General features: G+C 55.2%; 58 protein-coding genes (2 of these 58 only partly in view). 52 read left to right on the top strand and 6 right to left on the bottom strand.

The window, feature by feature from the left end; translation table 11 throughout:
- The 46 genes from pseC to KI614_RS10145 all read left to right on the top strand — a co-directional run.
- Positions 1-896, top strand: partial view of a UDP-4-amino-4,6-dideoxy-N-acetyl-beta-L-altrosamine transaminase gene (pseC, locus tag KI614_RS10370; protein ID WP_226405463.1) — the 3' portion only. The gene continues 277 nt to the left of window position 1, outside the view; only the last 896 of its 1,173 coding nucleotides appear in the window; its start codon lies off the left edge, out of view; the stop codon is at positions 894-896.
- A gap of 18 nt (positions 897-914) precedes the next feature.
- Positions 915-1,979, top strand: a complete 1,065-nt coding sequence (locus tag KI614_RS10365; protein WP_226405450.1) for a Gfo/Idh/MocA family protein — start codon at positions 915-917, stop codon at positions 1,977-1,979.
- Positions 1,980-1,992: 13 nt separating this feature from the next.
- Complete coding sequence (locus KI614_RS10360) at positions 1,993-3,018, top strand: N-acetylneuraminate synthase family protein (protein ID WP_226405448.1); 1,026 nt, start codon at positions 1,993-1,995, stop codon at positions 3,016-3,018.
- 32 nt (positions 3,019-3,050) lie between these two features.
- Positions 3,051-3,842, top strand: a complete 792-nt coding sequence (locus KI614_RS10355; RefSeq protein WP_226405446.1) for an SDR family oxidoreductase — start codon at positions 3,051-3,053, stop codon at positions 3,840-3,842.
- An 11-nt stretch (positions 3,843-3,853) separates the two neighbouring features.
- Positions 3,854-4,543 (top strand): cytidylyltransferase domain-containing protein, encoded by a 690-nt coding sequence (locus KI614_RS10350; RefSeq protein WP_226405444.1) that lies wholly within the window; start codon positions 3,854-3,856, stop codon positions 4,541-4,543.
- Between the two features lie 82 nt (positions 4,544-4,625).
- Positions 4,626-5,954 (top strand): glutamate-1-semialdehyde 2,1-aminomutase, encoded by a 1,329-nt coding sequence (locus KI614_RS10345; RefSeq protein WP_226405442.1) that lies wholly within the window; start codon positions 4,626-4,628, stop codon positions 5,952-5,954.
- Positions 5,955-5,985: 31 nt separating this feature from the next.
- Positions 5,986-7,050: a UDP-2,4-diacetamido-2,4,6-trideoxy-beta-L-altropyranose hydrolase gene (gene pseG / locus KI614_RS10340; protein ID WP_226405440.1), complete on the top strand. Its 1,065-nt coding sequence runs from the start codon at positions 5,986-5,988 to the stop codon at positions 7,048-7,050.
- 57 nt (positions 7,051-7,107) lie between these two features.
- The gene (locus tag KI614_RS10335; RefSeq protein ID WP_226405438.1) at positions 7,108-7,998 is read left to right on the top strand and encodes a class I SAM-dependent methyltransferase; all 891 of its coding nucleotides are present in this window, start codon (positions 7,108-7,110) and stop codon (positions 7,996-7,998) included.
- A complete protein-coding gene (locus KI614_RS10330; protein WP_226405435.1) occupies positions 7,999-8,865 on the top strand; it encodes an NAD-dependent epimerase/dehydratase family protein in 867 nt (288 codons plus the stop codon).
- Complete coding sequence (locus KI614_RS10325) at positions 8,862-9,560, top strand: metallophosphoesterase family protein (RefSeq protein WP_226405433.1); 699 nt, start codon at positions 8,862-8,864, stop codon at positions 9,558-9,560. The genes KI614_RS10330 and KI614_RS10325 overlap by 4 nt, the downstream gene beginning before the upstream one ends.
- The gene (locus KI614_RS10320; RefSeq protein ID WP_226405431.1) at positions 9,557-10,513 is read left to right on the top strand and encodes an ATP-grasp domain-containing protein; all 957 of its coding nucleotides are present in this window, start codon (positions 9,557-9,559) and stop codon (positions 10,511-10,513) included. Before KI614_RS10325 ends, KI614_RS10320 begins: the two co-directional genes overlap by 4 nt.
- Positions 10,510-11,556, top strand: a complete 1,047-nt coding sequence (pseI, locus tag KI614_RS10315) for a pseudaminic acid synthase (protein WP_226405429.1) — start codon at positions 10,510-10,512, stop codon at positions 11,554-11,556. Before KI614_RS10320 ends, pseI begins: the two co-directional genes overlap by 4 nt.
- Entirely contained in the window at positions 11,553-12,095 is a 543-nt protein-coding gene (locus tag KI614_RS10310; protein WP_226405426.1) for a GNAT family N-acetyltransferase, read from the top strand. The genes pseI and KI614_RS10310 overlap by 4 nt, the downstream gene beginning before the upstream one ends.
- 264 nt (positions 12,096-12,359) lie before the next feature.
- Positions 12,360-13,937 (top strand): polysaccharide biosynthesis PFTS motif protein, encoded by a 1,578-nt coding sequence (locus tag KI614_RS10305; protein ID WP_226409303.1) that lies wholly within the window; start codon positions 12,360-12,362, stop codon positions 13,935-13,937.
- On the top strand, positions 13,934-14,614 hold the full coding sequence (locus tag KI614_RS10300; protein WP_226405424.1) for a 6-phosphogluconolactonase: 681 nt from the start codon (positions 13,934-13,936) through the stop codon (positions 14,612-14,614). The genes KI614_RS10305 and KI614_RS10300 overlap by 4 nt, the downstream gene beginning before the upstream one ends.
- Before the next feature lie 22 nt (positions 14,615-14,636).
- Positions 14,637-15,623, top strand: coding sequence for a phosphoglycerate dehydrogenase (locus KI614_RS10295; RefSeq protein ID WP_226405422.1), 987 nt, complete (start codon positions 14,637-14,639; stop codon positions 15,621-15,623).
- A 1-nt stretch (position 15,624) separates the two neighbouring features.
- Positions 15,625-16,515 (top strand): NAD-dependent epimerase/dehydratase family protein, encoded by an 891-nt coding sequence (locus KI614_RS10290; protein WP_226405419.1) that lies wholly within the window; start codon positions 15,625-15,627, stop codon positions 16,513-16,515.
- Positions 16,512-17,360, top strand: coding sequence for an FkbM family methyltransferase (locus KI614_RS10285; protein ID WP_226405417.1), 849 nt, complete (start codon positions 16,512-16,514; stop codon positions 17,358-17,360). Before KI614_RS10290 ends, KI614_RS10285 begins: the two co-directional genes overlap by 4 nt.
- Positions 17,345-18,001: an HAD family hydrolase gene (locus KI614_RS10280; RefSeq protein WP_226405415.1), complete on the top strand. Its 657-nt coding sequence runs from the start codon at positions 17,345-17,347 to the stop codon at positions 17,999-18,001. Before KI614_RS10285 ends, KI614_RS10280 begins: the two co-directional genes overlap by 16 nt.
- Positions 17,998-18,765 (top strand): HpcH/HpaI aldolase family protein, encoded by a 768-nt coding sequence (locus KI614_RS10275; RefSeq protein ID WP_226405402.1) that lies wholly within the window; start codon positions 17,998-18,000, stop codon positions 18,763-18,765. Before KI614_RS10280 ends, KI614_RS10275 begins: the two co-directional genes overlap by 4 nt.
- On the top strand, positions 18,765-19,373 hold the full coding sequence (locus tag KI614_RS10270; protein ID WP_226405400.1) for an acyltransferase: 609 nt from the start codon (positions 18,765-18,767) through the stop codon (positions 19,371-19,373). The genes KI614_RS10275 and KI614_RS10270 overlap by 1 nt, the downstream gene beginning before the upstream one ends.
- Complete coding sequence (locus KI614_RS10265) at positions 19,360-20,277, top strand: class I SAM-dependent methyltransferase (protein ID WP_226405398.1); 918 nt, start codon at positions 19,360-19,362, stop codon at positions 20,275-20,277. The genes KI614_RS10270 and KI614_RS10265 overlap by 14 nt, the downstream gene beginning before the upstream one ends.
- A gap of 10 nt (positions 20,278-20,287) precedes the next feature.
- Positions 20,288-21,220: an NAD-dependent epimerase/dehydratase family protein gene (locus KI614_RS10260; protein WP_226405396.1), complete on the top strand. Its 933-nt coding sequence runs from the start codon at positions 20,288-20,290 to the stop codon at positions 21,218-21,220.
- A gap of 20 nt (positions 21,221-21,240) precedes the next feature.
- A complete protein-coding gene (locus tag KI614_RS10255; RefSeq protein WP_226405394.1) occupies positions 21,241-21,984 on the top strand; it encodes a 3-deoxy-manno-octulosonate cytidylyltransferase in 744 nt (247 codons plus the stop codon).
- Positions 21,984-23,921: a TIGR04326 family surface carbohydrate biosynthesis protein gene (locus KI614_RS10250; RefSeq protein ID WP_226405392.1), complete on the top strand. Its 1,938-nt coding sequence runs from the start codon at positions 21,984-21,986 to the stop codon at positions 23,919-23,921. Before KI614_RS10255 ends, KI614_RS10250 begins: the two co-directional genes overlap by 1 nt.
- Positions 23,922-24,100: 179 nt before the next feature.
- Positions 24,101-24,871, top strand: a complete 771-nt coding sequence (locus KI614_RS10245; protein WP_226405390.1) for a hypothetical protein — start codon at positions 24,101-24,103, stop codon at positions 24,869-24,871.
- On the top strand, positions 24,868-25,839 hold the full coding sequence (locus KI614_RS10240) for a glycosyltransferase (RefSeq protein ID WP_226405388.1): 972 nt from the start codon (positions 24,868-24,870) through the stop codon (positions 25,837-25,839). Before KI614_RS10245 ends, KI614_RS10240 begins: the two co-directional genes overlap by 4 nt.
- Before the next feature lie 6 nt (positions 25,840-25,845).
- Positions 25,846-27,027, top strand: coding sequence for a glycosyltransferase family 4 protein (locus KI614_RS10235; protein WP_226405386.1), 1,182 nt, complete (start codon positions 25,846-25,848; stop codon positions 27,025-27,027).
- Positions 27,024-27,644: a sugar transferase gene (locus KI614_RS10230; protein WP_226405384.1), complete on the top strand. Its 621-nt coding sequence runs from the start codon at positions 27,024-27,026 to the stop codon at positions 27,642-27,644. The genes KI614_RS10235 and KI614_RS10230 overlap by 4 nt, the downstream gene beginning before the upstream one ends.
- On the top strand, positions 27,641-28,297 hold the full coding sequence (locus KI614_RS10225; RefSeq protein ID WP_226405382.1) for an acetyltransferase: 657 nt from the start codon (positions 27,641-27,643) through the stop codon (positions 28,295-28,297). Before KI614_RS10230 ends, KI614_RS10225 begins: the two co-directional genes overlap by 4 nt.
- Entirely contained in the window at positions 28,284-29,507 is a 1,224-nt protein-coding gene (locus KI614_RS10220) for a DegT/DnrJ/EryC1/StrS family aminotransferase (RefSeq protein ID WP_226405380.1), read from the top strand. The genes KI614_RS10225 and KI614_RS10220 overlap by 14 nt, the downstream gene beginning before the upstream one ends.
- 49 nt (positions 29,508-29,556) lie before the next feature.
- The gene (locus tag KI614_RS10215) at positions 29,557-31,395 is read left to right on the top strand and encodes a polysaccharide biosynthesis protein (RefSeq protein WP_226405378.1); all 1,839 of its coding nucleotides are present in this window, start codon (positions 29,557-29,559) and stop codon (positions 31,393-31,395) included.
- A 104-nt stretch (positions 31,396-31,499) separates the two neighbouring features.
- On the top strand, positions 31,500-33,431 hold the full coding sequence (locus tag KI614_RS10210; RefSeq protein ID WP_226409301.1) for a bifunctional 3-phosphoshikimate 1-carboxyvinyltransferase/cytidylate kinase: 1,932 nt from the start codon (positions 31,500-31,502) through the stop codon (positions 33,429-33,431).
- A gap of 92 nt (positions 33,432-33,523) precedes the next feature.
- Positions 33,524-35,203, top strand: coding sequence for a 30S ribosomal protein S1 (gene rpsA, locus KI614_RS10205; protein WP_203466970.1), 1,680 nt, complete (start codon positions 33,524-33,526; stop codon positions 35,201-35,203).
- 12 nt (positions 35,204-35,215) lie between these two features.
- Positions 35,216-35,500 (top strand): integration host factor subunit beta, encoded by a 285-nt coding sequence (locus tag KI614_RS10200; protein WP_119492172.1) that lies wholly within the window; start codon positions 35,216-35,218, stop codon positions 35,498-35,500.
- A 69-nt stretch (positions 35,501-35,569) separates the two neighbouring features.
- Positions 35,570-35,851, top strand: coding sequence for a lipopolysaccharide assembly LapA domain-containing protein (locus KI614_RS10195; RefSeq protein WP_226405376.1), 282 nt, complete (start codon positions 35,570-35,572; stop codon positions 35,849-35,851).
- Positions 35,848-37,020: a lipopolysaccharide assembly protein LapB gene (lapB, locus tag KI614_RS10190; protein WP_203466969.1), complete on the top strand. Its 1,173-nt coding sequence runs from the start codon at positions 35,848-35,850 to the stop codon at positions 37,018-37,020. The genes KI614_RS10195 and lapB overlap by 4 nt, the downstream gene beginning before the upstream one ends.
- A gap of 9 nt (positions 37,021-37,029) precedes the next feature.
- The gene (locus KI614_RS10185) at positions 37,030-38,352 is read left to right on the top strand and encodes a UDP-glucose dehydrogenase family protein (RefSeq protein ID WP_226405374.1); all 1,323 of its coding nucleotides are present in this window, start codon (positions 37,030-37,032) and stop codon (positions 38,350-38,352) included.
- 5 nt (positions 38,353-38,357) lie between these two features.
- A complete protein-coding gene (rfaE1, locus tag KI614_RS10180) occupies positions 38,358-39,284 on the top strand; it encodes a D-glycero-beta-D-manno-heptose-7-phosphate kinase (protein ID WP_226405372.1) in 927 nt (308 codons plus the stop codon).
- A gap of 9 nt (positions 39,285-39,293) precedes the next feature.
- Positions 39,294-40,292 carry an ADP-glyceromanno-heptose 6-epimerase gene (rfaD, locus tag KI614_RS10175; RefSeq protein WP_203466966.1) on the top strand — a complete coding sequence of 333 codons (999 nt, stop codon included), beginning with the start codon at positions 39,294-39,296 and terminating at the stop codon, positions 40,290-40,292.
- On the top strand, positions 40,285-41,184 hold the full coding sequence (gene cysM / locus KI614_RS10170) for a cysteine synthase CysM (protein WP_226405370.1): 900 nt from the start codon (positions 40,285-40,287) through the stop codon (positions 41,182-41,184). Before rfaD ends, cysM begins: the two co-directional genes overlap by 8 nt.
- Complete coding sequence (locus KI614_RS10165) at positions 41,181-41,966, top strand: 3'-5' exonuclease (protein WP_226405368.1); 786 nt, start codon at positions 41,181-41,183, stop codon at positions 41,964-41,966. The genes cysM and KI614_RS10165 overlap by 4 nt, the downstream gene beginning before the upstream one ends.
- A gap of 61 nt (positions 41,967-42,027) precedes the next feature.
- Positions 42,028-42,564: an inorganic diphosphatase gene (gene ppa / locus KI614_RS10160; RefSeq protein ID WP_226405366.1), complete on the top strand. Its 537-nt coding sequence runs from the start codon at positions 42,028-42,030 to the stop codon at positions 42,562-42,564.
- A 15-nt stretch (positions 42,565-42,579) separates the two neighbouring features.
- Positions 42,580-44,196: an NAD+ synthase gene (locus KI614_RS10155; protein WP_226405364.1), complete on the top strand. Its 1,617-nt coding sequence runs from the start codon at positions 42,580-42,582 to the stop codon at positions 44,194-44,196.
- A 25-nt stretch (positions 44,197-44,221) separates the two neighbouring features.
- Positions 44,222-44,560, top strand: a complete 339-nt coding sequence (locus tag KI614_RS10150; protein WP_203466961.1) for a P-II family nitrogen regulator — start codon at positions 44,222-44,224, stop codon at positions 44,558-44,560.
- Between the two features lie 6 nt (positions 44,561-44,566).
- A complete protein-coding gene (locus tag KI614_RS10145; RefSeq protein ID WP_226405362.1) occupies positions 44,567-44,896 on the top strand; it encodes a hypothetical protein in 330 nt (109 codons plus the stop codon).
- Between the two features lie 23 nt (positions 44,897-44,919).
- On the opposite strand, the gene KI614_RS10140 is transcribed toward KI614_RS10145, so the two are convergent.
- Together KI614_RS10140 and trxB are read right to left on the bottom strand one after the other, a co-directional pair.
- Positions 44,920-45,477 (bottom strand): Smr/MutS family protein, encoded by a 558-nt coding sequence (locus tag KI614_RS10140; RefSeq protein ID WP_226405360.1) that lies wholly within the window; start codon positions 45,475-45,477, stop codon positions 44,920-44,922.
- Between the two features lie 15 nt (positions 45,478-45,492).
- Complete coding sequence (gene trxB, locus KI614_RS10135) at positions 45,493-46,449, bottom strand: thioredoxin-disulfide reductase (RefSeq protein ID WP_226405358.1); 957 nt, start codon at positions 46,447-46,449, stop codon at positions 45,493-45,495.
- A 380-nt stretch (positions 46,450-46,829) separates the two neighbouring features.
- Between trxB and KI614_RS10125 the strand changes: the two genes are divergently transcribed.
- Entirely contained in the window at positions 46,830-49,145 is a 2,316-nt protein-coding gene (locus tag KI614_RS10125) for a DNA translocase FtsK (RefSeq protein ID WP_319002649.1), read from the top strand.
- Positions 49,142-49,762, top strand: a complete 621-nt coding sequence (gene lolA / locus KI614_RS10120; protein ID WP_226405346.1) for an outer membrane lipoprotein chaperone LolA — start codon at positions 49,142-49,144, stop codon at positions 49,760-49,762. The genes KI614_RS10125 and lolA overlap by 4 nt, the downstream gene beginning before the upstream one ends.
- A 45-nt stretch (positions 49,763-49,807) precedes the next feature.
- Here the strand turns inward: lolA and KI614_RS10115 are convergent, their stop codons facing one another.
- Together KI614_RS10115 and KI614_RS10110 are read right to left on the bottom strand one after the other, a co-directional pair.
- Positions 49,808-50,320, bottom strand: a complete 513-nt coding sequence (locus KI614_RS10115) for a GNAT family N-acetyltransferase (protein ID WP_226405344.1) — start codon at positions 50,318-50,320, stop codon at positions 49,808-49,810.
- 15 nt (positions 50,321-50,335) lie between these two features.
- Positions 50,336-50,731, bottom strand: coding sequence for a VOC family protein (locus KI614_RS10110; protein ID WP_226405341.1), 396 nt, complete (start codon positions 50,729-50,731; stop codon positions 50,336-50,338).
- A 138-nt stretch (positions 50,732-50,869) separates the two neighbouring features.
- Between KI614_RS10110 and KI614_RS10105 the strand changes: the two genes are divergently transcribed.
- Positions 50,870-52,084 carry an NAD(P)/FAD-dependent oxidoreductase gene (locus tag KI614_RS10105; RefSeq protein WP_226405329.1) on the top strand — a complete coding sequence of 405 codons (1,215 nt, stop codon included), beginning with the start codon at positions 50,870-50,872 and terminating at the stop codon, positions 52,082-52,084.
- Here KI614_RS10105 and KI614_RS10100 read toward each other — a convergent pair.
- Entirely contained in the window at positions 52,039-52,398 is a 360-nt protein-coding gene (locus tag KI614_RS10100) for a hypothetical protein (RefSeq protein WP_226405327.1), read from the bottom strand. The genes KI614_RS10105 and KI614_RS10100 overlap by 46 nt on opposite strands.
- Before the next feature lie 249 nt (positions 52,399-52,647).
- On the opposite strand from KI614_RS10100, the gene KI614_RS10095 reads away from it, so the two are divergent.
- On the top strand, positions 52,648-54,174 hold the full coding sequence (locus KI614_RS10095; RefSeq protein ID WP_226405325.1) for an IS1182 family transposase: 1,527 nt from the start codon (positions 52,648-52,650) through the stop codon (positions 54,172-54,174).
- A gap of 258 nt (positions 54,175-54,432) precedes the next feature.
- Here KI614_RS10095 and KI614_RS10090 read toward each other — a convergent pair whose 3' ends face one another.
- Positions 54,433-54,690, bottom strand: a complete 258-nt coding sequence (locus KI614_RS10090) for a hypothetical protein (protein ID WP_226405322.1) — start codon at positions 54,688-54,690, stop codon at positions 54,433-54,435.
- 317 nt (positions 54,691-55,007) lie between these two features.
- Between KI614_RS10090 and KI614_RS10085 the strand changes: the two genes are divergently transcribed.
- Both KI614_RS10085 and KI614_RS10080 read left to right on the top strand, forming a co-directional pair.
- Positions 55,008-55,982 carry an integron integrase gene (locus KI614_RS10085; RefSeq protein WP_226405320.1) on the top strand — a complete coding sequence of 325 codons (975 nt, stop codon included), beginning with the start codon at positions 55,008-55,010 and terminating at the stop codon, positions 55,980-55,982.
- Positions 55,983-56,124: 142 nt separating this feature from the next.
- Positions 56,125-56,563, top strand: the beginning of a protein-coding gene (locus tag KI614_RS10080) for a replication-associated recombination protein A (protein ID WP_226405318.1). The gene runs 875 nt beyond the window's last position; 439 of the gene's 1,314 nt are visible here — the first part of the coding sequence; its start codon is at positions 56,125-56,127; its stop codon lies off the right edge, out of view.

Below are 56,563 nucleotides of genomic sequence, written 5' to 3'. Positions count from 1 at the left end.
GCGTTGTCTTTGCTGACATTGATTCGCAGACGATCAACATGTCGCCGGATAGTCTCAAAGTTGCTCTTGAATCGAACCCAGATGTCTGCGCGGTCATTCCTGTTCATTTTGCTGGATTGCCGTGCGATATGCCGGCAATCAAGGCTGCTGCCGATCGAGTCGGTGCGGTGGTCATTGAGGATGCAGCGCATGCGCTCGGGGCTCAGTATTCTGATGGACAGAAGGTTGGATGCTGTGCCAATTCCCTGATGACGACTTTTTCCTTCCACCCGGTAAAAGCGATTGCCGCTGGCGAAGGCGGCATGATCACCACCAACGACGAAGGCGTCTATCGACGGTTGTTGCGCCTGCGCAGTCATGGCATCAACAAGCTGGATGATCCGTTTGAAATCCCCGAGCAGGCTGACACTGGTGGCGTACGTAATCCTTGGTATTACGAAATGAAGGAATTGGGCTTTCATTACCGGATCACTGATATGCAGTGTGCTTTGGGTCTTTCGCAATTCAAGAAACTTGATCGTTTTATCAATCGTCGGCGTGATCTTGTCGCGAGATATGACGAGGCATTCGTTGGTCTTGCCAATTGTCGTCCGGCTCAGGCTCTCGGCCGGGATCAGAGTGGGCACCATCTTTATGTGATCCGCATTGATTTTGATGCGATTGACATGACTCGGGGGCAATTTATGCTCGCACTCAAGGAGAAGGGCGTTGGCAGCCAAGTGCACTACATCCCTGTTCCAGCGCAACCATACTACCGAAAGCTTGGGCATCGCCCAGATGATTATCCGGCTGCCCAGCAGTATTACCAGGAAGCCTTGAGCTTGCCCTTGTTCTACGATCTTGCGCCGGATGAACAAGAGCGCGTTATTAGTTCGGTTAAGGCCTTGCTTTCCTAACTTATATTGAGTCGCAGAATGAAATTACTCGTAGTTGGTTGCGGTTCTATTGGCCGGCGCCATGCGCGAAACGCGCGTCTCCTGGATGACGAAGTAATCCTGTGCGATGTCGATGAGACTCGTATGCGCGAGTTTGGTGAGGAAATTGGCGCTTCCGGCTACTTTACCGATTTCGAGGAGGCGGCAAGATGCTCTGGCGCCGATGCGGCGATTGTTGCGACGCCTAGCAACCTTCACACAGCCCCTGCTCGAGCGCTGATTGCCTCGGGAATTCATGTGCTAATGGAAAAGCCCCTGTGCGTTTCGATAGCTGAAGCACAGGCACTGAGGCCATTGGTTCGTGATAGCGGTTTGGTGTTCATGATGGCTCACACCTACCGATTCCGTGCAGAATGGGTTGAGATCAAGCGCATTCTTGATACAAACCCGCTTGGTCGTGTTTACAGCGCTGAATCGATGGGGGGGTGGTATTTGCCAGACTGGCACATCCGCGAAGATTATCGACATGAATATGCCGCTCAGAAAAAGCTGGGTGGCGGTGTTGTACTAACCAGCCTGAGTCATTTTTTTGACTTGGTTGCTTGGTTTTTCGGCGATATAAAAGATATTTCAGGTGCCCGAATGCGGCTTGGTGAACTCGATATTGATGTCGACGACGCAGTGGTGTGCACCCTGAGAACAGTTTCAGGTGCGGTAGTGACCATATCCGAGGACTTTCTGTGTCGTTGTCCGCGGCGCTCGCTGCGGATCAATGCCGAGCATGGATATCTTGAGGCTGATTTCAATCGGAAGACATTGAGTATCTGGGATGCCCGCGAGAAGCGATTCTTGCCTGATGCTCCAGACTTGGCCACGAATGAAGGGAAGTACTTCAAGATTCTTGAAGATGGTGTGGCGTATGATCCGGAGCCGGATGTATCACCCCTGCAGTATTCCGGGAATGATGCCTATTTGTCAGAGTTGTCTTACTTCCTGGCCCAGGTTTCTGCGCAACGAACGGTTTTTGATTTGGATATCGACTCGGGCATTAAAGTCCTCGAGGCGCTGAACCACGCAGGAATTGAAGACTGGACTGCCTGTTGAAAGGGGACTTGTTATGGCATTGATGCGCATAGGCAATAAGATTGTTGGTGAGGGACGTAGTACCCTGATGTTTGCCGAAGAAGGGCAAGCCAACCAAGGGGATGTCGAGGTTGCAATTGGGATGTGCAACACCGCAGCAAAGGTTGGGGCAGACGGGATCGAATACCAGCTTTTTCTGGCTGACGACATGTACGTTCGCAACGACCCTGGTCACGCGATTTACAAAAGCAGAGAGTTATCGTCAACTCAAATCACCGATCTCATCGCGGCTACGCATGCCGCAGGCCTGCTTTGTCAGGTTGCCGGTCTTTCACCAAAGATTATCGAACTCTGCGCTGAAGCCGGGGCTGATGTCTTTTGCGTCAATGCCAGTGATCTGACCAACCCGGTGATCATCGATGCGGTCGCTGCGACAGGAAAGCCCTTTTGGCTTGCCACCCTAATGGCTACGACCGAAGAAATCGACTGGGCTGTCGAGTACGCGATGAGCCGTTGTCGATCAGACATTGGCTTGCTGCATGGTCAGCATGTGATGTCCTCAGATACATCAAGAGGGGTTCCTCCGGAACTCCTCCAGCTCGATTGCATTGAGCTTTTCAAGCGCAGATATGGTTTGGTTACAGGATTCGTCGATCACACTGCCACGCAGTTTGTGCCGTCTATTGCCTCGGCAAAAGGTGCTGCTATGGTCATGAAGCATTTGGCGCCTGAAAAGAACTGGCAGGGACCGGATTGGGTTGTTTGTCTTGATCCAGAAGCCTGGAAGGACGCTCGTTCAATGCTTGAATATACGGTTCAGGCAAACGGTGCATCCAAGGAGATTTCTCAGGCGGAATTCAAAGACCGCAGTATCCATCGTCGCAGCATCCATACCAGTGCAGCCCTATCGGCCGGACATCAAATTACCCCGGATGATCTGGTTGTGTTGCGTCCTGGCAAGGGCGGTATGGATCCACGGGTTGTGCACGAACTTGTCGGGCGCCGGGTAAAACACGATTTGCCGAAACAGAGTCAACTCCAGTTCGAAGATCTGGTTTGACTTGACTAATCCAAACTGGAGCGAATACCGATATGGATCTTGGACTCAAGGGTAGGGTTGCGGTCGTGCTTGCGGCCAGTTCGGGTATTGGGCGTGGTATAGCGACGGTACTTGCACAGGAAGGGTGTAGCCTTGCCATTTGTGCCAGAGACGGCGCGCGCCTGAAATTGGTTGCAGATGAGATACGCGCTGAAACCGGGGCTCAAGTATTTGCAGCGCCGGCGGATGTGGGTGATGCAAAATCCTTGGAAGCCTTTTTTGACCAAGTATTCGCTGAGTATGAAAAGATCGATATTCTCGTGAATAACTCAGGTGGCCCGCCGCCCGGTAAAAGCCTCGATTTAGGTGATGGGCTGTACCAATCAGCTTTCGATCTGGTTTTGATGAGCAAAGTGCGTGCTTGTCGTCGTGTCTTGCCCTCGATGGCCAAACAAGCTTGGGGGCGAATCATTAATGTCGAAAGCACGAGCGTTAAATGTGCGCTCGAAAATATGGTGCTTTCCAATGTGTTTCGCAGTGCAGCCACCGCGTTCGCCAAAACACTTTCAATGGAATACGCGAGGGATGGTGTCAGGGTGCACACGCTACTCTCCGGCCCGTTTCTTACCAGCCGCGTGAATGAGCTTGGTTCGGCAGCTGCAAAACAGAAGGGCGTTTCCTTCGAGCAGTGGAAGAGTGACGCCGAGGCTGGTACGGCCTTGGGGCGCTTTGGCGATCCATTGGAATATGGTGCATTGGTTGCTTTTCTCGCAAGCGATAAAGCTGACTACATGACAGGAACGTGCATCGCAATCGATGGCGGAGCCTTGAAGACAATTACCTAGTGAGCCGCGCTATGAGACTCGCCGTGATTCCTGCCAGGGGCGGCAGCAAAAGAATCCCGAAAAAAAATATTTTGCCTTTCTGCGGGAAACCGATGGTGGCTTACGCCCTGGCGGCTGCTTCTGAATCGGGGTTGTTCGACAAAATACATGTTTCAACAGATTCTGATGAAGTTTCGGATGTTGTCGAGTCCCTTGGTTTTCCGGTCGACTTCAAGCGCTGTGCAGAGCTTTCAGATGATTTCACGGGGCTTGTACCTGTCCTTCGTTGGGTGTTGGAGCAGTATCGAATTCGTGGGGAGGTTTATGACGAGATATGCTGCATCATGCCGAATGCCCCGTTAATTGGTAGCCAGGATATTGTTGATGCTTTCAATACCTTTGGTAGCCACGGTGGCAGTCACCCGTTGCTGGTGTACGCCAGATATCCTGTTCCCATAGAGTGGGCTTTCCGTCGGGGAGACGATGGTTTGATGGTTGCTGTCTCGCCGCAAAGCCTAGTTGTACGATCGCAGGATTTGGAAGCGGCTTACTACGAATGTGGTCCCTTCACAATTTGGCGTCCGAAGCATTTGGAGAGTGACAATCCGTTGACTGGTCAGGTTTTGTCGTATGTGCTCCCGGCGGAACGAGCGGTAGATATTGATACTCCTGAAGATCTTGCCTATGCGGAACGTTTGTTTAAGGCCTCTGCGGGATTTTGATTCATTAAGATGGCTCTCTTGTCGTGAATGAAACTCTCGGAATCTTTGATTCGCCGCCACATCAATAAAATTTGGATTTGTCATGAAGAAATACACAAACTTTACCAAGTCACGCGAGTTCTCCCGTCAAATTCACGATGTTATTCCCGGCGGTTCCCATACTTATTCCAAGGGGGATGATCAATTTCCGGTGAATGCGCCAGCTGCCATTACCCACGGCAAGGGTGCCTACATTTGGGATCTGGACGGCAACAAGTTTCTCGACTGCAGCATGGGGTTGACCTCGGTTTGTATCGGCCATGGCTATGAGCCTGTCGCGCAGGCGGTATGTGAAGCGGCATTTCAGGGAACCAACTTTCAACGACCTGCAGCCATTGAACTAGAAGCGGCCAATCTGTTTCTGGAAACAGTTGAGTCTGGCGACATGGTCAAGTTTGCCAAGAATGGATCGACTGTGACCACCGCAGCGATCAAACTTGCTCGAGCCTATACGGGGCGAAATAGAGTCGCTCTTCCCCGTGAGCACCCGTTCTTCAGCTACGACGACTGGTTTATTGTCTCGACCCTTTGCGATCGGGGAATCCCTCCCGCAGTGAAGGCAATGACGGCAACCTTCAGTTACAACAATTATGCTTCCGTCGAGGCATTGCTTGCCGATAACGACCATGATATCGCCTGTATCATCATGGAGCCCGTCAAGTTTGACCCACCAAAAGATGATTTTTTGCAAAAGGTGGCTGCGTTATGCAAAGAGCGCGGCGTACTTTTAATTCTTGATGAAATGGTCTCCGGTTTTAAATGGGGACTTAATGGGGCTCACAATTTCTATGGCGTGAAGCCAGATATGGCAACGTGGGGCAAGGGGATTGCCAATGGCTTTTCAGCCTGTGCACTGACTGGGCGTGCCGATATCATGGAGTTAGGGGGCGTTCGGCGCGAAGGCGACGATAAACTGTTCCTGATATCAACAACGCACGGCGCTGAGACAACAGGCCTGGCTGCCATGATCGCCACGATCAATGCTTTCAAGCAACACAATATGATTGAGCAAAACTGGGCAAACGGTGAAGCCCTGAAGTTGCGTCTTGAACAAGTTATCTCCAAACATGAACTGGGTAGCTCATTGCAATTAATTGGCTATCCCTGTTTATTTGCTTTGGTATGCCGGAATCCTACAGGATTGCCTGACGACTCGTTCCGTACATTGATGATGCAAGAAATGATCGCGCGTGGTGTGCTCTTTCAGGGGCTTTTTTATCCCACTTGGTCACATCAGCAGGTAGAAATGGATTTGCTAGTAATGGCTTTCGATGCGTCATGCTCGGTTTATCGCAGGGCAATCGACGTGGGTACAACCGATGGTTTGCTGATTGGCCCCCCTGCAAAAGCGGTCTTCCGCAAGAAAATCTAATACCTCGTGCGGTGTCGTTGATGAGTCCAAAATGCGTGGCATGAGAATCCTTATTCGCACAGACGCCTCAGTCAAAATCGGCAGTGGTCATCTGATGCGCTGTCTTACATTGGCTGATCAACTGGTAGGCGCTGGGGCTGAGGTGGCCTTTGTTTGCCGAGACTTGCCAGGTGCCATGTTTGATTTGTTATCGATGCGTGGCTTTCGATTCGCGAAACTGCCCTCAGTCGAAGATGGATGCGTCTCACAGCAGCGCGATGCAGCTGAGACAACGGAGGCTATTGGCCAATTATATTCGGATCGCCTGGATTGGCTTATTGTCGATCATTATCTCCTTGATGCTTCGTGGGAGCAGTTGCTGCGACCTTGCACGCGAAAAATCATGGTGATTGACGATTTGGCGGACCGTAGCCATGACTGTGAGTTGTTGCTTGATCAGAATTACTACCATGGTTTTGAGCGACGCTATGACGAGTTGCTGCCCCCCCAGTGTGTATCATTGCTTGGTCCAGGCTATGTTTTACTAAGGCCCGAGTTTGCTGATGCCAAGAAGCAGTTGATTTTTAGAGATGGAATAGTAAAACGTATTCTGGTTTTTTTTGGTGCTACAGATCCTTGTATGCAGACTCAAAAAGTAATCGAAGCGTTTAAGCAGTTGTCCCGTCCAGATATTACCGTTGATATAGTCGTCGGTCAGACTAATCCTTTTTGCCATGCCATACAGGCGTGTTGTGCTGATTTTCGGAATATTAACTTCCATTGTCAGGTAAGTAACATGGCGGAATTAATACTCAAAGCAGATTTGGGTATTGGTGCAGGAGGGGCTGCGATGTGGGAGCGCTGCTATTTGGGGTTGCCGACAATTACTGTAGTCTTTGCAGATAATCAATTGCGGACGACCGAAGATGTGGCAGATGTCGGGGCAATTGAGTATTTGGGACAGTCTGATTTATTTTCGGCCGATGATTATATGATCGCAATTATGAAAATGATTGAAAACCCAACCCATGTCAGAAATATGAGTAGAGCGGCATTGGGTGTTTTGGATATTAAAGGTCAAAATATTATTGATGTGATGCGAAGAATTATTCCGTGAATTTTATTTTTCGGGATCAGTAAATTATAGACTAATATAAATTAAGCAAGGTGATCTATGGATACCCGACTGAGAAAACACCCTCTGGGCTATTGGGAAATTGCTAATAAGCCTGATCGTCTAGAACTACAGAAATACTACGCGGAAAAATATTACCAAGAAGGCCAAGGTAGTTATGAGCTAGCCTATGGCGACGACGAGTTGTGCTACTTTCAGGCGAAGCTTGAGCAGCGCTGGGCTGTACTTCAGCAGCATCTTTCGCAAAAAAAGGGGAAGAAAAGCTTACTGGATGTTGGATGCGGCGAGGGATATGCGTTAGCTTTTTTTCGCGCCCATGGTTGGGTGGTTAGGGGGCTGGACTTTAGTTCTGCTGGCGTTGAATCAAAAAATCCAGACTGTCAGGATGCCTTGTTGACGGGGGATATTTTTAATATGTTGACAGCTGAGATTGATGCTGGCCATACCTACGATGTCGTCTGGTTACAGAACGTGCTCGAACATGTTATTGATCCCATTGATCTTTTGAGATCGTTAAGAACACTTGTTTCTCCGGGAGGGTTGGCAGTTGTCACCGTGCCAAATGATTGTTCCATTACGCAGCTTGCTGCCTTGGAATGTCAGCATGTCGAGAATGCATTTTGGGTTGCGCCACCTGACCATTTGACTTACTTCGACCGAGATAGCTTGATGAACACGGCCGATCAAACTGGTTGGAAAAATATTGAGATGCTTTCAGATTTTCCTGTCGATTGGTTTCTATTTCATCCCGCATCGAACTATGTGCGAAACAAAGGGGCAGGTAAGGCCGCTCACATGGCTCGTGTGCAAATTGAGAATTTTATTCATAAGCAGCCGCTAGAGGATGTGGTTAGTTTCTGGTCTGCTGCAGCCAAGCTTGGACTGGGCAGGGATATCACGGTATTTTTGCGGCCAACAGGACTGGGTTAAATGGCTTCTGGAAAAAAAACAGTCCTTGTCACCGGAGCTACCGGTTTTGTTGGGAAAGCGTCCGTTGCTGCGCTGAAGGCTGCGGGGTGGCAGGTTACTCAAGGAGTAAGGTCGGCAAACTCTTTCGTAGGTGGTGAGTGCATTTCTCTTGACTTATCTGACCCCGCGGCGATTCTTGCGTTGGCAGAAAAATCGTGTTTTGAAGCGATTGTGCATTTAGGGGCGCATGTTGATTTATCCAATAGCACTGCAGCTGATGCTCAGATGTATGTCCCCAATGTGTTGTCTACAGGGTGCTTGGCCAAGCTTGCTAGAGATAGTGGCGCACGTCTGATTTTCGCATCTACAGCAATTGTGCACGGAGCAAGGACGGAATATATCGGCACAAATTCATCTGTTATTCCTGATACAGCTTACGCTAGCGGTAAATGGCTTGGCGAGCAGCTACTTGATGCCGCGCAAATAGATGCTTGTATTTTGCGCATTGCTGGCATATTTGGTGCTGGAGGCCCGTCGCATTTAGGTCTAAATCGTGCCATTGATGGCGCGATCAAGGGGCAGGCCCCGAGCCAAATTGGGTCGGGAGAAGTATTGAGAAACTATGTTTACGTCAAAGATGTTGCACAAGCTATTGTCCATGCCCTCCAGAACGAGCTTTCCGGAACCCATTTGCTTTCTGGGCATGATGTCATGCCTATTGGCATAGTGTTGCAAGAGGTCTGTAACATATTTCTTCCTGGGCAGAGTCCGCGACTTCAGCCTGGCATTGATGGCGTAAGCCAAATAATAGAGCCTTCGCCATTCCTGCCTAAGACTCGCGGTTACCGTGAAGCACTGATTGATATCAGGGAAACAGTTTCCTTATGAAATTAGCGCTGATGGGTGATATCCATGGCAATTATCTGGCGCTGCAGCAAGTTATCGCGGCGGCAACGAAGGCCGGTGTGGAAAAGCTGCTAATTACAGGGGATCTGGTCGGATATTATTTCGAACCGAAGCGGGTTCTCGAGCTGTTAAAGCCATGGGATAAGCATGTTGTGAGAGGTAATCACGAAGACATGCTTGTTGCGGCAATGAGCGATGTTGCAGTTCTCGATCGGGTTGATAGACGCTACGGAATGGGTTTGCGGGTTGCAATCGAGCAGCTTGGCGAGGTTTCTCTTGGGGAGTTGGCAACTCTTCCTGCTTCCCTTGAACTGCTGCTCGACGGGTGCAAGATTTTGCTCTGCCATGGTGCGCCATGGGACAATGATGCTTATGTCTATCCCGATGCAATGCCAACTGTCTTAGAGCGCTGTGCCGTGCCGGAATTCGATCTGGTCGTTCTGGGGCATACGCATTACCCGATGTTGCATCAGATTGGTCGAACGCAACTGGTTAACCCGGGGTCGGTGGGGCAGCCGCGAAATAGAGTGCCAGGAGCACACTGGGCGATTTTCGACACACTTGGTCGTGATGTGGAGTTCCGTACGGAGCCCTATGATCCTTCAGCTTTGGTCAGAGAGTGTGAGCTTCGTCATCCTGAATTGCCATATTTGTCAGAGGTTCTGTTGCGCAAATGAAAACTGTAGTACTGATCACAGGAATTGGCGGAGATATCGCCCAAGGGGTTGCCACGATTCTTCGCGAAAGCCGTCCCGATCTCTGGCTGCTTGGTGTAGATACCCACCATCAGCATGGCGGTCACCGATTTGTTGATTGCTTTGCTACGTTGCCTCCGGCGAGTGATTCTGGATATTTGGCCGCACTCAAAGCGATTGTTTTGCAGCACGCGGTGAACATGGTCATGCCAATGTCAGAGCCAGAGTTGGCTGCAATTCGCCCATTCGAAGAGTTGGTTCCAGGCGTTAAATGGATTACTGCAGGAAACCAGGTCGTGGCTGCAGGGCTCGACAAGCTTGAAACTGCGCATGCGATATCCCGGCTGGGGTTACCTGTTCCGTGGACCAAGCCGGTCAGTGACGGCGATGCTGTTTCATATCCGTGCATTCTAAAAAACCGTTTCGGATCAGGTTCCCGCGCGGTATTCGTGGTTGCCGACGAGGAAGAGGCGGCCTATCTGATTCCGCGTTACCCGAACGCTGTGTTTCAGGAGTTACTGGAGCCAGCTGAGCGTGAGGTGACTTGTGCGGTATATCGCACTCGGGATGGAAGGGTTTCCAGTCTGCTGATGTTGAGGCGTCTAACGGGGGGCTTCACGGGTTGGGCGAAGGTGATCAAGGACGATGAAACGGCGCTTATGTGCGAGCGGATTGCCGAGGGGCTCGATTTGCGTGGCAGCATGAATATTCAGTTGCGCCTTACTGAGCATGGGCCGAGAGTTTTTGAAATAAACCCTCGTTTTTCATCAACCGTCCTGATGCGCCATCGCCTGGGATTCTCTGATGTCTTGTGGGCAATTGATGAGGCAGAGGGTGGCTTGGTCAGTTTCCCCTCCATCAAGGAGAACCAAATCATGGTGAGAGTGCAAGGGGCGTTGGTTTTTGATGACAAGGATATGGGAGCGTTTGAATGATTGAGATAGACGGCAGAAAAATCGGTGCGGACTATCCGCCATTTGTGATTGCTGAGATGTCCGGTAACCACAACCAGTCATTGGAGCGAGCTCTCGAAATTGTCGAAGTTGCTGCCAAGACGGGGGCTCATGGGTTAAAAATCCAGACCTATACGCCGGAGACCATGACAATTGATCTGAATGAGCGTGAATTCAGTATCAGCGATCCGAATAGTTTGTGGGCAGGAACATCTCTCTATCAACTTTACGGAGAGGCCTACACGCCGTGGGATTGGCATAAGCCGATTTTCGATCGGGCGCGTGAGTTGGGCCTCGTTGCGTTCAGCACGCCCTTTGACGATACGGCGGTCGACTTCCTTGAGAGCTTGGACGTGCCATGCTACAAAATTGCTTCTTTCGAAAACACAGACCTGCCGTTGATTCGCCGAGTGGCTGCAACGGGGAAGCCTCTGATCATTTCGACCGGCATGGCTTCGGTGGCTGAGCTTGATGAAACGGTTCGTGCTGCGCGTGAAGCGGGGTGCAAGGATCTGATCCTCCTCAAGTGCACCAGTACTTATCCTGCAACAGCTGCGAACACGAATATCCGGACCATTCCCCATCTGCGGCAACTGTTTGGCTGCGAAGTGGGTCTGTCTGACCACACCATGGGTGTCGGTGTATCGGTTGCCAGCGTGGGGCTGGGTGCCACCGTGGTAGAGAAGCACTTCACCCTTTCTCGTGCTGATGGTGGTGTTGATAGCGCTTTTTCAATGGAGCCTGCCGAGATGGCGCAGTTGGTAAAGGAAACTGAACTGGCGTGGCAGGCTTTGGGCGAAGTGAGCTATGGTCCGACTGAGGCGGAGAAAAAATCTCTTCAGTACCGTCGGTCGCTATACGTAGTTCAAGATATGAAGGCTGGTGAGCGCCTGACCAGCGAGAATTTGCGCGCGATTCGGCCCGGCTTGGGCTTGGCAACTAAGTATGTGGAGGTCGCTCTGGGTAAGGCTGTAAACCAGAATGTAAAACGGGGTACCCCTTTGACTTGGGATTTGCTGGGATGAGTCCGGATGTTCTTTTGGGGTTTGAAGGCGGGTATCTACGGCCGTTGAAAACGGCTGATGTTCATCCTGCTTATGTTTCAGGGCTCAATGATCCCGATGTGAATCGCTATCTGGATGGCGTCAAACGGACGGTTCAAACCACGCAGTCAGTGATTGATTTCGTGGCCGCTGATGAAGTTTCTTCCGGTTCAGTGCTGTGGGGCATATGGCAGGACTCTGCCACGACTCATTGCGGGACCGTGCGTTTGCATGGGATAGAATATCACCATAAAACAGCACATATAGGTGTTTGTCTTTTCGATAAGACAGCGTGGCGGCAGAAGCTTGGGCAAAAGGCAATATCCGCGGTAACGAAGTGGGCAATCAATGAACTTGGATTGCGTTGGGTGGAGGCTGGCGCCTACGCGGAAAATGTGGCATCTCAAAAAGCCTTTTTGTCAGCCGGTTATTTATGGGTTTTTGATATTCCAGGAAAATATATTCTCAATGAGTTGCCAACCATCGTGAAGGTTTTTGCTGCAAGCGATGGCAGTCAATAATATGTACCGTTGAGGCATTCGCATTTTTTCCGCCTGACGGTAGTAGCTGATTACTAGAGGGATATGCCGGGTTGTTGAAAAATAGAATAAATATTTCCAAAAGCATGCCTGTCAATCTTACGGAAATATTTTTAAAATGATTTCAGTATAGAATCCGGTTGATTTTTAATTTTTTGGCTCATTTTTTAAAAAATTCACTTGACTGCGTTTCAAAATGTCTTGACAAGCATTATCGCTGTGCACAGGCGACGTTATTTGCGTGCCATGATGCGCGGCTATCGGATATTGAGGCAGTCGGGTCGCTTAAGCATCATTCATCAACTTAAGAATGAATTTACAACGCGCGACTTGGGCTTCGAGGCCGCATTTTTCTCAAATACACTCCTGTTTGGTGCGCACGAGTTGGCTGAACTCGTTTTGCGCCAATATCTGCTCTCCAAGTCGGCCGGAGTAAACCTGAACCGCGCATTATTGGTGTCTCTTGGGATGCCAAATGCCAGTATTGCATATGCCATGCCAAGGCAATGGCGCCTGCTTGTTGAGGAGTATGGCTTTCGTGTCAGCCATTCGCGGTGCGCCCTGCTCTGGTGGGTCTATGTCTGCGTGATGTTCGCGGGCGGCATCGTGCGCTCCCTGAGGATGGTGATCCTCTGGTTAACGGCAAAAAATGTCAGCCCGAATTCAGTTCGCCCGTATGCCTACTTTTCCGAACTGGTTTCGGCGAATTTGCCTAGCCAACGTGATGGGGCAAGTAGCCACGATATTGTGTCCTGGTATTTGCAATGGCAGGAACGGAATCCGCAAATTTCGTCTGTGCGGCATAGCGTTCGCGGTGCCCCTGATATGTTGAAATTCGGCTGTTCAATTACCTATCAGGGCAATGCCTTGCCGCCGTTGAGGGGGGTTGGGCAAATTTTCAGTTTCCTTAAGTGGTTAGTTGTTGCTGTTCTGATCGCCGGTGTCGATCTCCTGCGTGGCCGCTGGTGGCATGCCGTTTTGCTCAATCAGGCAGCAATCGCTGCGCAGGCTAGTTTGCTGCCTAAGGACCAACTTGCCGCTGAATATCTTTTTCACAACAGTAACTGGCTTTACCGGCCGCTCTGGACTTATGAGGTAGAGAAGAGGGGCGCGGCTGTACTTTTTTATTTCTATTCGACGAACACTGAGCCTTTCAAGCGCGGAGATGACTACCCGCTGCCATATTATGGATACGAAGCTATGCATTGGCCTCGATATCTGGTTTGGGATGAGTATCAGGCGGATTTTGTCCGCAGGGTTGCGGGTGCTTCTGCTCACATTGAGACCGTAGGGCCAATCTGGTTTCAAGGTAATACTGATGTAGTTGAGCGTCAGCCCGGTTTGTCGGTGGCGGTTTTCGACGTAACGCCCACACGTACCTCTTGGTATCGGATCCTGGGGCTTGAGGCAGAGTACTTTGTGCCGGAAACGGTGAATTTATTTCTTGAGCATGTCAGTTCTGCGGTCAAGCGTCATCAGGGGCGGGTGCTATGGAAGCGAAAGCGAAATATTGGTCGGACAGCTCACCCGAGCTATCGTCGCTTGGCCGACAGTCTTGCGAACGAACTGAGCATTCATTTGGTTGATGCAGATGTCTCTGCCATAAGGCTTATTCAAGCTTGCCGCGTTACCGTTTCTTTGCCGTTTACCTCAACTGCACTGGTCGCCAGGAGTCTTGGCAAGCCCTCCGTTTATTATGATCCAACAGGGACTGTGCAATCGGATGATCGCGCCGCTCACGGTATCCCGGTTTTGTCCGGACCAGAAGCACTCGAGGCGTGGCTGGTCAATTTTGTTGGCGACTATGACGAGGTCCGGATTTGAGCACCCTGCAATTCAGTGTTGAGGATTGGGCTAGAAGCGCTGCATCCGTGATTCAGGATGCGATCCAGGATATTTGCGCCGAGCAGGGTGTCTGCCGTGTCATGTTGACAGGCGGGAGAAGTGCCGAGCGGCTTTATGCGGCGTGGCGCGATGTGCCATCTTTTCAGGAACTGCGCTCGGTAAGCTTTTTCTTTGGTGATGAGCGTTGCGTGCCGCCCGACGATCCAGCCAGTAATTATGCTTTGGCGATGCGGACCTTGTTTGCTCGGGGTGTTCCAGAGGGGTGCTCGGTATTCCGTATCGAGGCTGAGGATGCGGATCGAGAAGGCCTATCTTTTCGCTATGAAAGTCTCTTGTCGAGTAAAATTGACGTTTTGCTGCTTAGCGTGGGCGAAGACGGACACATTGCCTCCTTGTTTTCAGGTAATGAGGCGCTTTTTGAGCGATCTCGCAAGGTTGTTCCGGTTACGGGTAGCAAAGAGCCGCGAGAGAGAATTACGGTCACGCCGGTCGTTATAGCGCAATCGTCGTCTATTTTTGTACTGGCGACTGGTGAGGAAAAGGCTGCTGTGTTCCGAAGGGTGCTTGCTGCCCCGCACGATTATGTTGCACTGCCGGCATGTCTCGTTAAAGACGCAATCTGGTTGCTCGATACCGCATTAAGTATGGATATATAGATTTGATTCACAGGGATTTCAGATGGCCAAAGTTCTGATCACGACTGTTCCATTCGGGGATAAAAATGATCTACCGATCCGGCAGCTTGAAGCGGCAGGAATCGAGTACCTGATCAACCCGCTGGGCCGCAAGCTCAAGGAACATGAGCTCGCCGAAATGGTGGGCGATTTCGAGGTCCTGATTGCCGGGACAGAGGTGATTTCAGAGAAAGTGATGGCCAATGCCCCCCGACTGAAAATGATTTCCCGTGTCGGCATCGGGCTGGATAGCGTTGATTTGCTGGCGGCTGAGCGACGCGGAATTTCAGTCAGCTACACACCTGACGCGCCAGCGCCGGCCGTTGCCGAACTGACTATCGGCTTGATGTTCTCGTTGATGCGTTCCATCCATGTTGCCAGTGCTCAGATGCATCGTGGCGTTTGGCATCGCTATTTCGGTCGGCGCATTCCCGATTTGACGATTGGCGTCGTTGGGGCTGGCCGTATTGGCGGGCGGGTTTTGCAGCATCTGGCCTCGCTGGGGGCTGGGCGACTGCTGGTCAGCGACATCAATCCAGAGGCTTGTCAATTGCCTCCTTCTTTACCTGTCGAGTGGGTGGATAAAGATGTTGTTTTTCGAGAGGCAGATATTGTCAGCCTCCACGTTCCGTTGACTGCACAGACAAAAAATATGGTGCGTCGCGAACATCTTCTCCAGATGAAGCCTGATGCAATGATCATCAACACGGCTCGCGGTGGCATCATCAATGAAGATGACCTCGCTGATGTGCTGGAGTCCGGTCATCTTTCCGGTGCTGCAGTCGATGTGTTTTGCGAGGAACCCTATAAGGGGCGGCTGGCTTCAATCGAGCGATGTGTACTGACGTCGCACATGGGCTCGATGTCCATTGATTGCCGTACGCGTATGGAAATCGAGGCAACGGAAGAGGCAATACGTTTTTTGACCGGTACGCCGTTGATGGGGCTGGTGCCCGAGGCCGAGTACACGGTGCAAAGAGAAGGATTCTGAGATGGCAAGGGTATGTGTAATCGGAGGTTCCGGATTTCTCGGCAGCCATGTTGCAGATGCGCTTAGCGACGCGGGTCATCAGGTTTCCGTTTACGACCGCAGAGCCTCTCCATGGCTGCGCAGCGATCAGGAAATGGTGATCGGTGACCTGCTGGATGCGGAGCGTTTGTCGTTTGCCATTTCCGGTTGTGAGTATGTCTATAATTTTGCGGCGCTGGCGGACCTGAACGAGGCACTGGACAAACCGCTGGAAACGGTGCGCATCAACGTGCTGGGCAATGCCAATGTGCTTGAGGCTTGTCGCCTTAACGGTGTCAAACGTTTTTTCTATGCCAGCACGGTGTACGTTTACAGCCGGCAAGGTAGTTTCTACCGTTGCAGCAAGCAGTCTGCAGAGCACTATGTCGAGGAGTATCAGGCTTCATACGGGCTGGATTACACCGTTTTGCGCTACGGCTCGCTTTATGGGCCGAGGTCGGATCACCAGAACGGATTGTGGCGGATCGTCAATGAAGCGCTCAAGACCGGCAAGATTCGTTATGCAGGTAGTGCCGAAGCGATGCGGGAGTACATCCATGTCGAAGATGCGGCGCGAGCGAGCGTGGCTGCTCTGGGCGAGGAATTCAGGAATCAGCACGTCGTCCTTACCGGGCAGGAGCCGATGAGAGTGATGGATTTGCTGAAAATGCTGGGAGAAATACTCGGCATTCCCCAAGCCGTGGAATTCGAAGAAACTCCCTATGCTGGCCACTATGTCCGAACTCCCTATGCCTATCAACCCAAGCTGGGCAGGAAATACGTGCCACCGATGCATGTCGATCTGGGCCAGGGTTTGCTGCAGTTGATCGGGGAAATACAAAACATCCATACCGACGAAGGAATCAAAGCGTGAAAGCCCATTTGAAAGCAGCTCTGAAAGGGGCGATCCAATTCTCACTCGATACTGGCGGCAAGACCCGGCTTGGCAAGTATCTCTTCAAGCAGATACTGAGCGCATCGATGGAGCAAGTGCGCGAGGTCACGCATAAAGGCAGTTCATTCAAATTCGCCACCCCCAATGTCCTTTGTGAGTGGCGCGCCCAGACTTTTTCTACCAAAGAGCCGGAAACGCTGGAGTGGATCGATGGCATTCCGGAAGGGGCTATTCTTTGGGATGTCGGGGCCAATATTGGCTTGTACGCAACGTACGCAGCCAAGCAGCGCAATTGCCGGGTATGGGCTTTCGAGCCGTCGGTTTTCAATCTCGAATTGCTGGCGCGGAACATTTATCTGAACGATCTGGTGAGCAAGGTTTGCATCGTGCCGTTTGCGCTGAGCACCGAAATTGGCTCGAATCAACTCCGGATGACAACCACGGAGTGGGGTGGAGCATTGTCGACCTTTGGAGAGGATTACGGATGGGATGGCGAGGCGATCAGAAAGGTTTTCGAGTTTCAGACCATGGGTTTGCCAATGGATTCGGTCCGTGACCTGCTGAACATTCCTCAACCAGACTATATCAAGATGGACGTCGATGGTATCGAGCACTTGATTCTGTCCGGAGGCGCGTCGGTATTGAAGGGAGTCAAGGAGGTTCTGATCGAGGTTAACGATGATTTTCTTGAGCAGGCTGAAGGGTGCGAAAAGCTGCTGAAAGCCGCTGGATTAAGCCTTAAGCACAAGCTCCATTCCGAAATGATCGATAGTTCGACGACGGGCTTCCAGAATACTTATAACCAGATTTGGGTGAGAGCCTGATTTTGGGCGAGAGATTATCCGGGTTCCGCCTGATATTCTGGGATTTTGATGGCGTTATCAAGGAATCCGTTGCTATCAAAACGGAAGCCTTTGTGCAGTTGTTTTTCCCGTTCGGTGCGGAGGTTGCGGAGCGTGTTTGCTTACACCACGAAGCGAATGGTGGAATGTCCCGCTTTGAGAAAATGCCTGTTTATCTGGCGTGGGCTGGCTTGCCGGTGACGGAGCAACTGGTTGAAGACTACATTCACCGTTTCTCGCGTGCCGTATTGAGTCGCGTTGTTGCGGCTCCGTGGGTTCCTGGCGTTGAGCACATTCTGCGTAGCAATCCGTATCAGCAGGAATTTGTTTTGGTTACTGCCACTCCGCAGGGCGAGATAGAAGAGATTCTGGCTGCGATCAGATTGCGCCCATGTTTTTCCGATGTTTTTGGCGCGCCAACTCGCAAGGGAGATGCCATTCAGCAGGTGCTTCGTCGTCGGGATGTTTTGTCGTCTGATTCTCTGATGATCGGCGATGCCACTGCTGACATGAATGCTGCGCTTGAAAATGATGTGCCGTTTCTGTTGCGCCGACATCACGATAATCGTGGTGTCTTCAGTAACTACAACGGTGCTTTTGTCGAGGATTTTGTCGGACTATGAACCGAAGAGAAAAAATCAAAGCCATTCGCCGTGCCTTGAGCGATGGAATAGCAAGCATCGGAAGCTGGATTCAGATTCCTCACCCCTCCATTGCCGAAATACTGGGGCAGTCAGGTTATGACTGGGTGGCTGTTGATATGGAACATGGTTCCATTAGCCCTCATCAATTACCTGACTTGTTCCGTGCCCTTGAACTGGGCGGTACTTTGCCGCTGGTTCGTCTGGCACAAGGGGAGCCCAAAGACTGCAAGCAGGCACTGGATGCAGGGGCTGGAGGTGTGATCGTTCCAATGGTGGAATCGGCTGTGCAACTGAATCGAGCGCGAGATGCCTGTTGCTGGCCTCCGGCAGGCAAGCGGGGCGTCGGCTTTTCGCGCGCAAATTTGTTTGGCATGCATTTCGACAGCTATGCCGAGGAGGCTCAGGCTCCTTTGCTGATTGCAATGATTGAGCATGTCCACGCGGTAGACCAACTGGAAGAAATTCTGGCAGTCGACGGCTTGGATGCGATTTTGATCGGCCCGTATGATCTTTCTGCCTCCATGGGAATGACCGGGAAATTTGATACGCCTGAATTTGTTGCGGTGATGGATCGAATTCGCAGTGTCTGTGCAACGTTCAGCAAGCCATGTGGCGTTCACGTCGTGCAGCCTGATCAAGAGCAACTCCGGCAGAGAATGGCAGAGGGCTACAGGTTCCTGGCCTACTCGATTGATTCTGTCTTCTTGCGTGCGTCGGCGACCAATCCCCAATTGCCATGCTGATGAGACTTCGTGCCAGGTTCAAGCTGTGGCTCTTTCGAGTGAGGCGGTTTTCCTCGAAGTATCGGCAAGGGCGCCATACTTCTGCAGATCTTTCAAAAATCATCATCACCAAGACGGCTTCGGGCGAAATTTCACTTGGCGACTATGTGATTTGTGCGGGTGAGCTTTATAGTTTTTTCAATAAAGGCGTCATATCCATCGGCGATTGCAGTTATGTCGGGCAGGGGACGCGGATATGGTCACTTTCACGTGTTGATATTGGTAACCGGGTTCTGATATCCCACGACTGCTTCATTTGCGATAACTTGACTCATCCGGTTGATGCTAGGGTGCGACATCAGCAGTATATGGCCAAGCACGGTTATCCTTTTCCTGCAGCGATTGAACTCGAGGAGTGCCCGATCACCATTGGTGATGACGCATGGATCGCCGCCGGGGTGACGATCTTGCGCGGCGTGACCATCGGTCAGGGAAGTATCATTGCAGCCGGCTCTGTGGTGACCAAAAATATTCCCGCTGGGGTGATTGCGGCGGGTAATCCGGCAATCATGGTAAAACAGCTCGAAACCGGGCATTTCGGAGGAGATGTAGTCAATGGCATTGCCTAATCAGTGTCCGCTTTGTTTGGCTGGACATGATGCCCAGTCCGTAGTTACACGCCATGTATACGGCGATGAATCGGCCTCTCGTGCTTTTTTTCACTGCGAAGCTTGCGATGTTCGATATCAGTTTCCTGGCCTGACGCCAGAGGAAGAGGCTCGCTTTTATGCGGCTGAATTTGAAGGCTTCATGTCGAGCCGATCTGGTGATGCGGGTGGCTGGCTGAAGACTGAGCAGCACCTTGTTGCCAATGAATCGACCCGCTTGCGGAGAATGAAATATCTCGCACCTTTTCTGGTGGGGGCTTCTGATGTTCTTGAAGTCGGTTGCTCGTCGGGATTCATGCTTTATCCCCTGGCTGAAGCGGGGCATCGCTGCACCGGGATTGAGCCTTCCGGAGTATTCAGCGAGTTTGTAAGAGGGCGCGGTTTGCCGGTCTATCAGTCGCTTGGGCAGTTGCAGCAAGAAGTGCCACAGGCGCAGTTTGACCTGATACTTCATTTTTTCGTGCTTGAACATATTGCAGACCCTTTGGCGTTCTTGAAGGATCAACTCAAGATGCTTCGACCGGGCGGGCGGATCATATTTGAAATCCCGAACGCAGCAGACCCCCTGTATTCGGTTTATGACATTCCCGAGTTCGAGCGCTTTTATTGGTCGATTGCCCATCCGTGGTATTTCAGTGAGGCCTCGCTACGTTTCCTTCTGGATCAACTGGGCGGTTCCTGCGAGATACTTCGCGATCAGCGGTATGACCTGTCGAATCATATGGTCTGGGCGAGGAATGGGCGACCCGGTGGAATGGGCCGGTTTACAGAGCTGCTCGGCGAGGATGTCGAGGAGTCGTATAAGCAGTCGCTGATCCGTAGCGGCAAATGCGATACCTTGGTTGGTATTATCAGCAAGGAATAGGTGTACCGGGATGGATAGAGTTCTGATTACAGGGGTAGGCGGCTTCATCGGGTCTCATGTCGCATCCCGTTTCTTGCAAGAGGGCTATGCCGTAGTTGGGGTGGACGATTTTTCGAATGGGCGCATTGAAAATGTGCCATCGGGAATTGACCTGATTGAAGGGGATCTGGCTCTGCGCTCGACGATTGCAAAGATTCCCGGAGATTGCCGAAAAATTCTTCACCTAGCGGGGCAGTCTTCGGGAGAAATCAGCTTTGATGATCCGGTGGCTGATCTTGAGAAAAATACGGTATCGACCCTGAATCTGATCCGTTATGGCATCGAGAATTCCGTCGAACGACTCGTTTATGCGAGTTCGATGTCCGTTTATGGCGCGGTTGATGATGCGCCGATCGGTGAGTCACGCTTTTGCAGGCCATTGTCGTGTTATGGCGTCGGAAAGTACGCCTCAGAAGAATACTTGCGCGTCTATCAGGGCAAACTGCCTTCCGTCATTCTGCGGATGTTCAATGTATACGGACCGGGCCAGGATTTGACGAATTTACGTCAGGGGATGGTAAGCATTTTTCTGGCGCAGGCATTGGTGACGGGAAAGATAGAGGTCAAAGGGAGTCTTGATCGTTTCCGCGACATTATTTACATCGATGATGTCGTCGAGACTTGGTTTCGCGCCGCGAGTTTGCCCGATGCAAAGGGGACGACCATCAACGTCGGGACAGGACTCAAGACAACGGTGGGCAGTCTCCTTGAGCGTATATGCAGCCATGTGCCGGGCGCATCTTTCTACGTTCAGGGCGGTACCCCGGGCGATCAAAGCGGAATCTATGCGGACATCTCGGCGCTGAAGAATGTGCTGGGAATCGATTCGTTTACAATGCTGGATGAGGGTTTGGCCAAGTTTGTCGAATGGGCAAGATCCGTCGAATTCGATAACCATGAATAACTTGTACCTTGGATGAAGATATGAAAATTCTTGCCTTGATTCCTGCACGCATGGGGAGCAGTCGCTTCCCAGGAAAGCCGATGGCGCCGATTCTCGGAAAGCCGATGATTGGACACGTTTTTGAGCGTGTCGCCCAATCACCACTCCTCACACATACTGCAGTGGCAACCTGTGATCAGGAAATTTTCGATTATGTCGAATCGATCGGTGGCATGGCGGTCATGACGAGCGACGAATATGAACGTGCATCTGACCGATGCGCGGAAGCGCTGCTCAAACTCGAGAGCAAGTACCAAATTAAATATGACATCGTGGTTATGGTGCAGGGCGACGAGCCCATGACGCATCCGGACATGATTGCCGAAGCGGTACAACCGTTGATTGATCATCCGGAAGTCATGGTCGTCAACCTGCTGGGAAAGATCAAGGATACAGCTGAGTTCGAGGACAGAAACTGCATCAAAGTGGTTTGCGATCTCAATCTGAACGCAATGTATTTCTCTCGGGAGCCCATTCCGACTCGTTGCAAGGCGGATAGCGTTCCTATGGGCAAACAGGTCTGTGTCATTCCATTTCGTCGGGATTTTCTGCTCGAATACACCCGGCTCGCACCGACCCCGCTGGAGATCGCCGAGTCAGTCGACATGATGCGTGTTCTCGAGCATGGAATGCGCGTTCGCATGGCCTCCACCATTCATGACACGCAGGCTGTTGATACACCGGAAGACCTCAAGAAGGTCGAGCGTTTGATGCAAGGGGTGTAATGCCGGGTAACAAATGCTTGGCCGAGGGGGCTACAGCAGGTGCTGTTCTGGTCTGGGACGGGGATGGCACTCCGAACCTTGCGTTTGAGCGTACCGTGCTTTGGCGTGGATTCGGGGAAAAAACTGAAGGCCACGAAAGATGTATTTCGATTCCCGTGCTGGTGGAAAAAACGGCTGACGCGCTGCGAAGTCAGTATCTTGCCTGGATCTTTGCGCTTGGCGAGGCTGAAATCCAGGGAAAGAGGGCTGTTGAACATTTGTTGATTCGGCAGCAACTCAGTTTCTGGTGGCTGGGATCTCCGGCACAGAAATTCAATATCTCGGCTAAATCACTTGTTCCAGATGCGATCAAGCTACTTGCCCTTGAGAAATTGCTCTTGGTGGATGGGGCAGACTCGATATTGTTGATTTCCGATAATGCCCCGCTTGCGGATTGTTTCGGTGCTTACGCCAAGACGTTGAAAATCGATTTCGAGTGGCGTCGCCTCAGTCATTCTCAGGATTATCCGCTTCGCCAAAAATCGATTTACCTTCGCTTGCCACCCGTGGTGCGCGCCTTCTTCTCCCTTGCACGTTTCTGTATTACCAGGCTTCCTGCTGCCTTGAGGCATACGCACCGGAGCAGTAGCGAATTAGCAGATGTGTCGTTTTTTGATGTGTTGGTGCATCTGGAAAAGAGCGCCTTTGAAACGGGCAGATTTGTTTCGAATTACTGGAGTAGTCTCGTTGAGAAACTCTCCGATAGTGGCGTTCGCACCAATTGGTTTCATATCTTCCATCCCCAGCCGGCAATTCCGACAATGGCGGAGGCTGCCAGCTTGGTGGAGCGCTTTGAGCGCAACGCTGACGGTTGGGAGTTTCATGGCGTCGTCGATATCCTGCCACCTGTTTCCACTCTTTTTCGGGCGGTGCGTGATTTCATGCTGCTTCAGCGCGCGGTAAGAAGGATTGATGGATTTCAGAGCAGCGTAGTCCTGAGCGGGTCGGCGCTGAATCTTTGGCCTCTTCTTGCAGATGAGTGGCGAGAGTCACTGACGGGGCCGGCTGCGCTGATGGAGTGTCTTCGTATCGGACTCTTCGAGCGGGTGCTATCTCGCGTTCCCCGTCAGCGCATGGGCATCTACATTTGTGAAAATCAGCCTTGGGAAATGGCGCTCATTCACGCCTGGCGTAGCAACGGGCATGGTCAGTTGATTGCTGTTCCTCACTCGACGATTCGTTACTGGGATCTGAGATATTTTTATGACCCACGCAGTTATGACGAAAGGGGCGCTCAGTGTCTCCCAATGCCGGATCTCTACGCGCTAAATGGCCCGGTGGCGAAAGCCACCGCTTTGTCAGGTGGCTATCCAGTCGAGAGAATCGTTGAGGTCGAAGCGTTGCGTTATCTTCATTTGGCAGCGTACGTGGATGCGGAGAGTGGAACGACAGAGACCCTGCGTGTTCTCGTTTGCGGTGATTTCGATTCTTCAACCAATGACCTGATATTCAAATGGCTTGCCGGGACGGTGAAAGCCCTTGAAGGCAAAACGCGTTACATATTCAAGCCGCATCCAGCTTTTCCTTACAGAATTGATTCAGACTTCCTGGCTGGTGTTGAGCTGCTTGTCGATGAGCGACCGTTGTCAAGGCTTTTACAGCGTTGTGATGTTGTCGTCACCAGCGCGATAACGTCAGCGGCGGTTGATGCATATTGCGCCGGTAAGAATGTAGTCCAGATACTCGACGGGGGGCGGTTGAATGCAAATGCGCTTCGTGGCGTAGCGGGCGTCTCTCAGGTAAGGACGATTGATGAATTCGCCGACGCTCTACGACAAATATCTGCTCGGCAAATAACTGTCCCATTGCCGTATTTTTTGCTGGATCCTTCGTTGCCAGCTTGGCAAAACGTGATTTTGCCTGGCAAAAGGCAAAATGAAGTTTCATTGGCGACATAATCAAGGCTGCCTTCTTGCAGTAAGTCCCGGAAGTGCTGGCAAGCTCTTTGAAAGATGGAAGAATAAATCGTATGCCCTTGACGTTAAGACCTGACGTGCTGCCTGTATCTGTGGTGATTGCCACACTTGGTGGGCGAGACCTTGAGGCGACCTTGGTTCGCCTAAGGTCGGGGTCGCGGGTGCCTGAGGAAATCATGCTTTGTATTCCTCAAGGCGTCGTGCCCGAGGCTCGATTCCAGGAAGACGATTGCCTTCACGTGCTGTGGACCTCGTGTCGAGGCCAAGTTGCCCAGCGTGCCCTGGGACTCGCTCAGGTGCGAAATCCTTTTGTATTACAGATGGATGATGATGTGATGCTGTCACCGACTGCGCTCGAACAATTGTTCGATGTATGCAGTGACGCAACGCAGCCCATGGCGGTTGCACCGTTGTTCAAACTCTGTGAAACGGGCCAGTACTTGACCCGCTATCGCAGCAATCTGAAAGGCTTTTTGCAAAGCTTGTCAGCGACCGTGATCGGTGCTGCGCCCTGGGGCGCCAGGCGAATGGGGCGGATCGATCGTTCCGGGATACCTTATGCCGTTGATCCCGACTACTGCAATGCTCCTCTGGTAGAGACGGAATGGTTGCCGGGAGGCTGCGTCCTTTGTAGTCGGGAAGACCTCGTCTGTGAAAACTACTATCCCTTCCCCGGTAAAGCCTACAGCGAGGATGTCATTCACTCTGTGCTCTGGCGCCAGCGTGGTGTTCGCCTCTGGGTTGCGCCGCATATCGAGTGCTGCACCCATATCGTACCAATGCCAGCGACTTCGAGCGGCATTCTGGCCGACTATCGGGCAAGGGCACATGTCATCTCGCTGAATGGTGGCAGTTTGTTACGCTGCAGGATCTGGTTCGCTCTGTTTGTCGTGAGGCAGCGTCTGGCGGGATTGTTGGGACGGCGAGCATGATGTCGTTATCTACATCGCCTGTACTCCCTGTTTCTGTCGTCATTCCAGTACGTAACGAGTCATCAAGCCTGGGGGAGTTGCTCGGGTGCCTGAGTGCTTTGTCGCCCAGGCCAGCAGAAGTCATTTTTGTCGATACTGGTTCATCTGATGGCAGTGTCGGCAGCATCGAATCCTGGATGGGACTGGCCAAACAGGATGATATCCAGTTTCAGTTATGCCATCGCCCAGATGCATATCCTGGCGCTGCCAGAAATGTGGGTGTCAAAGCGGCAACACAGGAATGGATTGCATTTCTGGATGCAGGCATTTCACCCAACGCTGACTGGCTCGGCAAACTTTGGGCGAGGCAGCAACGGTCGCATGCCCAGGCCGTGTACGGCAGTTGCAATTTTGGTTCAGAACATCCGTTCGGCAGGATGATTTGTGCTGTTTCCTACGGACAAGGGCGGGCTACGCCGGTATTGCCAGCTTCATTGTTTCACAGGGATGTTTTTGAAAAATCTGGTTTTTTTGAAGAGCATCTGCGCTCCGGTGAAGATATTTTATGGAATCAAAGTATCTCAAACGCGGGCATCGCGACTGCATACTGCCCGGAAGCCTTGGTCAAATACCGGCACTTTCCGGAAACACTGGGGCAAGCGCTTAAAAAGTGGTTTGTCTACGAACAAAGCGCCGCTGTCGCTGGCGTGGGAAGTGCCCGGAAAAACTTCATGCTCCTCGCGATTGCACTGATTTATGCGCTATCCGCTTTGGGCGTTCCAGGTGCGTTGCCAGCGATGCTGGCTTATTTTGTCGTGCGGGGAGGCATCGAGCCATACCGGCGTAGCACTGATCGACCTTGGTGGCGCTTTTGGTGGCAGCCAATTCTCATGATCCCGGTTGCGGCCATGCTTGATGTTGCGACGTTGGCAGGTCGTATCACAGCCTCGCTTGGGTTAAGTAAATTCAGATTGATATCTGAGCGATGAATATCAATGTCTCCGATTGCTGATCCCGGGGTGAGTTCAATGACACGTCAGCGAATTCTGATAGTCGTCGCCGTGCCAATGACGGTAAAGGCATTTCTGATGACCTATATCAGGAAATTATCAGAGTTTTACAATGTGACCGTCGCCTGCTCGGATGATATGCCTGCTTTTCAGCAGAGTTTGCCTGTTGGTGTGCATTTTGTTCCTCTTGAAATTGCTCGGCAGGTCAGTCCGTGGCGTGATTTATTGGCGGTTTTCAGGCTTGCGCGCCTTATTCGTGCCGGGGGGTTTTCGCTTGTTCACTCTGTGACCCCAAAGGCAGGGTTGCTGACGCAGTTAGCTGCTTTCTGGTGTGGCGTGCGTGTGCGTATCCATACCTTTACCGGACAAGTTTGGGTTACACGCCGTGGCCCGTTCCGTTGGCTGCTGAAAACGCTAGATCGTCTTATCGCTGCATGTGCTACCCGCCTGCTTGCTGACAGTGCCTCGCAACGTGATTTCCTGATTACGCAAGGCATTGTTTCGGAGTGCAAGATCGATGTGCTTGGGCATGGCTCGATTTCCGGTGTGGATGCGGCTCGTTTTCGGCCGAATCCGGAAGTTCGAAAAGCAATCAGGGAGGCTCTCGGGTATGGCGATGATATGGTGCTGGCACTCTATGTCGGGCGCCTTAATCGCGACAAGGGAGTGCTCGACCTGGTTGCCGCATTTACTGGCGTTGCAGAGCGCTTGCCGCAACTGGCTTTGTTGCTGGTCGGTCCGGATGAGGAGAATTTGGCGCCGGAGATTGCTCGTCTGGCGTTGAACCATCCACGCTTGCATCTTTTGGGGGCGACTCCGCGACCCGAAGATTTCATGGCTGCAGCGGATTTTTTTTGTCTTCCAAGCTACCGCGAAGGTTTTGGTTCGGTTGTGATAGAGGCGGCTGCCTGCGGTATTCCAGCGATGGTCTCGGCTATTTACGGCCTGACCGATGCGGTAGCAGATGGTGAAAGTGGCGTGCTTCATCCGCCGGCTGACGTTTCTTCGATTGCTGCTTGCCTTGAGCGACTGACCGTTGATCGTGATTGGTGTGTTCGCTTGGGAGGGCAGGCTCGTCGGCGGGCACAACAGCAATTCTCGGCGGAGATCGTTGTTCTGGATCAGATGAACTTCGTGAATCAACTACTCGGGCAGGAGAGATCGTGAGCCTTGGCGTCAGCAGCAAGCGTATTTTTGACTTTTCGGTGGCTGCCTTAATGTTGCTGGCAAGCATGCCTTTGATGCTTATCGGTGCATTGATTGTCCGTTTGACGATGGGGAGCCCGGTTTTGTTCCGGCAGGAGCGCCCAGGATACAAGGGGAAGCCATTCATTCTGTATAAATTTCGGACGATGCGCGACGCCTGTGACGCACAGGGTAGCCTCTTGCCGGATGCTGAACGCATGACACACTGGGGGCAGTGGTTGAGGCGGCTCAGTATTGATGAGTTGCCGCAGTTGCTCAATGTGCTCAAGGGCGATATGAGTTTGGTCGGCCCCCGCCCCTTGTTGATGGCGTATCTGCCGCTTTATTCAGATGAACAAGCGCGTCGCCACGATGTGCTTCCCGGGATCACTGGCTGGGCGCAGGTCAATGGCCGGAATGCTATTTCCTGGTCCGAGCGTTTCCAGTTGGATGTCTGGTATGTTGATCATCAATCATTCTGGCTGGACCTGAAGATTTTGCTGCTGACAGTGAAAAAGGTCTTTGCCAGTCGTGATGTGAATGCTGCCGGGCATGTGACAATGCCGGCTTTTACTGGAAATACGGAAAACAGCCTGTGAAAGATCTGGTTATCCTTGGTGCCGGAGGGCACGCGCGAGAGATTCATCAGTGCATTCTGGCGATCAATCATCTTTCACCAACCTGGAATTTTCTGGGGTTTCTTGACGATTACGCTCTTCAGACGGAAGTTGCCGGATGTCCGATACTCGGGCCGTCGAACTGGTTGCAAGGGCGGGATTGTAGCGTCGTTGTGGCTGTTGGCTCGCCGGCATTGAGGCGTAGTCTGGTTGCCGGCATTCAGGCCGGAGCCCTGGTCAAGTTTGCTACGCTGATTCACCCCTCGGCCCAGATCGGCAGTTCTGTTTCGATTGGTCCGGGCTGCATGATTTCAGCTGGCGCTGTGTTGACTGCCGATGTTGTTCTTGGGCAGCACGTGATCGTCAATACCGGTTCGGTTGTATCGCACGACAGTCGGGTCGGCGATTTTTGTACCATTGCGCCGATGAGTTGCTTGTGCGGTGGGGTCAGTATGGCTGAGGGGGCTGAACTAGGCGCAGGTGTCACGATTACGCCCGGCATTGCACTGGGTGAGTGGTCCGTGGTTGGCGCAGGGACGACGGTGATTCACAATGTTTCGCCGAACGAGATCGTGGTGGGGGCACCTAACCGGGTAATTAAAAAACAAGATGCCGGCTGGCATGAAAAGGGATAGGCAGTTGGAAGTCAGAGAACGAATTCGCAAGGCTGTGGCAGCTCCTTGGCCTTACTTCGATGAAGAACAGGTTTCCGCCGTGTCAGCCGTACTGCGTTCCGGTAAGGTGAATTACTGGACTGGCGAAGAGGCTCGAGCTTTCGAGCGGGAATATGCCGTTTATCTTGGCCGCAAGCATGCGATCGCAGTGGCCAATGGAACCTTGGCGCTTGAGTTGGCGCTTGAGGCTTTCGGTATTGGTCAAGGTGCCGAAGTGATCGTGCCTGCCCGGACTTATGTCGCGTCGGCCAGTTGCGCGGTGATGCGCGGTGCGGTTCCCGTTGTTGCCGATGTCGATCGAGATTCCCAGGTCCTGACCGTTGAAACTATTGCAGCGGTGATGACACCGCGAACACGCGCCATCATTGTGGTTCACCTGGCTGGCTGGCCGTGTCAGATGGATGCCATCATGGCTTATGCGCAAACCCGCGAACTTGTTGTTATTGAGGATTGTGCCCAAGCCCATGGTGCGTTCTACCAAGGTCGCCCGGTCGGGTCGTTCGGACATGCCGCCGGATTCTCGTTCTGCCAGGACAAAATCATCACGACAGGAGGCGAAGGCGGTTTGCTGACCCTTGATGATGATGATGCCTGGGCGCGGGCGTGGGCCTATAAAGACATCGGCCGTAGCCATGACGCGGTCTATAACCGGCAGCATTCGCTAGGATTTCGCTGGTTGACCGAATCATTCGGGACAAACTGGCGAATGACTGAAATGCAGGCTGTTCTGGGTCGCATACAACTGGCGCGTTTGCCTGCCTGGCAGACCCAGCGCAAAGCCAATGCCGAGAGTCTTGCGTCGGCTTTTGCACGCCTCCCCGGTTTGAGAGTTCAGCTTCCTCAGGCGGATATTGAGCACGCATGGTACAAATTCTATGCTTTCGTCGTTCCGGATGCGCTCGCCTCTGGTTGGAATCGGGACAGGGTGATGGTCGAGATCGAAGCCAGAGGGGTGCCGTGCTCGGTTGGTTCGTGTAGCGAGATATATCGCGAGAAAGCATTTGTCGATCGAGGCTGGGGGCCGGATGAGGCTTTGCCGGTTGCCAGAGAGCTTGGTGAGACGAGTTTGTGCTTTCTCGTTCACCCGACTTTGGATCATTTGGCAATGGCCGCGGTGGTGGAAGTGGTTTCGGAAGTGATGGAATTTGCTACTGCTCAGCGTGCCAACTGAGCCCTTCGCGTAAAATACGCGTTTCATGAATTGCTGCTGAGTCGATAACTTGCCTTCTGTCCATCTTTCCGGTCTGACTCGACGTCTGGTTGCATGTGCACACGATGTGGCTGCCTTGGTGCTGTGCTGGTATGCTGCTTACTGGATCCGCTTCAACCTGGATGTGCCGCCGGATTATTTGCGAAGTGCATTGCATTCCCTGCCGCTGTTGTTGGTCTTGCATATTCCCGTCTACTGGCTGATGGGGTTGTACCGCGGTATCTGGCGTTACGCTAGTGTGATGGATCTGAGGCGAATCATCATGGCAGTTGGCATGGCGGCAGTCTTTGTGGCTGCAGCGGTCCAGATGCTTGGTGTGGCGGCTATTCCTCGTTCGGTCTTGTTGCTTCATCCCATTTTGCTGATTGTGGTCATGGGCGGAAGTCGTTTCATCTACCGTGCCTGGAAAGATCGCATGCTCTATGGTCACTTGGCGCTTGGCGGCGAGCCTGTTCTGGTCCTGGGAGCGGGGGATGCTGCCGAACGCTTGCTGCGTGAATTGGCTCATTCGCATGACTGGCGCGTGGTTGGATTGCTGGATAATGCTCCCCGGCGAGTTGGCACCGAGTTGCGTGGCGTCCGGATTCTTGGGCCTTTGGACGATCTGGCGGTATGGGCCGAGAAGCTTGAGGTGCGTCGGGCGATTGTTGCCATGCCGGAGGCTAGTGCAAAAGACCGCCGTCTTGCCATGGAGTTGGCCGTCCAATCCGGTCTGAAGGTGCTAACGGTGCCGAGTATGAACGACATGCTGGCCGGCAATGTCGCTGTTTCGCAGATGCGCCAGGTGCAACTCGAAGACTTGCTTGGTCGTGAGCCGGTTCAACTTGATGCCGAGGGCTTGCGCGGCTTGCTCGGTGAGCGCGTGGTTCTTGTGACCGGTGCCGGCGGGTCGATCGGCTCTGAACTGGCGCGCCAGATTGCCTCTTTTCAGCCCAGCCTGCTGGTCTTGTTCGAGCTGTCCGAATTTGCCCTGTACCAGATTGAGCAAGAGTTTGCTGCGACTTTCCCGCGACTGTCGATTGCCTGTGTCGTCGGTGATGTCAAGGATGCCGCCCGTCTTGATGGTGTTTTTGCCACTTACAAGCCGGCGGTGGTTTTTCATGCAGCAGCGTACAAGCATGTCCCCCTGATGGAGAGTGGCAATGCCTGGGAGGCGGTGCGCAACAATGTTGGTGGTTCGCGTTGTTTGGCTGAGGCGTCAATCCGTTACGGTGTTGAGAAGTTCGTGCTGATCTCGACTGATAAAGCAGTCAATCCAACCAATGTCATGGGTGCGACCAAGCGCCTGGCCGAGCGCGTTTTGGCTGGTTACGGGCCGGGGTGTGGAACGCGTTTCATCACGGTTCGTTTTGGTAATGTGCTGGGCAGCAATGGTTCGGTCATCCCGAAGTTCCGTGAGCAAATTGCCAAGGGCGGGCCGGTGACGGTGACGCATCCGGATATTATTCGCTACTTCATGCTGATTCCGGAGGCGGCTCAGCTTGTATTGCAGGCCGGTTTGATGGGGCAGGGTGGGGAGATTTTTGTTCTTGAAATGGGCGAGCCGATCCGGATTGCTGATCTTGCCAAGGACATGATTCGTCTGAGCGGATTTTCGGATGACGAAATAAAAATTGTCTTTACCGGCTTGCGCCCCGGGGAGAAGTTGTACGAGGAGTTGCTGACTGATAACGAGCAAACCTTGGCCACGCCGCATCCCAAATTGCGCGTTGGGCAGGCTGAGGTTTGTCCCGGCTCTGCTTGGCAGGCCGAGGTTCTCGACTGGGTGGTCGGGAGTCCGCCATCGGATGTGCAGCTTCTGAAAACTCGCCTGCAGTATTTTGTGCCGGAATATCTCCCGCAAATGTAATGAATCAAGGCCTGCGCCGCATTCAGGTGCCGGCCGCCTTTCCTTCTGCGGCCGACTTTTCAAGGGGTGGCCGGATTTTTGTCAGTGTCATTGATAGAGTCATCATGGAATTCCTCGATCTTCCCCAACTGATTTCTGCCGCCGGTACCGTTCGTCTTCCCGGTTCAAAGAGTATCTCCAACCGGGTTCTCCTGCTTGCTGCGCTGGCGGAGGGTGACACCGAGGTGCGTGACTTGCTCGCTTCGGACGATACCGAGCGCATGCTCGATGCCTTGAAAGTCCTTGGCGTCGGTGTGACCCACCTGGACGGCGAAAACTGGCTGATCAAAGGTTGCGCAGGGCAAATTCCTGTCAAACAGGCCGAGTTGTTTCTGGGCAATGCCGGTACGGCGTTCCGCCCGCTGACTGCGGCGCTGGCACTGGCTGGCGGTGACTACATCCTGAAAGGTGTCGCCCGGATGCATGAGCGGCCAATCGGTGACTTGGTCGATGGCTTGCGCCAGTTGGGCGCCGATGTCACCTATCTCGGTAATGACGGTTATCCGCCGCTGCATCTCAAGCCGGCGACGATTCAGCCGGGTGGTGTGGTCAAGGTGCGTGGCGACGTTTCCAGCCAGTTCCTGACCGGCCTGCTGATGGCTTTGCCGCTGACCGGCGAGGCTGCCACGGTCGACGTTGTCGGAGAGTTGATTTCCAAGCCGTATATCGAAATCACGCTGGCCATCATGGCGCGCTTCGGCGTTCATGTGCAGCGCGAAGGCTGGCAGCGTTTCACCGTGCCGGCTGGTAGTCGCTATGTTTCTCCTGGTACGGTTTATGTCGAAGGCGATGCCTCCTCGGCCTCCTATTTCCTGGCGCTGGGGGCGATTGGTGGGGGTCCTGTTCGAGTTGAGGGGGTTGGTGCCGACTCCATTCAGGGCGATGTCAAATTTGCCGAGGCACTTGCCCGGATGGGGGCGGAGATCGACATGGGGCCGAACTGGATGACGGCCAAAGCGCCGAAATCCGTTCTTGTCGCGGTCGACCTTGATTGCAACCATATTCCCGATGCAGCGATGACCTTGGCCACGGCGGCGCTGTTCGCCAAAGGCACGACCACTTTACGCAACATTGCCAGCTGGCGGGTCAAGGAAACCGACCGGATTGCCGCGATGGCAACCGAGTTGCGCAAACTGGGCGCTGTTGTGGAAGAGGGCGAGGACTTTATTCGCGTTACGCCCGCTACGCTCAAGCCGGCGGCGATTGATACCTACGATGACCACCGCATGGCGATGTGTTTCTCGCTCGCTGCTTTTGGAACGCCCTTGCGGATCAATGATCCCAAATGCGTTGCCAAAACCTTCCCGGATTATTTCGAGCGTTTTGCCGCAGTCAGCCAGGCGGCGCCGGTGATCGCCATCGATGGCCCGTCGGCTTCTGGCAAGGGCACCGTTGCCGGTCGCGTGGCAGCAGAATTGGGTTATGCCTACCTCGATTCGGGCGCACTTTATCGCCTGACCGCGCTGGCGGCACGTCAAGCTGGTGTCGACTGGGCCGATGAGGCTGGTGTGGCCGCAATAGCCGCCGCGCTCGACGTCGAGTTTTCCGAGTCAGATATCACGCTGAATGGCCAGTTGGTTGGCGACAGCATTCGCACCGAGGAAATTTCTGCCGGAGCCTCGAAGGTTGCGGTGCTGCCTGCTGTTCGTGCTGCGTTGTTGTTCCGTCAGCGGGTTTTCAACAAAGTCCCCGGTCTGGTTGGCGACGGGCGCGACATGGGATCGGTCATTTTCCCCCGGGCCAGGCTCAAAGTATTCCTGACAGCCAGTGCCGAGGCAAGGGCTGATCGTCGCTATAAGCAGTTGAAGGAAAAAGGATTCTCTGCTAATCTCACGGACCTTCTGCAAGACCTGCGGCAACGTGACGAGCGCGATTCTCAGCGCAGCGTGGCTCCACTCAGGCAGGAGGCTGATGCCGAATTGCTCGACACCACCGGGCTCACCATCGAACAGGCGGTGGCGCAGGTGCTGGAATGGAGCAAGAAAGCTTCGTTGTAAAGTGTTGCCGGCCGCCCTGGCCGGCAGCTTGTTTTAACCCTAACCCGCTGTGGATTTCACGGTTCGCAGCAGCATGAAAGTTCTCTCCGTCAATGGAATCTTTTGCTCAACTATTTGAAGAATCCCTGGCTCGCCAGGAAATGCGTCAAGGCGAAGTCATCACTGCAGAAGTGGTGCTCATCGATCACAACTTCGTTGTGGTCAATGCCGGCCTGAAATCGGAATCCTATGTTCCGCTCGAAGAATTCCTGAACGATCAGGGCGAACTGGAAGTTGCCGTTGGCGATTTCGTCCAGGTCGCAATCGAAATGCTGGAAGACGGCTACGGTGCAACCCGCCTGTCGCGTGATCGCGCCAAGCGCATCGCTGCATGGAACTTCCTGGAACAGGCCCTGAACGACAACTCCCTGGTTACCGGCACCATCACCGGCAAGGTCAAGGGCGGCCTCACCGTCATGTCCAACGGCGTCCGTGCATTCCTGCCGGGTTCGCTGGTCGACATGCGTCCGGTCAAGGACACCACCCCGTACGAAGGCAAGACCCTCGAATTCAAGGTTATCAAGCTCGATCGCAAGCGCAACAACGTCGTGATGTCCCGTCGTGCCGTGCTCGAAGCCACCGCTGACAAGGATCGCGAAAAGCTCCTCGAGAACCTCAAGGAAGGTACTGTCGTCAAGGGTATCGTCAAGAACATTACCGATTACGGTGCGTTCGTCGACCTCGGCGGCATCGATGGCCTGCTGCACATCACCGATCTGGCATGGCGCCGTGTCCGTCACCCGTCCGAAGTTCTGGCCGTGGGCGACGAAGTTACCGCCAAGATCCTCAAGTTCGACGCAGAAAAGAACCGCGTTTCCCTGGGTATGAAGCAACTGGGCGACGATCCGTGGGTTGGTATTGCCCGCCGTTACCCGGCTGGTACCCGCCTGTTCGGCAAGGTCACCAACCTGACCGACTACGGTTCATTCGTTGAAATCGAACAAGGCATCGAAGGTCTGGTTCACGTTTCCGAAATGGATTGGACCAACAAGAACGTTCATCCGTCCAAGGTTGTTTCCCTGGGTGATGAAGTCGAAGTCATGATCCTCGAAATCGACGAAGAGCGTCGCCGTATCTCCCTCGGCATGAAGCAGTGCCTGCCGAATCCGTGGGACGATTTCGCGATGAACCAGAAGAAGGGTGACAAGGTCAAGGGCGCTATCAAGTCCATCACCGACTTCGGTATCTTCATCGGTCTGCCTGGCGGTATCGATGGTCTGGTTCACCTGTCCGACCTGTCCTGGTCTGCGACCGGCGAAGAAGCCATCCGCAACTTCAAGAAGGGTGACGAAGTTGAAGCCGTCGTGCTCGGCATCGATGTCGAGAAGGAGCGTATCTCCCTGGGTATCAAGCAGCTCGAAGGCGATCCGTACACCAACTTCATTGCTACCCACGAAAAGAACAGCATCGTGCGCGCTACCGTCAAGACGGTTGATGCCCGCGGCGCCGTGATGACGCTGGATGGCGAGAACGAAGGTTACCTGCGTGCTTCCGAGTTCTCCCGTGATCGTATCGACGACCTGTCGCAGCACCTCAAGGTGGGTGACGAAGTTGAAGTCATGATCATCAACGTGGATCGCAAGACCCGTGGTATCAACCTGTCCGTCAAGGCCAAGGATCAAGCCGAACAGCACGAAGCAATGCAGAAGTTCTCTGCAGAGTCGAACTCCGCTGCTTCCGGTACGACCAACCTGGGCGCCCTGCTGAAGGCCAAGCTCAACCAGCAAGGCTGATAGGTTCAAGGCATGACCAAATCCGAGCTCATCGCCCGACTGGCGGAGCGTTTTCCGCAGTTGGTGGCGAAGGATGCTGATTTTGCGGTCAAGATGATTCTCGATGCGATGTCCGACGCACTTGTGCGCGGGGATCGTATCGAGATCCGCGGATTCGGCAGCTTTGCGCTCAACTACCGGCCCCCACGCACTGGCCGTAACCCCAAATCGGGGGATAAGGTCAGTGTTCCTGCCAAATGGGTTCCCCATTTCAAGGCAGGGAAGGAATTACGTGAGCGGGTCGATCAGTCGATCTGACGTCGTGCAGGAACAGTGTGGTAGATTCGGGGCGGTGAATGATTTCACTGCCCCTTTTTATTGAATACCATGACAGCTCTGATCTGGGCCACAAGGCTCATCATATTTTCATTTCTGGTGGTTTTTGCGCTCCAGAATACCGATACGGCAAGCCTCAATTTCCTGCCCGGCCAAGTCTGGCAGGCACCTCTGGTGATCATCCTGCTGGTGTTTTTTGCTGGCGGGGCCATGCTTGGGGTGCTCTCCGTGCTGGGCGTGATTTATCGCCAGCGTCGCGAAATATCGCGCCTCAAACGGGCTGCCGACCAAACGCCATCCGTTGTCTTGCCAGAGCTCCCGCCTAATTTATGAACGATTTTTTCGAGTATTGGCAACTCCTGCTTATCCCCCTGTTTTTTGGCTTGGGGTGGGCGGCTGCCCGAGTCGATATGCGCCAGGTTGTGCACGAATCGCGTGCCTTGCCCCGTTCATATTTCCAGGGCCTCAATTTTTTGCTTAACGAGCAGCCCGACAAGGCGATTGATTCCTTCCTCGAGGTCGCCAAGGTCGACTCCCAGACCGTTGAGTTGCATTTTGCGCTGGGTAATCTGTTTCGCCGGCGTGGCGAAACCGAGCGTGCCATCCGCATGCACCAGAATCTGATTGACCGACTCGACCTGAGCGACGCAGTCAGGCTGCACGCACTATCCGAGTTGGGGCAGGACTACCTCAAGGCGGGCTTGCTTGATCGTGCCGAGGAAATTTTCAACAAGATGATTGGCACAACCTATGAGGAAGATGCCAAAAGAAATCTGCTGGAAATTTATCAGGTCGAGAAAGAGTGGCTGAAGGCCATCGACATTGCGCGCGAACTGCCCGATGTCGCCTCGCAGCGTGAAATTGCCGAGTATTACTGCGAGTTGGCGGCAAACGAAATCATGCGGTCAAAACCGGACTCGGCGCGCGAGTATCTTGATACGGCGATGCAGCAAAACCGTAAATGCGTTCGCGCCAGTCTATTGCAGGGTGATCTGTTGTTGCAGGAAGGCAAGCCGGAAGAGGCGATCGATGCCTGGCAGCGTATCGAGCAACAGGATCCGGCCTATCTCGCCCTTGTTTCGCAACGTTTGCTCGATACTTACCGCAAGCTTGAGCGTCGCGAAGAGGGTATCGCCCTGCTGAGTGGTTATCTCGAGCGCTATCCTTCGCTCGATCTGATGGAAGTTGTCTATCAGCTGATCCTCGAGGGCGAGGGTAGCGAGGCGGCTTACCGCATGGTGCGCGCCGAGCTGCAGCGCAATCCGACGCTGCTTGGTCTGGAGAAACTGATGGGGGCCCGTTTGCCACTTGTTTCACCAGAAGTGCGCCCTGATGTCGAGTTGGCGCGGACCATCATTCAAGGCTATACCAAGCGTCTGTCGCGTTATCGGTGCGATAATTGCGGCTTCAAGGCCCGCCAGTTCTACTGGCGTTGCCCAGCCTGCGGTGGTTGGGAAACCTACCCGCCACGGCGCAGTGAAGAATTCGATCAAACATTGTAGGAAGCATTCATGAAAATTACCGTCGTCGGTACAGGCTACGTCGGCCTGGTCAGTGGTACCTGCCTGGCAGAAGTGGGCAATGATGTCCTTTGTCTCGATCTTGATCCGGAAAAGATTCGCATCCTCGAAGAGGGTGGTATTCCGATCTATGAACCGGGTTTGCAGGAAATGGTTCGCCGCAATGTGGCCGCCGGTCGCCTGCACTTCACGACCGATGTCGAGAAGGCTGTCCAGCACGGCACTATCCAGTTCATCGCCGTGGGTACCCCGCCCGATGAAGATGGTTCGGCCGATCTGAAATATGTGCTGGCTGCCGCGCGCAGTATCGGCCGTACGATGACCGATTACAAAGTGATCGTCGACAAGAGCACCGTGCCGGTCGGTACTGGCGAAAAGGTCAAGGCGGCCATTGCCGATGAACTGGCCAAGCGTGCGGTCAACATCCCCTACAGCGTCGTTTCCAATCCGGAATTCCTCAAGGAAGGTGCTGCCGTTGAAGACTTCATGCGGCCGGACCGCATTGTCGTCGGCGCCGAGGAAGAGCAGGCCATCCATCTGATGCGTGCTCTCTATGCGCCATTCCAGCGTAACCATGAGCGCCTGATCATTACCGACGTGAAAAGTGCGGAACTGATCAAATACGCCGCCAACGCGATGCTGGCCACGCGCATCAGCTTCATGAACGAACTGGCTAATCTGGCTGAAGTGCTCGGTGCCGATATCGAAATGGTCCGCCAGGGCATTGGTTCGGACCCACGCATCGGCTACCACTTTCTGTATCCCGGTTGTGGCTACGGTGGTTCCTGCTTCCCGAAGGACGTCAAGGCGCTGATCAAGACCGCAGCCGATGATGCCAATATCGAACTCAAGGTGCTGACTGCCGTTGAGGAAGCCAACGATCTGCAGAAGCATGTGTTGAGCAAGAAAATCTCGGCCCGTTTCGGTGCTGATCTCAAGGGCAAGCATTTTGCCTTGTGGGGTCTGTCCTTCAAGCCCAATACCGACGATATGCGTGATGCGCCGAGCCGTGAATTGATCGCTGACCTGTTTGCCGCCGGTGCGACGGTGACGGCTTACGATCCGGTTGCCATGCACGAAACGCAGCGTATTTTCGGTGACGAGGCTCGCCTGAAATATGCCGAAAATCCGATGGGCGCACTGGATCAGGCCGACGCGCTGGTCATCGTCACTGAATGGAAGGAATTCCGTAGCCCGGATTTTGACGCCATCAAGCAGAGCCTGAAGAATCCGGTGATTTTCGACGGCCGTAATCTTTACGATCCGAAGTTCGTCCGGGATTCCGGGATCGAGTACTTCGCCATCGGACGGTAAGCCGCATGCTCGATAAAGTTGCCCAGGTTCGCCTGCTTGTTGTTGGTGACGTCATGCTGGACCGTTACTGGTTCGGCGACGTCAGCCGCATTTCGCCGGAAGCGCCGGTGCCGGTGGTCAAGGTCGAGCGCATCGAAGAGCGTCTCGGCGGTGCGGCCAATGTGGCGCGCAATGCCGCCGCTGTCGGTGCCCGGACGGCCTTGCTGTCGGTTGTCGGTGATGACGATGCCGGGCGCACCTTGTCGCGTCTGCTGGCCGAAGGTCAAATCGATGCCGGTTTGCATGTCGACCGCGAGATCGATACCACCGTCAAATTGCGTGTCATCGGCCGTCAGCAGCAGTTGCTGCGCATCGATTTCGAAACCGCGCCGTCGCACGAAATTCTCCAGGCCAAGCTGGCCGAGTTCGAGAAGCGTGTTGCCGAATCCGATGTCGTCATCCTGTCGGATTACGGCAAGGGCGGCCTGACGCACATTACGGAAATGATCCGGCTGGCGCGCGCTGCCGGCAAGCCGGTGCTGGTCGACCCGAAGGGTGATGATTACGCCAAATACGCCGGCGCCACGGTGATTACGCCGAATCGCTCGGAACTTCGCGAAGTCGTTGGGCGTTGGGGTTCGGAAGAAGAACTGGTCGCCAAATCGCAGAAACTTCGCACCGATCTCGGTCTCGAAGCCTTGCTGGTGACGCGCAGCGAAGAGGGGATGACCCTGTTTGCGGCCGATGAAATTCATCACCAGCCGGCTCAGGCCCGTGAAGTGTTCGATGTCTCCGGTGCGGGTGATACCGTCATCGCCACGCTGGCTGTCATGCTCGCAGCCGGTGCCGGTTGGGCCGAAGCCATTCGTACGGCCAATGTGGCTGCCGGCATCGTTGTCGGCAAGCTGGGTACGGCTGTTGTGACCCGCGAAGAACTCGCTGCCGCTCTGTAAGGAATAAACATGTATATCGTCGTTACCGGCGCTGCCGGCTTCATTGGTTCCAATATCGTCAAGGCGCTCAATGAGCGTGGCGTGACCAAGATCATCGCGGTCGACAACCTGACCAAGGCCGACAAGTTCAAGAACTTGATCGATTGTGAAATTGCCGATTACCTCGACAAGCACGATTTCATCGAGCGCATCCAGGCCGGCCACTACGACGGCGAAATCGAAGCCATTTTCCACGAGGGTGCTTGCTCGGACACGATGGAAACCGATGGGCGCTACATGATGGAGAACAACTACCGTTACTCCCTCATTCTGCTCGACTGGTGCCAGGATCAGGATGTCCAGTTCCTCTACGCCTCAAGCGCGGCAACTTACGGCGGCAGCAATGTCTTCAAGGAAGAGCGCCAGTACGAAGGCCCGCTCAACGTTTATGGTTATTCCAAGTTCCTCTTCGACCAGGTCGTGCGCCAACGTCTGGCCAAGGAGCCTTCGTCGCAGATCGTCGGTTTCCGTTATTTCAACGTCTACGGTCCGCGTGAAACGCACAAGGGACGCATGGCTTCGGTCGCCTTCCACAACTACAACCAGTTCAAGGCCGACGGCAAGGTGAAATTGTTCGAAGGTTCGCACGGCTATGAGAATGGTGGCCAGATGCGTGACTTCGTCTTTGTCGGCGATGTCGCCAAGGTCAATCTGTTCTTCCTCGATAACCCGGATAAATCGGGCATTTTCAATCTCGGCTCCGGTCGGGCGCAAAGCTTCAACGATGTTGCGGTTGCTGCGGTCAACGGCTGCCGCAAGGCCAAAAACGAAGAGGCGCTGACGCTCGACCAGCTGCGTACGCAAGGCCTGCTCGAATACACCGCTTTCCCGGAAGCATTGAAAGGCAAGTATCAGGCTTTTACCCAGGGCGATCTGACCCGTTTGCGCGCTGCCGGTTACGAAGCACCGATGGCCACTGTCGAAGAAGGCGTCGGCCAGTACATCGAATGGCTCCATAAAAATGTATAAGACGCTGCAGGATTTCGTCGGCAATACGCCGCTGGTTCGTCTGGTGCGTATTCCCGGTGCAGAGAATGAGCGGCGTGGCAATGTCATCCTGGCCAAGCTGGAAGGCAATAATCCGGCGGGTTCGGTCAAGGACAGGCCGGCGCTGTCGATGATCGTGCGTGCCGAAGCACGTGGCGACATCAAGCCGGGCGATACGCTGATCGAGGCAACCTCCGGCAACACCGGCATTGCGCTGGCCATGGCAGCGGCGATGAAGGGTTACAAGATGATCCTCGTCATGCCGGAAAACCAGAGCGTCGAGCGTCGCCAGAGCATGCGCGCCTTCGGTGCCGATCTGGTCCTGACGCCGAAAGATGGCGGTATGGAGCTGGCGCGCGACGTGGCCGAGAAAATGCGTGATGAAGGCAAGGGCATCATTCTCGACCAGTTCGGCAACCCGGATAACCCGCTTGCCCATTTCGAAGGCACCGGCCCGGAAATCTGGCGCGATACGGCCGGCAAGGTGACGCACTTTGTTTCCAGCATGGGAACGACCGGCACGATCATGGGCACCTCGGCGTATCTGAAGGCGCAGAACAAGGCGATCCAGATCGTCGGTTGCCAGCCGGAAGAGGGGAGCCAGATTCCCGGTATCCGCAAATGGCCGGAAGCCTACCTGCCCAAGATTTACGATAAAACCAACGTCGACCGCATCGAATACGTCAGTCAGGCCGATGCCGAGGCGATGACGCGCCGTCTGGCCACGGAAGAGGGCATCTTCGCCGGGATTTCCTCCGGCGGTGCGCTGGCCGTAGCGCTGCGTTTGTCGCAGTCGCTGGAAAATGCCGTGATTGTCAGCATTATTTGCGACCGGGGCGATCGTTACCTGTCGACGGGTGTTTTCCCGGCATGAAGCCGGTTCTCGTTTTTGACATCGAGACGATTCCCGATGTCGCCGGTTTTCGTCGGCTCAATAACCTGCCGGGTGAGCTTTCCGATGACGAGGTCGCCGAGCTTGCCTATCAGCAGCGCCGGGCCAAGACGGGCAATGACTTTCTGCAATTGCACCTGCAACGCATCGTCACGATTTCCTGCGCGCTGCGCACCAGCGAAGGGCTGAAAGTCTGGTCGCTCTCCGAGCCGGCGCATGGCGAAGGCGAGATCATCCAGCGCTTCTTCGACGGCATCGAGAAATTCACGCCGCAGATCGTTTCCTGGAACGGCAGCGGTTTCGACCTGCCAGTCCTGCACTACCGTGGCATGCTGCATGGCGTTTCAGCGCCGCGTTACTGGGATATGGGCGACGGCGATTACGCCGACAGCCGTGATTTCAAGTGGAACAACTACATCAGCCGTTACCACACGCGTCATCTCGATCTGATGGATCTGCTCGCCCTGTACAACGCCCGCGCCAATGCGCCGCTCGACGATCTGGCCAAGCTGTTCGGCTTTCCCGGCAAGCTCGGGATGGATGGCGGCAAAGTCTGGGAGGCCTGGCAGGGCGGCAAGGCAGCGGATATTCGCGATTACTGCGAAACCGATGTAATCAATACCTATCTGGTCTATAACCGTTTTCGCCGTTTGCGCGGTGAACTGACAGCGGAAGAGGAAATCGCCGAGGGCGAATTCGTCAAGGCGCACCTGGCCAAAATCGGTGCGCCCCACTGGCAGGAGTTTCTCGCCGCCTGGCGCTGATCCGGCCTAGCACGGCGTTATAATTGCAAGTTCTCAAAACCTAAACGCAGAGAGATAAAACATGGCCCTTAATAACGTTTCTTCCGGCAAGTCCCTTCCCGATGATTTCAACGTGATTATTGAAATCACGGCCCATTCCGACCCCGTCAAGTACGAAGTCGACAAGGAATCCGGCGCGATCTTCGTTGACCGTTTTATGGGTACCGCCATGCACTATCCGTGCAACTACGGTTACATCAACAACACCATCGCCGGTGACGGTGATCCGGTTGACGTGCTGGTTGTCACCCCGTTCGGTCTGCCGCCGGGCGTCGTTGTCCGCTGCCGTCCGCTCGGCATGCTGGCCATGGAAGACGAAGGCGGCCAGGACGCCAAGCTGATCGCCGTGCCGGTCGACAAGCTGACCCCGCTGTACAAGGATGCCAAGTCCTTCGAAGACATCCCGCAGACGCTGCGTGACCAGATCTCCCATTTCTTCGAGCACTACAAGGATCTCGAAAAAGGCAAGTGGGTCAAGGTCAAGGGCTGGGAAGGCATCGAGTCCGCCCGCAAGGAAGTCATGGACGGCGTTGCCCGTTACCAGGCTGAAGCCAAGTAATACTGACGGAAACTTATGCTGCGTATCGCCGTTGCCCAGTTCAACGCCACCGTCGGTGACCTGACGGGCAACGTCGAACGTATCGTGAAGTGCGCCACCGAGGCCAAGGCCCGGGGCGCCCAGGTGCTGCTCACGCCGGAACTGGCGTTGTGCGGCTACCCGCCGGAAGACCTGTTGCTGCGCCCGGATTTCTACCGGGCCTGCAATCAGGCACTGGATCATCTGGCCAGCCGTGTCGAGGGCATTGCCCTGGTCATCGGTCATCCGGAAGAGAGTGAAGGCCGCCGCTACAACGCGGCTACGGTCATTGAAAATGGCCAAAAAAAGGCGGTCTACCGCAAGATTCGCCTGCCTAATTACGAAGTTTTCGACGAGAAGCGCTATTTCGATGCCGGTACCGATGCCTGCGTCGTCAGTATTGCCGGCGTACGTTGCGGCATCAACATCTGTGCCGACATCTGGGAATCCGGTGCGGCCGAAATGGCCCACGCTGCCGGGGCCGAACTGCTCCTCGTCCTCAATGCCTCGCCTTGCCACCTGACCAAGCATCATCAGCGCCTTGAAGTGCTGGGCGAACGTGTTGCAGCAACCGGTATCCCGGCGATCTACTGCAACCTGGTTGGCGGTCAGGACGAACTGGTTTTCGACGGTGCTTCCTTTGCGCTTGATGCCGCCGGCCAGTGCCGGATGCGTCTCGGCCAGTTTGTCGAAGCGCTCGGTATCGTCGATTACGATGCCGGCCAGTTGCATTCCGCGGATCAGGCGGTCGCCTTGTTGTTCGAAGCCGAGGCTTATCAGGCACTGGTTCTGGGCGTGCGCGACTACATCGGCAAGAGTGGTTTCAAGGGCGCGATCATCGGCCTTTCGGGCGGTATCGACTCAGCACTGACCCTGTGTGTCGCGGTCGACGCGCTGGGGGCCGACAAGGTGCACGCGGTGATGATGCCGTCGCCCTACACGGCGCAGATGAGTCTCGACGATTCGCGCGAAATGATTCGCCAACTAGGCTGCAGCTATAACGAAATCGCCATCGAGCCGGCGATGCAGACTTACGCCGCAATGCTCGATCCCCTGTTCGCCGGCCTGCCAGCCGATACCACTGAAGAGAACATCCAGGCGCGGATTCGCGGCAATATCCTGATGGCGCTCTCCAACAAGACCGGCAAGCTGGTTCTGACGACCGGCAACAAATCCGAAATGGCCGTTGGCTATTGCACGCTGTACGGCGACATGGCCGGTGGTTTCGCCGTCATCAAGGATGTCTACAAAACACTGGTCTACCGCCTGTCGGTCTATCGCAACACCTTGTGCCAGGGCGAGCCGGTCATTCCGGAAAACATCATTGTCCGGCCGCCTTCAGCCGAGTTGAAGCCGGATCAGACCGATCAGGACTCGCTGCCGCCGTACGAAGTGCTCGATGCCATCGTCCGCGCCTATATGGAAGAAGACCGCAGCCCGCGCGAGATCATTGCGGCCGGCCTGCCGGAAGCCGATGTGCGGCGCGTCGTGCGTCTGCTGCGCATCGCCGAATACAAGCGGCGTCAGTCGCCGGTCGGCATCCGCATCACGCCGCGTGGTTTCGGCAAGGATTGGCGGTATCCTATAACCAATCGTTATCAAGACGAATTTTAAGAAACTAAATCCGAGGACACGAACCATGAAGAAAATTGAAGCCATCATCAAGCCGTTCAAGCTCGACGAAGTGCGCGAAGCGCTGTCCGAGGTCGGTATCACCGGTCTGACCGTTACCGAAGTCAAGGGTTTCGGCCGCCAGAAGGGCCATACCGAGCTGTATCGCGGTGCCGAATATGTTGTCGATTTCCTGCCCAAGATCAAGATCGAGATCGTCGTTGCCACCGAAACGACCGAAGCCGCCATCGATGCGATCATCAAGGCTGCCCGCACTGGCAAGATCGGTGATGGCAAGATTTTCGTCACGCCGGTCGAGCAGATTGTCCGCATTCGCACCGGTGAAATGAACGAATCAGCGATTTAATCGCGGATGGCCAGTCAGGGCGAATACGATATTCTCGATCTCAGGGATCGTTTGCTCGATTTTCTGGGAACTGATTACAAGGCCTATCCCGTTCAGCTGGAAAAGCAGTTTCCACGGATTCTGTCGAATCTCGTCAAGTTGTGGGGAACACCAGCATTCGACGCATATCTTTCCGGCCTGATCGTTTCTGATCGGCCGGATCGTAAAGGGTTTCCACCGGAAATTGCTGTCGAGCTTTTTCACCTGTCGTCTGTTTATGACAGTCACTCCGGCAAGAAAGCCGCATCCGGAACCGGTTGGGCAACGCTGGACGAAGGTGATTTGTACAAGAAATAGCCGGCGGGCCTGCCGTGCTGCGGTCAACTCCTCGGGTTGGCCGTTTTTCTTTGGGTCTTGAGCAGGACGATAACGGCACCTTCGCCGCCGTCCTGTGGTTTGGCCTGGCAGTAGGCCAGGACTTCAATTTTCTGCATCAGCCAGCCACGAACCAGGCGACGCAATACCGCATCGCGCCCGGGCGAGCCGTAGCCTTTGCCGTGGATGACGCGTACGCACCGGGTACCGTGCCGGTTGCATTCCGCCAGAAAAACGCTCAAGGCTGAGCGGGCTTCATCACGATTCAAGCCGTGCAGGTCGATTTCCGCCTGCAAGACCCAGCGCCCACGGCGCAAATCCTTCAATACGCTGTGGGCAATGCCGTTACGCAGGTAAATCGGTTCGTCTCCGCCTTCGAGGCGGTCCTGCAAGCCGATCTGGCCGTGCAGGCTTTCATGCAGCGCGGCCTGTTCGTCCGCCTGGTGTTGCAAGGGGCGGGGGGGCGGCAGGGGCGTGCGATGCTGTACGCGGTCCGTCCGGGGCAGTGGCCGGGCATCGGCTACTGCGGCCCGAAAGGCCGCGAGGTCGTCGGGGTCGATCAAGTCTCCCCCGAGAAATCAGTTCAGCTGGTCCAGGTAACGCTCGGCATCGAGTGCTGCCATGCAGCCGGTGCCGGCCGAGGTGCAAGCCTGGCGATAGACGTGGTCCTGAACATCGCCAGCGGCGAAGACGCCCTTGATGCTGGTCTGCGTCGCATTGCCCTTGCGACCCATTTCAGTCACCAGATAGCCGCCTTCCATTTCGAGCTGGCCTTCGAAAATATCGGTGTTCGGCTTGTGGCCGATGGCGATGAAAACGCCATGCACATCGATATCCTGTGCGGCACCGCTCTGCACATTCTTGACGCGCAGGCCGGTGACGCCGGAATCGTCGCCGAGCACTTCATCAAGGGTGCTGTTCCACAGGATCGTGACCTTGCCGGCCTTTTCCTTTTCGAACAGCTTGTCCTGCATGATTTTCTCGGCCTTGAACTTTTCGCGGCGGTGAATAACCGTGACATGGCTGGCGATGTTGGCCAGGTAAAGCGCTTCCTCGACCGCGGTGTTGCCGCCGCCGACGACCGCGACCGGCTTGTTGCGATAGAAGAAGCCATCGCAGGTGGCGCAGGCGGAAACACCCTTGCCGGAGAATTTTTCTTCGGACGGCAGGCCGAGGTATTGAGCCGAGGCGCCGGTCGCAATGATCAGTGCGTCACAGGTATAGGTGCCGCTGTCACCGATCAGCGTGAACGGCTTTTCGGTCAGCTTGGCGGTGTGGATGTGGTCGAAGATCATTTCAGTTTCGAAGCGGCGGGCATGGGCTTCGAAGCGGGCCATCAGTTCCGGGCCTTGCACACCATCGGCATCGGCCGGCCAGTTGTCGACCTCGGTCGTCGTCATCAGTTGGCCGCCTTGGGCCATGCCGGTGATCAGGACAGGTTTGAGATTGGCGCGGGCGGCGTAGACCGCAGCGGTATAACCGGCAGGGCCGGAACCGAGAATGATAAGGGGGCAGTGGCGACTGGGCTGGGACATGACGATCCTCTTGGGTTGTTGATCGGAAAATTATAGCCTCCTCAGAGGCCTTGAATTTCCCCGAGTTCCCGTTGAGTATGGGAAAGAGGTTTATAATCATCGTGTAACTCCATGAACGGAAACTGATTTGTGTCGATGATAAATTTCAGAATGAGTTGCGCGGTTGAGGGCAAAGCGTTCATGTTTTCCGGTGTGTAGGCACCGGAAGTTTCATTTTTCCCGGATTTGTCATGCCATTCCCTGCCAGGGAGAGCGGTGTGGCAATCCTTCAGACAGGTAGCGAAGCAGGATATGGTTGGAATGACAGGTGAACTTGGCGTCGGATACGACGGAATCGGGCGGTTTGGCGTGCCTTGTTCGACTTACGAGGAGGCTTGAGCATGGGTGTCCGCAGTTCTGACCGCAATCGCAATGCACCGAGTCCCTTGCCGGACAAGATCGGTGGCCTGCTGCAAGAGTCCCGCTGGCTGGGGCTGGGCGCGATCGCCCTGTTTCTTGGCATGGCCTTGTGGGGATTCAGCAAGGAAGATCCGGGCTGGTCGCACACGGTCATGGCGAACACCATTCACAATCCGGCCGGTCGTGCCGGGGCGTGGATTTCGGACCTGATGCTCTACATATTTGGATTTTCCGCCTGGTGGTGGATTGTCCTGCTCGGCATGTTTGTCTGGTGGGGCGTTCGCCACATCAACGCGCAGGATGGCGAGGAGCGTCATCCGCTGTACATCGCGCTGCTCGGCTTCGTCTTCCTGCTGCTGGCCAGTTCGTCACTGGAAGCCTTGCGTTTCTATTCGGCCCGACTGGAATTGCCGTTGAGTCCGGGCGGCATGCTCGGGCTTGAGATGAGCCGTGTGCTTGAGTCGCAAATGGGTTTTACCGGCTCAACCCTGCTTTTACTGGCTTGCCTTGCGGTTGGCTGGAGTGCTTTTTCCGGCATGTCGTGGTTGTGGGCCTTTGAGCGCTTGGGTGCGGGGCTGGAAACCTTTGTCGGCTTCTTCTACGGCCGGGTCGATACCTGGCGCGATCGCCAGATTGGCAAGGAAGTCGCTCAGCAGCGCGAAGTGGTCGTCGAGGAAGAAAAGCGCCGCGTCGAGTTGCACGAACCGATCATCATCGAAACGCCGGCGCCGGTCGAAGTGCCGGTCTCGAAAAAGGCTGAAGCCCGCCTTGAGCGCGAAAAGCAGGTGGCACTCTTCCCCGAAGCGATCATTGGTGGCCAATTGCCGCCGCTGCATCTGCTTGATCCGGCACCGCCGCCGACTGAAACGGTCAGCCCGGAAACCCTCGAATACACCTCGCGCCTGATCGAGCGCAAGCTCGCTGACTTCGGCGTTCAGGTCAAAGTGCTGGCCGCGATGCCGGGGCCGGTGATTACCCGTTACGAAATCGAGCCGGCGGTCGGCGTCAAGGGGGCGCAGATCGTCAATCTGGCGCGCGACCTGGCGCGGGCGTTGGCCATGGTGTCGATCCGCGTCGTTGAAACGGTGCCCGGAAAATCGTGCATGGCGCTTGAGCTGCCCAACCCGAAGCGGCAGACCGTCAAGCTCTCCGAGATCATTTCCAGCAAGCCCTACAACGACATGAGCAGCCCGCTGACCGTTTGTCTCGGCAAGGACATCGGCGGTTTGCCGGTAGTCGCCGACCTGGCCAAGACGCCGCATTTGCTGGTGGCCGGGACGACCGGTTCCGGCAAGTCGGTCGGCGTCAATGCAATGATTCTGTCGATGCTCTACAAGGCCGAGCCGGATCAGGTGCGCCTGATCATGGTCGACCCGAAAATGCTCGAACTGTCCATTTACGAAGGTATTCCGCATCTCTTGGCGCCGGTCGTCACCGACATGAAGCAGGCGGCCAACGCGCTGCACTGGTGCGTCACCGAGATGGAAAAACGCTACAAGCTGATGTCGGCGATGGGCGTGCGCAACATTGCCGGCCTGAACACCAAGATCAAGGACGCCGAAAAGCGCGGCGAACACATCCCGAACCCGCTGACGCTGACGCCGGAAACCCCGGAGCCGCTGCAGACCATGCCTTTCATCGTCGTCATCATCGACGAACTGGCCGACCTGATGATGGTGGTCGGCAAGAAGGTCGAAGAGCAGATTGCCCGCCTGGCGCAGAAGGCACGCGCTTCCGGCATTCACCTGGTGCTGGCGACGCAGCGTCCTTCGGTCGATGTGATTACCGGCCTGATCAAGGCCAACATCCCGACCCGTTTGTCGTTCCAGGTGTCGAGCAAGATCGACTCGCGGACCATCCTCGACCAGATGGGTGCCGAAGCACTGCTTGGTCAGGGCGACATGCTTTATCTCGCGCCGGGCACCGGCTATCCGACCCGCGTCCATGGCGCCTTCGTTTCTGATGACGAAGTGCATCGCGTCGTTGAACATCTGAAGGCGACCGGCGCGCCGGAATACGTCGAGGACATCCTCAACGGTGCCGGTGGCGATGACGAAGGTGGCGGTGAAGGCGGCGAGGGCGGTGCTGGCGATGCCGAAGCCGACCCGCTTTACGACCAGGCGGTCGATATCGTGCTCAAGAACAAACGCGCCTCGATCTCCCTGGTCCAGCGTCACCTGCGTATCGGTTATAACCGCTCGGCACGCCTGATCGAAGCGATGGAAAAAGCCGGGCTGGTCTCGTCGATGGATGGTCGTGGCGGCCGTGAAGTGCTGGCCCGCAAGGAAGCCGAATGAAATTTGCCCATAAAACGCTGTTGACCGCAGCAATCGCCATTTTTCCACTATTGGCCGAAGCTGGCGCGATTGATCAGTTGCATCAGTTCCTGCAGAACACGCGCACGCTGAAAGCCGAGTTTGCCCAGACCGTGATTGGCAAGAATGGCCGCAAGCCACAACTGTCGTCGGGTTTGGTCGCCATCTCCCGGCCCGGAAAATTGCGTTGGGAAATCGTCAAGCCCTACCCGCAACTGGTGGTCGGCGATGGCGACAAAATCTGGATTTATGATCCCGAATTGCAGCAAGTCACCGTGCGCAAGGCCGGTCAGGCAATCAGCGGCTCGCCGGCAGCATTGCTCTCTGGTAACAACGACCTGGAAAAGAACTTCACGCTAAAGGAAGCCGGCGAAGCCGAAGGCATGCTCTGGCTGGAAGCGACACCGAAGGTCGGCGACAGCGGTTTTGACAAGGTTCGCCTGGGCTTTGCCGGCAGCGACCTGAAAGCCATGGAATTGCAGGACAGCTTCGGCCAGACGACGCTGATTCGCTTCAGCAAGGTCGAGCGCAATCCGGCTTTGGCCGCCGGCACCTTCAAATTCACCCCGCCTGCCGGGGTTGATGTCGTCGGCGAGTAATCCGGCGGCTCTCGCCACGCAGCATCGCGGTGGCCGGCAACCCGATCATGCCGCGAGTGGCTGGCTCATGTAGCAGGCGGGCGGTGGGTAGCTGCCCAGGTTTTTGGCCTGTTTCGGGTCGTCGACCGCAGCAGGCTTGAAACCGTGCTTTGCCCAGAATGGCTGCGCATCCTGCACCGAAACCAGTGCGGCATGGCGCATTTTCATTGCCTGAGCTGCCGCCAGTGCCTGCTTGATCAACTGCCCGGCCACGCCGCTGCCTCGCGCCTGCCGGGCAATCGCCAGATCGTGCAGGTACAGGCAGTCGCCTGCCTCTGACGGCGTAAACCCGGCACCAAGCGCGGTGATTTTTCCGTGTTGCGAGCGATAACCGAACAGGTAGCCGGCCAGCCCGTCGTCAAGCTCCGCAACCCAGCAGTAATCGGGCGAGGCCTGCAGGCGCTGCGCAAAAACCGCTTCCGGCTCATTCATCACTGGCGGATAGGCTTGCGCCTGGATTGCCATGACGGCAGGCAGATCGGCCGCGCACATCCGGCGAATATCCGTATTGACCGGCATCCGGCTGAACCCGACTCAGGCCGGCACGATGGGGGAACAAAGTTCGACCAGCGTGCCATCCGGGCAGCGCACGTAAGAAACCGTTTGTCCCCACGGTTTTTCCTGGGGTGCCGACAGTTCAAGCGCACCCGCCGCAACGGCCCGGCGATGGGCGGCGGCTACATCGTCGCAGACGAAGGCCAACTCCATGCCGAGCGGCTGGGCCGAGGTATCGGCCCGGACATGCCCGCCGGGAAAGTTCATGTCGCCGAGCTCATGCGCGGCAAATGAAAGCGTCGTTTCGCCGCTCTCCAGTTCGCCGTAGCTGCCCGATTCGTGCAGAAAGCGACGGCTGAACCCGAAAGCTGTCTCGAAAAAAGCGAGCGAGGCGGCAACATCCGGGACATAAACGATGGTGTAGGCAAATTTCATGGCGGCAGCACGTTGGGCGAAAGGAAGAAGCCCGGAGAATCGCAGCTTTCGCTACCGCCGGTCAAATCCGGTGCCGGCCCGAATGTTAAAATCACCGCCTCCTTGGCCCTGTGTGCCTGTTTTTGATCGGATTTCCCCATGCATTTTGACGTCATCATCATCGGTTCCGGCGCGGCCGGCATGATGTGCGCGGCCCAGGCCGGGGCGCGGGGAAGGCGGGTCCTGCTGGTCGATCACGCGGCAAAAATCGGCGAGCGCATCCGCATTTCCGGTGGCGGGCGCTGCAACTTCACCAACCGCACGGTCAGCGCCGACAACTACCTTTCACAGAACCCGCATTTCTGCCGCTCGGCACTGGCTCGTTTCAGCCAGTACGACTTCATCGCGATGATCGAAAAGCGGCGCATCCCGTATCACGAGCGCGAACACGGCCAACTGTTCTGCGATGACTCGGCGGTCGAAATCATCGACATGCTGCGCGATGCCTGCGATGCCGTACAAGTGCGCTGGGCGCTTGACTGCGCGGTGCACGGCGTCGAGCACCACCCGGATGTCGAACACAAGCGTTACACCCTGCGCACGGCGAACGGGACTTTCTCCTGCCAGTCGCTGGTCGTTGCCACGGGCGGGCTGGCTATCCCGCAGATCGGTGCCAGTCCCTTTGGTTACAAACTGGCCGAGCAATTCGGCATTCCAGTCATCGCCCCGAAACCGGCACTAGTGCCGCTGGCGCTCGGGCCGGAACTGCTGGCGCCGCTCAAGCCGATGGCCGGTGCGACGCTCGATGCCAGCGCCTGCTTCGAAGACGCGGCCTTCCGCGAAAATGTGCTGATCACCCACCGTGGCCTTTCCGGCCCGGCCATCCTGCAGGTATCGAGCTATTGGCAAATGCAGGAGTACGGCGGGGGCAAGAAACTGCCGGTTGAAATCAACCTGTTGCCCGGCTTGGATGCCGGTGAATGGCTGGCCGAGCATCGGCAAGGGCGCATTCATCTGCCCAATCTGCTGGCCGAACACCTGCCGCGCCGCTTCGCGCAGGAATGGTGTCTGCTGCAGGGGGGCGAAAAATTCCAGACCCGGCCGATCAGCGAATTATCGAATCGCGATCTCGATGCCGTTGCCAGAACACTCAACGCCTGGCCGTTGATGCCTTCCGGTACGCTCGGTTTTGCCAAGGCCGAAGTAACCCTTGGCGGCGTGTCGACCGCGGCACTCTCGTCAAAAACCATGGAAGCCAAGGCCGCACCCGGCCTCTACTTCATCGGCGAAGTGGTCGACGTCACCGGTTGGCTGGGCGGCTACAACTTTCAGTGGGCCTGGTCATCCGGCTGGGTCGCCGGGCAGTTCGCCTGATCTGCTTCAACTGCCGGCCGGCTCAGGCTGGATAAGCCCCAGGCCAGCAACCACGTTACCGAAAGCCAGAACATCGCGAGAAACCCCCAGCCGAATGCAGTCGGCGCACACCATCCCCAACCGCAGGCCCCGTTATTCTGGAGCAAACCGGGAATGCCGATCTGGTGAAACAGGTAAATCGAAAGATACGGAATCGCCAAAGCCAGACCGAGCGGCGAATCGAGATAGCCGGGCCAGATCAGCCCCGGTGAGGCCAGCAGCAGAAACAGCCCGATCAGAGCTACAAGAAATTTGAAGGTTCGTTGCTGGAACATGTGAGTGGCTCCAAAACCAAGGGTTTAGATTTTGGCCAAAATTTCCGGTTGACCGTAGTAACGACGAAAGCGCCGAGCCGGAGTGCCAAAACAGGCATGGAGCCAAGAGCAAGCGACGGGAGGCGAAGTGACATGAGAAACCGAAGACTTCTAACGACGGTGTAGAAAAAGTGTATTCATGCCCGCATCGTGCCGTGAACCATATGGAATAACAAGGCTCCAACCTGAAGTTGAAATCAGGGAGGCGCCATGGCCCGCTACAAAGCAATCGACACCAGCCCGAGGTTTCTCGCGGTAGATCTGGAGAAGCAGTTGCTGCCCGGTAGTTTCGAGCATGCCGTGCATCACCTGCTCGACCACGAATTCGATCTTTCCCTTTTCGACAGTCGCTACCGCAACGATCAGAACGGCGCCAGCGCCTATCCCCCGGGGATGTTGCTCAAAGTCATCCTCTGCGCCTACGCCCAGGGCGTGGTTAGCAGCCGGGGCATTGCGCGGCTGTGCCGCGAACACGTCACCTTCATCGCCCTCAGCGGCGACTCCGCACCGCACTTCACCACCTTGGCGGCCTTCGTCTCCAGCCTCGACGAAGAAGTCGCCCGCCTCTTTGCACAGGTGCTTTACCTCTGTCATCGGCAAGGTCTGATCGGCCGGGAAATGTTCGCCATTGACGGCGTCAAGCTGCCCAGCAACGCCTCCAAGGCCAAGAGCGGCACGCGAGCCGACTTCGCCCATCAAGCCGACAAACTCGAAGCTGCCGCCAAGAAGATGCTGGCCCGCCACCGCGAGAACGACCGCCAGTCCGTCGAACCTGACCTCGCCGAGAAATCCCGGCAACGGTCCGAAAGCTTGCAGCAAGAGGCCGCCCAACTCCGCCAATGGCTGACCGCCAACCCTCAAGACAGAAAGGGCAGTAAAGGCGCCATCCGCAAAAGCAATCGCACCGACCCCGAGAGCGCCAAGATGGCCACCAGCAAAGGCGTCATTCAAGGCTACACCGGCGTAGCAGCCGTCGATGCCAAGCACCAGATCATCATCGAAGCCCAGGCCCACGGCACCGGCTCGGAACAAGAGCTACTGCTGCCGGTCGTGCGCGCTACTCAGGCGCAAGCCACTCCGGACACGCTCTACACGGCTGATGCCGGCTACCACTCTGAACGCAACCTCAAAGCCCTGGCCCAAGAGAACATCAACGCCCTGATTGCCGACAACGGCATGCGCCAACGTGACGAACGCTTCAAGGACCAAGGCAAACACAAAGTGAAGCCTGATCCCCTCTACGACAAGGCTAACCCGAAGAAAGCCGCCAGGCGTTACCGTCCGCAGGACTTCACACGCGATCCCGAAACTGGCATCTGCACCTGTCCAGCCGGCAAGCAGCTCTACCGCAATGGCACGAACTGCATCCACAACGGCCACCTCGCCACCAAATACAGCGGCACTCTGCGCGACTGCCTGCCCTGCGAACAACGCACCAAATGCCTGCGCACGCCGGAGAAAACCCAAGTCCGGCAAGTTGCGTTCTTTCGAGGCAAAGCCGACACAACCGAAGAAAGCGAGACCGACCGGATGAAGAAAGCCCTCGACAGCGAAGCAGGCAGAGCCCGTTATGGGCGACGCTTCGCCACCGTCGAACCGGTGTTCGGCAACTTGAGGCACAACAAGCGACTGGATCACTTCACGCTACGTGGGCGGAAGAAGGTTGATACGCAGTGGAAGCTGTACTGCCTGGTGCACAACATCGAGAAACTGGCGCATCACGGGTTCGGGCAGTAGAGGAAAAAGAAGGGAAATTCACCTGAAGGGGCCGAAACAGCTCGCATCGAGAATCACACGGTCAACCTGGAAAAAGCCTGAAAACGAAAATGGCGCAGATCAAACCTGCGCCATGTCTTTGCCGGAAATCTGGCTGGAAAAGGGTTTTTCTACAGCGTCAACGTAGAGCTAACCGGCGCTGCGCGGCTTTATCGCGCAGCGTCCAGCGACCGAAGGGAGCGAGGTTGAGCGCCGGGTTGGGCTGGTTTCGGTTCATGGTCACCTAGCAAATAGACCAGACATCGCGGCAAGCACAGAAGCAACTGCAACTATTGCACCAGCGATAACGGCAAGCCCTGACCGAAATAGCAAGGTGGCACCGAGCTTCAGCTCGGTGTCCTTTCGAGAGCGATATTTCAGCACAGCGATGACACAAATAACTACCCCCGCCAGAAACAGTACGGCAGGATGCAACATGACGGTGAGAAGCGCGCTCAAGAAAAATAACGCTGTGGGTACGACAATATTCTTGTTCATGACGTTCCTATGGCGACGCCTAACGTGAAGTGGACGGCAAAACCGCCACATATTCTGGAAATCTATCAACTGTCCTTGTCTTGGCTTTTGTCCAGAATGACCAGCTAGAGCGGCTGTCGGCCCGGTTGGTCTGATTGCTGCCGGGAATGGAGGGCGGTGAAACATGGCGCAGGGCCAGGATATGTGGCTTGAGTGCCATATATTCTGGCTTCGTGCCGCCTATTCTGGTGAACATGGCGCCTTGAAAGGTACTTGTCATATGGATAAATACGGACTACTGTGTTTATGTACAGTAGATATTGATTGGCAGGTGCGGCATGGAATCAAACCAACCCTCGACCTTGCTGGGGCGTCTTCGGGAAGTCATTCGTTATAAGCACTACAGCATAAGGACAGAGCAAACTTATGTCGAGTGGGTTCGTCGTTTTGTGGCTTTTCATGGTCGTCGTCATCCTCGCGAAATGGGGCCGGAAGAGGTTCGGCGCTTTCTTGCTTATCTCGCTTCGGAGTTGAAGGTGGCTGCTTCAACGCATCAACAGGCTTTGTCGGCCCTGTTGTTTTTGTATCGTGAAGTATTGGGCGTTGATCTGCCTTGGTTGACTGATCTGGATCGGCCAAAAAAGCCGAAACGGACGCCCGTCGTGCTCTCTCGCGGTGAAGTCGAGCGGCTTTTGAACGTCATGGAAGGAACGCATGCCCTGATGGCCCGTTTGTTGTATGGAACCGGGATGCGCTTGATGGAGTGTGTGCGCCTGCGTGTCAAGGATGTGGATTTCGAGCGGGGTGAATTGACCGTGCGTCATGGCAAGGGGGGCAAGGATCGATTGACGGTATTACCGGCATCGGTGGTGCCGGCTTTGCAGGCGCATCTGGTTCGTGTGCGCGCTTTGTGGGAGCGTGACGAGGTGGCAGGCATGCCCGGTGTGCAGATGCCGGAGGCCCTGGCAAGAAAGTATCCCGCTGCGCCCAAGTCATGGAGCTGGTTCTGGGTGTTTCCGGCGCGTGAGTTGTCGACTGATCCGCGCAGCGGTATTGAGCGTCGTCACCATACGCATGAACAAGCCTTGCAGCGGGCGATCAAGGTGGCGGTGGGTTTGGCTGGCATTGCCAAGCCGGCGTCGACGCATACTTTGCGTCATTCCTTTGCAACGCATTTGCTGGAGTCAGGCTACGACATTCGTACCGTTCAGGAGTTGCTGGGGCATTCCGATGTTTCGACCACCATGATTTACACCCATGTTTTGAACAAAGGTGGGCGCGGTGTGGTGTCACCGCTGGATGCCGTCCACTGACTGGCTTTTTCAGGTTGCCGCGCATACCATGCGCACCGGATGCCTGTTCGGCCGGGTTGCGGCTTGCTTTGCTGGCGGAAGATGGCGATAGCGTATTGCTGGTGCTCGACGAAGTGTTTTCCCGAACTTGGGGTTGATGGTGATGAATGATTTGTTTTCCCATGCCGGGCCAGATGTCGGGGCGCCGCTTGCCGAGCAGCTTCGGCCGCAAACACCGGATGATGTGATCGGCCAGCAGCATTTGCTCGGGCCGGGCAAGCCCTTGCGTCTGGCGTTTGAATCGGGTTTGCCGCATTCGATGATTCTCTGGGGGCCGCCGGGGGTGGGCAAGACAACGCTGGCGCGGATGATGGCAACGCAGTTCCAGTGCGAATTCATTGCGCTGTCGGCGGTTTTTTCCGGCATCAAGGAAGTGCGCGAAGCGGTTGCCCAGGCCGAAATATGGCGCGGGCAGGGCAAGCGGACCATTCTGTTTGTCGATGAAATCCACCGCTTTAACAAAGCGCAGCAGGATGGCTTTTTGCCCTTTGTTGAATCCGGTTTGCTGACCTTTATTGGCGCAACGACGGAGAACCCTTCGT

The organism is Dechloromonas denitrificans, from assembly GCF_020510665.1.
GTDB classification, from domain to species: Bacteria; Pseudomonadota; Gammaproteobacteria; order Burkholderiales; family Rhodocyclaceae; genus Azonexus; species Azonexus denitrificans_B.
This window is presented reverse-complemented; position numbering and strand designations above follow the sequence as displayed.

Bases quoted from the DNA above. Each gene is read 5' to 3' on its own strand.
- KI614_RS10365 (WP_226405450.1), top strand. From the start codon at position 915: ATGAAATTACTCGTAGTTGGTTGCGGTTCTATTGGCCGGCGCCATGCG.
- KI614_RS10360 (WP_226405448.1), top strand. From the start codon at position 1,993: ATGGCATTGATGCGCATAGGCAATAAGATTGTTGGTGAGGGACGTAGT.
- KI614_RS10355 (WP_226405446.1), top strand. From the start codon at position 3,051: ATGGATCTTGGACTCAAGGGTAGGGTTGCGGTCGTGCTTGCGGCCAGT.
- KI614_RS10350 (WP_226405444.1), top strand. From the start codon at position 3,854: ATGAGACTCGCCGTGATTCCTGCCAGGGGCGGCAGCAAAAGAATCCCG.
- KI614_RS10345 (WP_226405442.1), top strand. From the start codon at position 4,626: ATGAAGAAATACACAAACTTTACCAAGTCACGCGAGTTCTCCCGTCAA.
- pseG (WP_226405440.1), top strand. From the start codon at position 5,986: ATGCGTGGCATGAGAATCCTTATTCGCACAGACGCCTCAGTCAAAATC.
- KI614_RS10335 (WP_226405438.1), top strand. From the start codon at position 7,108: ATGGATACCCGACTGAGAAAACACCCTCTGGGCTATTGGGAAATTGCT.
- KI614_RS10330 (WP_226405435.1), top strand. From the start codon at position 7,999: ATGGCTTCTGGAAAAAAAACAGTCCTTGTCACCGGAGCTACCGGTTTT.
- KI614_RS10325 (WP_226405433.1), top strand. From the start codon at position 8,862: ATGAAATTAGCGCTGATGGGTGATATCCATGGCAATTATCTGGCGCTG.
- KI614_RS10320 (WP_226405431.1), top strand. From the start codon at position 9,557: ATGAAAACTGTAGTACTGATCACAGGAATTGGCGGAGATATCGCCCAA.
- pseI (WP_226405429.1), top strand. From the start codon at position 10,510: ATGATTGAGATAGACGGCAGAAAAATCGGTGCGGACTATCCGCCATTT.
- KI614_RS10310 (WP_226405426.1), top strand. From the start codon at position 11,553: ATGAGTCCGGATGTTCTTTTGGGGTTTGAAGGCGGGTATCTACGGCCG.
- KI614_RS10305 (WP_226409303.1), top strand. From the start codon at position 12,360: ATGATGCGCGGCTATCGGATATTGAGGCAGTCGGGTCGCTTAAGCATC.
- KI614_RS10295 (WP_226405422.1), top strand. From the start codon at position 14,637: ATGGCCAAAGTTCTGATCACGACTGTTCCATTCGGGGATAAAAATGAT.
- KI614_RS10290 (WP_226405419.1), top strand. From the start codon at position 15,625: ATGGCAAGGGTATGTGTAATCGGAGGTTCCGGATTTCTCGGCAGCCAT.
- KI614_RS10275 (WP_226405402.1), top strand. From the start codon at position 17,998: ATGAACCGAAGAGAAAAAATCAAAGCCATTCGCCGTGCCTTGAGCGAT.
- KI614_RS10270 (WP_226405400.1), top strand. From the start codon at position 18,765: ATGAGACTTCGTGCCAGGTTCAAGCTGTGGCTCTTTCGAGTGAGGCGG.
- KI614_RS10265 (WP_226405398.1), top strand. From the start codon at position 19,360: ATGGCATTGCCTAATCAGTGTCCGCTTTGTTTGGCTGGACATGATGCC.
- KI614_RS10260 (WP_226405396.1), top strand. From the start codon at position 20,288: ATGGATAGAGTTCTGATTACAGGGGTAGGCGGCTTCATCGGGTCTCAT.
- KI614_RS10255 (WP_226405394.1), top strand. From the start codon at position 21,241: ATGAAAATTCTTGCCTTGATTCCTGCACGCATGGGGAGCAGTCGCTTC.
- KI614_RS10250 (WP_226405392.1), top strand. From the start codon at position 21,984: ATGCCGGGTAACAAATGCTTGGCCGAGGGGGCTACAGCAGGTGCTGTT.
- KI614_RS10240 (WP_226405388.1), top strand. From the start codon at position 24,868: ATGATGTCGTTATCTACATCGCCTGTACTCCCTGTTTCTGTCGTCATT.
- KI614_RS10235 (WP_226405386.1), top strand. From the start codon at position 25,846: ATGTCTCCGATTGCTGATCCCGGGGTGAGTTCAATGACACGTCAGCGA.
- KI614_RS10220 (WP_226405380.1), top strand. From the start codon at position 28,284: ATGAAAAGGGATAGGCAGTTGGAAGTCAGAGAACGAATTCGCAAGGCT.
- KI614_RS10210 (WP_226409301.1), top strand. From the start codon at position 31,500: ATGGAATTCCTCGATCTTCCCCAACTGATTTCTGCCGCCGGTACCGTT.
- rpsA (WP_203466970.1), top strand. From the start codon at position 33,524: ATGGAATCTTTTGCTCAACTATTTGAAGAATCCCTGGCTCGCCAGGAA.
- KI614_RS10200 (WP_119492172.1), top strand. From the start codon at position 35,216: ATGACCAAATCCGAGCTCATCGCCCGACTGGCGGAGCGTTTTCCGCAG.
- KI614_RS10195 (WP_226405376.1), top strand. From the start codon at position 35,570: ATGACAGCTCTGATCTGGGCCACAAGGCTCATCATATTTTCATTTCTG.
- lapB (WP_203466969.1), top strand. From the start codon at position 35,848: ATGAACGATTTTTTCGAGTATTGGCAACTCCTGCTTATCCCCCTGTTT.
- KI614_RS10185 (WP_226405374.1), top strand. From the start codon at position 37,030: ATGAAAATTACCGTCGTCGGTACAGGCTACGTCGGCCTGGTCAGTGGT.
- rfaE1 (WP_226405372.1), top strand. From the start codon at position 38,358: ATGCTCGATAAAGTTGCCCAGGTTCGCCTGCTTGTTGTTGGTGACGTC.
- rfaD (WP_203466966.1), top strand. From the start codon at position 39,294: ATGTATATCGTCGTTACCGGCGCTGCCGGCTTCATTGGTTCCAATATC.
- cysM (WP_226405370.1), top strand. From the start codon at position 40,285: ATGTATAAGACGCTGCAGGATTTCGTCGGCAATACGCCGCTGGTTCGT.
- KI614_RS10165 (WP_226405368.1), top strand. From the start codon at position 41,181: ATGAAGCCGGTTCTCGTTTTTGACATCGAGACGATTCCCGATGTCGCC.
- ppa (WP_226405366.1), top strand. From the start codon at position 42,028: ATGGCCCTTAATAACGTTTCTTCCGGCAAGTCCCTTCCCGATGATTTC.
- KI614_RS10155 (WP_226405364.1), top strand. From the start codon at position 42,580: ATGCTGCGTATCGCCGTTGCCCAGTTCAACGCCACCGTCGGTGACCTG.
- KI614_RS10150 (WP_203466961.1), top strand. From the start codon at position 44,222: ATGAAGAAAATTGAAGCCATCATCAAGCCGTTCAAGCTCGACGAAGTG.
- KI614_RS10145 (WP_226405362.1), top strand. From the start codon at position 44,567: ATGGCCAGTCAGGGCGAATACGATATTCTCGATCTCAGGGATCGTTTG.
- trxB (WP_226405358.1), bottom strand. From the start codon at position 46,449: ATGTCCCAGCCCAGTCGCCACTGCCCCCTTATCATTCTCGGTTCCGGC.
- KI614_RS10125 (WP_319002649.1), top strand. From the start codon at position 46,830: ATGGGTGTCCGCAGTTCTGACCGCAATCGCAATGCACCGAGTCCCTTG.
- lolA (WP_226405346.1), top strand. From the start codon at position 49,142: ATGAAATTTGCCCATAAAACGCTGTTGACCGCAGCAATCGCCATTTTT.
- KI614_RS10115 (WP_226405344.1), bottom strand. From the start codon at position 50,320: ATGCCGGTCAATACGGATATTCGCCGGATGTGCGCGGCCGATCTGCCT.
- KI614_RS10110 (WP_226405341.1), bottom strand. From the start codon at position 50,731: ATGAAATTTGCCTACACCATCGTTTATGTCCCGGATGTTGCCGCCTCG.
- KI614_RS10105 (WP_226405329.1), top strand. From the start codon at position 50,870: ATGCATTTTGACGTCATCATCATCGGTTCCGGCGCGGCCGGCATGATG.
- KI614_RS10100 (WP_226405327.1), bottom strand. From the start codon at position 52,398: ATGTTCCAGCAACGAACCTTCAAATTTCTTGTAGCTCTGATCGGGCTG.
- KI614_RS10095 (WP_226405325.1), top strand. From the start codon at position 52,648: ATGGCCCGCTACAAAGCAATCGACACCAGCCCGAGGTTTCTCGCGGTA.
- KI614_RS10090 (WP_226405322.1), bottom strand. From the start codon at position 54,690: ATGAACAAGAATATTGTCGTACCCACAGCGTTATTTTTCTTGAGCGCG.
- KI614_RS10085 (WP_226405320.1), top strand. From the start codon at position 55,008: ATGGAATCAAACCAACCCTCGACCTTGCTGGGGCGTCTTCGGGAAGTC.